The following is a 52,507-nucleotide window of genomic DNA, read 5'->3' as shown; positions in this document are numbered from 1 at the left end:
AGAATGCTCTATAGTTGGATAATCAAAATTAGAGTAAGATTCAATATCTCCAATAAAACCTATACTCTTATCCTCGCTTACACCATATAACTGACCGTCAGGACCTGCAAAAAGCCCTTCATAATTTTTAGCATCTCCAAGATTATCTACAGGCTCCAGTTTAGGTTTCCTGGCGGTCGCAGCTACCGCACCGCCTTCAAGATAATCCTCCTCTATCCAGTCAAAATCTACAACATCACCTAATCCAAAATTTTCTATTGTTTCTTCCGGATGAGGGTCCATGGAAGGCATATTATACAATTAGTTATCGAGAATTTTTTAGCTTTTTCAGCCTTCCTCTGGTATCTTATTCTCCTTACTGCATTTAGAGCATTCAACTGTCTCAGGGTACTTTTTCTCTCCTGAGTACCAGAAGCGGTTGCTGCAGGAGTCACAGGTTATTTCTAATGCTGTTTCTACCATTGATTCTCTAGTTTTCTAGGCTACAGCCTGTGAACTGTTCTACTTGGTCGAGTTGCTGTGTTCCTTGGATTGCTGATTGGTTTCTGTAGAATGCTGGTACTTGTTGGAGTCCGATCTGTCTGACTGCTTCTATCGTTTGGTTGTTTGATACATCTTGGTATATCGGTGCTACTACTTGTGTTCCTCCTAGTGCTTGGATCTGGGCTTGTGTTGATCTCTGAGAAGTGTTTCCGAACATTACTGTCCCTGAATCTTGTAGACATTGGCTGAAGTCGGCAAGCCTCTGGGTCTGTTGTCTTAGTTGTTCGATGTCTTGCATTTGTGAGGTGAATTTTTCCCCATCTGTGTAGTATGTTGTTAACTGGTCGTCTTCTGTTCTTACATCGATTTTCTGGAACTGACCGGCGTTCTCAGTACTTAATGCTTCGAGATCTTGTCCTGACTGGTTCTCTAGGAATGAGACAAGCCTCTGAGAGTTGTCTGGACTTGCTATTGGAGAGTTTGCGAATCCGAAAGAAGCAATTATTCCGATTAAGATTCCTGCCGTCAGGAAACCGGCTTTAGCCTTGTCAAGTTCCAAGTCCAATTCAAGTTCCATAACAGTTAATATTCCAGCAGTCTTTTTTATCAACTATGAAAGACTTCAACCCCTTCAAGATCCTCCCACTAATCCTGACGGCACAGATAGCAGTTGCATTTGTACTGGGAGGAGGAACACAGGTACACTTTCCAGACTCATCAACCTCTCTAGATGTGGAAATAGCTGATACACCACAGGAAAGAGAAAAAGGATTGATGTACAGAGAAAAACTTCCGATAGAACAAGGAATGCTATTCGTATTCCCAGAAGAAGATGACAGAGGATTCTGGATGAAAAACACATTGATACCTCTCGACATAATCTTTGTAGACTCTGAAGGCAAGATAATCAACATAGAGGAAGCAGTTCCAGAGCCAAATACCTCTGATGAGAACCTGAAGACTTACAGAAGCGACGCTCCAGCAAAATATGTGATAGAAACGAATTCAAGTTTTGTAGAAAGAGAAAATGTAGAAGAAGGTGACAGGGTTGTAATCCCTGACCGTTTTAATTGAGTTCGATGACCTTGCCGTTCTCTGACAAGTGTACATCTTCTCCTAGGCTGTATCCTTCCTCACGAGCCAGTTCTACATAGCTTCCAAGTTTGCCAAGATGACCGTGGCTTGGAATAATGTGATCTGGATCTAGGAAGGTAATGAAGTCTCTGTGATCTTCTTTCTTGGCGTGTCCAGATGTGTGGATGTTCTTGTAAAGTCTTACGCCTTGTTCGGAGAGTTTCTTCTCCAGTTTGTACCTGTTTGCCTTGTTTGGCGGCGTTGGGATTGTTCTGGAGGAGAAGATTACGTGATCTCCTTTCTCGAAGTCGAATGGGTATGTTCCGGATGCAATCTTGTCCATCTGTGCTCCAGGCTCTCCCTGGTTACCTGTAGCAACTACAAGCCATTCCTCTCTTTCACCATCAACTTTTCTCATCAAGTCTTCACATTCATCGAAGTATGAAACTACTTCAACCTGTGAAAGATCGATCAGTCCGCATTCTTCTGCGCCTTTGGTGTACTCTTTCAGGCTTCTTCCTACGAATGCGACTTTTCTTCTTCCATCGTTTGCTTCAAGGATGGAGTTGAGTCGTGCGATCTGGCTGGAGAATGTTGTGATGACTACTGCTCCTCCTGCTTCGTATGAAGCGTTCAGAACATTTTCCAGTTCAACCTTGACTGATTCTTCAGGCGGTACTCTTCCGTCTTCGTCGACGGAAGTTGTTCCTGGGATCATCAGTTCTATTCCTTCTTCGCCAACTTCTTTCAGTCGGTCGATATCAGTGTTCTCTCCGATTACCGGTCTTCTGTCGAACTTCATGTCGTTTCCGTAGATGACATTTCCGTCCGGAGTCTTGAGAAGTGAGAGTGTTGCGTCTGGGATGCTGTGGTTGACATGCAGGAACTCTAGCTCCATCTTGCCTGAGATGTCAAACTCTTCTCCTGGCTCCATGGAGATGATCTGATTGTTGATGTTCTTCCTGTCGCTCTCTAAGCCGTTCTCGATAATCTTCTCCGTGAACGGTGTGCATATAATCGGTGCGTCGTATGCTCCTGCCAATTTTGGAATTGCTCCTACATGGTCAAGGTGTCCGTGGCCGATAACGATTGCCACGACATTCTTCTCGTAGATTTGTTCGTCTTTAGGGATTGCTCCTGTTTCTAGGGTTTGATTTGTTGTAAGTTCGTCGATTTGCTCGTCAGAGCCGACAACATTTTCCATGTCGTATCCCATATCGAATACGACGACCTCTCCGTCAACTTCGACGGCGGTCATGTTCTTGCCGATCTCTTCGTAGCCTCCAATTGTGTGTACTTTCATAATTAGAAAAACCTCTGATTAGTAAATTCTCGCGTATTTTAGCAAGTGTATAATAACAGATTCGGCGCACATCTTTTTAAAAGAGAACCAGTCAACGACTACTTCTTAAGTTTTGGTAAACACTTTCACCGTATGTATTCTGAAAACATCCAGCAACTCCTCGAAAACAAAAACATAGAAACAGGAGACCGCATCCAGGTAAACGGCAGAAAAGGCAGACTGATGCCCAAACCCGGAACAGGCGACCCAGAAATCCTGAATCTAAAACTGGACTCAGGATACAACATAGGTCTAGAACCAGAAGAAATAGAACTGATAGAAAAAAACGAAGATTCTGGAGAATTAGATATCGACCTAAAACACTCAGAGAACAAACCAAATATACTAGTACTACACACAGGAGGTACAATCGCCTCAAGAGTTTCTTATGAGGAAGGAGGAGTCAAGCCGGCTTTCGACCCAGAAGACCTTGTTCAGATGTATCCGGAACTGGCAGAGGAAGTAAATCTTCATTCTGAAGTCGTCGCACAGATGCTTTCAGAAGATATGGAGCCAGGTCACTGGCAAGATATCGCAGAAACAATTGACGAAGTCAAAGACGATTATGACGGAATTATCCTAGGTCACGGAACCGACACTATGAGCTGGACAGGAGCAGGACTCAGCCTGATGCTTCAGAATCTGGATACAGGAGTAATGATAGTAGGTTCACAGAGATCATCCGACCGGCCAAGCACAGACGCCAAAATGAACATGTACTGTGCATCCAGATTCCTGACAGAAACAGATTTCACAGGATTCGGAGTCTGCATGCATGAAACCAGTAGCGACGACACATGCAACATCCTACCACCGCAGAAAGTCCGAAAAATGCATACTTCAAAGAGAGACGCTTTTAAGCCGATAAATGCGGAGAAATTAGGCTCAGTAAACTACCAGACCGGAAGAATAGAGACTAATTTCGATCAAGACGATGAAGAATACGAGAAAAATACAGAATTAGATGAGGAAGTCGGAGTACTGAAAGTAAGACCAGGCATGAAGCCCAAAGAGATAGAGTTCCTGATTGAACAAGATTACAGCGGAGTTGTCATCGAAGGAACCGGGCTGGGGCATATGCCAGTCAATGCTTTCGACGAAAAGACTCAGCACCACGAAGACATACTAGAAAAACTAGAAAAATTATCAGAAGATACAGTAGTGGTTCTAGCATCACAATGCCTAGACGGTAGGACAGACATGAATGTATACGATGCAGGAATAAAAATCCAGGACGCAGGAGTAATTGAATCACAGGATATGCATCCTGAACTGGCCTATGTCAAACTGATGTGGTCTTTAGGCCAGACAGATAGCATGGAAGACGCTAAAGAAGTTTTCCAAGAGAATGTTAATGGAGAGATTAGTGATAGAAGTATGTACGAGGGATGAATAGAAAGTGACAAGAAAACTGTTAGACGAGTTCGATGAGAAGGCTAAGAAGTTTATTGATGACGGCCGTTTCGACAAGCTAAAAGATGTACTGCGGGAGTATGCCCTGGATCAGGCCTATAAATACGATGAGGAGTTAAGAGATCCTCTCCGGTTCCTGAAAACCTCCGGCATAGATGTAGATAACATTCAGGACTTTACTGAATATCGTGTAGCTAAGTCAGTGATTCAGACTGAGGTTAAGCGCCAGTTCGGTGGAAAATACTTCGACAAACTGAGGAAAAAGGTGAACGGAAAGTGACAGAAATATATGGCGTGACCGGGATGCCTCTCTCAGGAAAGACAACTGTCGCAGAGATGCTTGAAGACGAAGGATTTGCCGTACTGGACATGGGAGAAGTAGTAAGAATCGAAATGAAGGAAAGAGAGATACCAACCGAGCAAACAGGAGAATTCGTCAACAAGATGCGAGAACTCCACGGAATGGACGCAATAGCCCAGTTAAGCGTTCCATACCTAGAAGAAATACTGGAAGAAAAAGACAAAGTCGTCATAACAGGAATGAGAAGCTGGAACGAAAAACAAAGATTCGAAGAAGAAACAGGAGAAGAAATAGATATCATCGCAGTCTGGACCTCAAGAGAAACACGCAAAGAAAGAAGAAAAGAAAGACAGAGAGAAGAAGACCAGGTCGGAGACGAATTCCACGAAAGAGACCTCCGAGAAATCGAAAACGGAGTTGGAAAACTGATGGCACTGAGTGATAAAATGATTAAAAATGAAAACATCAACATGAGCAAACTTGAAGAAAAGGTGAACGACATTGTCGACTAGAGAGTATAAACCAGAGCTAATAGAATATGAAGTAGAAGATGTAGGGTTTAAATCAAATACTGTAAAAGTAGAATTCAATTACGATGGGAAAGAAAACGGCTTTTCCGAAGATCTCGCCTATGAATTCATGCAAGACTTCACAACAGCAACTGAGATTCTGGGGCATAAAATTTCGGTACTAAGCTTCAAACCAGGAATAAAACAGGAAGGAAATGCGGTTTACATCCCTCACAAGTCAGAAGAAGAGGCTGAGGAAATCGCTGAAGAATACATAGAGCAACTAAGGTGAAATATTAATGAATTACGAAGAACTTGGATTTAAATGCGGTGTTGAGATTCACCAGCAGTTAAACACAGAGACAAAGCTTTTCTGTGAGTGCCCAGTCGAGCTAGAAGATGAGGCTGCCGATGCACATGTTGAAAGATTTCTCAGTGCTGTTGCCGGCGAGACAGGTGAGAAAGATGAGGCTGCAGAGGTTGAAGCCGCAAAATCCAAGAAGTTCGTATACAACTACTACAGGAGAAATAATTGTTTAGTTGAATTGGATGAGGAGCCGCCTCATGAAATAGATGAGGAAGCACTGGATACAGCGCTAACTTTTGTCCGAATGATAGATGGAGAGGTTCCTGAGGAAATTCAAGTTATGCGTAAGATGGTTGTCGACGGATCCAACACTTCAGGATTCCAGAGGACTGCAATGGTTGGTCTTGATGGAGAAATAGATGTTGAAAAAGGCTCGGTCGCTGTAGAAGATGTTGAACTGGAGGAAGAATCTGCCGGGATTCATAAGAGGAAAGATGACGAAGCAATCTATGATTTAAATCGGCTAGGAGTTCCCCTAATCGAGGTAGGAACAGACGCATCAATCAAAGGACCTGAACATGCTAAACAGGTTGCAATGGAGATCGGAATGCTGCTCAGATCCACCGGTAAAGCCCGAAGAGGAATCGGAACCATCCGTCAGGACGTCAATGTCTCAATCGAAGAAGGATCAAGAGTCGAGATCAAGGGCTTCCAGGATGTCAAAAACATCGACCATTTAATCGAATTAGAAGTCGAACGCCAGAAAAACCTTGTAGAACTCGGAAACGAGTTTGACGACAACCTGGTCGATGAAATTGTCGGAGACAATGTAACACACCACTTCGAAGACACTGAAAACCATATTGTATCGACCGTACTGGAAAACAACGGCGCAGTCTACGCATTGAAACTTCCACAGATGACAGGAAAGATGAAACAGAAAATATCTGGAGAAAGATATGTAGCCAAGGAATTAGTTGACTACGCCAAAACAAGAGGAGTACAGGGAATCCTACACACAGATGAAGACCTAGAAAACTATGGGCTGGTAGAAGAGTTTGGAAAAGTAGCTGAGGACTTCAAGAAAAACGATGAAGATGTTATAGCTGTTATAGCTGCAGAAGAGTCTCAGGCAAAAGCTGCAGCACAGGCAGTAAGAGAAAGAGCCAAGCAAATCTATACCGGAGAAATACCAGAAGAGACAAGGACAGCAGAACAGGACTTCACAACCTCTTATGCAAGACCTCTGCCAGGATCAGCTCGAATGTATCCTGAAACCGATATACCTGCGATTCGAGTTACAGAAGACGATATAGAGGAAATTGATGAGAATCTGCCGAAGACACTAGACGAAAAGCAGGAAGACTACTCAGAGGAAATAGGTGAGGAACTGGCAACACAGATTGTTTCATCACCAGAACTTCCACAGTTTGAGGAGTTCAAGGGAGAATATGATTCTCGACTGGTTGCAAACTTCTTCACCAATCTGAAAGCCAATCTAGAAGACCAAGGCGTAGAGATAGAAAGCTTGGAAGATGAAGAACTTGAAGCTATTTTCTCAGCACTGGAAAGCGAAGAAATCCAGAAAGGCGACCTAGCAGATGTAATCAGTGAGATGGAAGAACGCAACCCTGAAGAAGCAATTGAAGAAGTTGTCAGCAGCAAGACAGATGAAAGCGAAATTCGGGAAACCATCCAAGAAGTCCTAGAAGAGAAAGCCGACATGGTAGAAGAACAGGGTATGCATGCACAAGGACCTTTGATGGGAATCCTACAGCAGAAAGTCGATGCCGACGGAGCAACTATCTCACAGATTCTGCAGGAAGAACTTGAGAAAAGAATTGACTAAAAGAAAAGAGGGGTTTTTGGGAAAGCCGGGAATTGAACCCGGGACCTCTGCGTATCTCACAATTTCTGGAATTCTTGGTTTAATCATCGGGCACGAAGATCAAAAGATCTTCTCAAGCAACCTTTCCAGAAAAAGGCTGCATCCCTCATTGCTCACAACTTAATGTTATGAGCGCAGCGCTCTAGCCCCTGAGCTACTTTCCCATTCTTGTTACGCTAAGCAAACGCAATAGAGCATTCAGGCAAAAGCTGAATGCACCTTTGTAATGAAGACTTCCGAAAGCCATGCTCGTCATGGCTTATTAGTCCTCGCCTAATTGCGAGATGGGTTCGCCCGGATTCGAACCGGGGATCTCCGCCATGTCAAGGCGGTGTCATAACCAACTAGACCACGAACCCTCGTACCGTGATTTACCTGTGTTTGAGGATTCTTTGGTTAGGCTTAAATAACTCGGAGCCTCACAGTAAGTAGAGGTTAGATGGCTCCAGAATGCGAGAACTGCGGTGAGGATTTATTTGTTAATCCTGTTGATAGACCTAATGTTGACTGGGTGAGAGTAGTCTGTTCGGAGTGTGGGACAGTGACTGATGTGTCGATGATCAGGCTTTCTGCTACTGTTAAACAGAAGGAGTGAAAGCCCATAAAAGCATATTCAACTGATATTTCTTCGTGAGTAACAATGGTTAACAAGTGGCAGGACTACGAAACAGGTCCGGACGCACCGGAAGTTATCAATGCTGTAATCGAAAACCCAGACGGAACAGAAAACAAATACGAATACGACAAGGAAAAAGAAAGCGTCGTCCTAGACAGAGTACTGTACTCTTCAATCAACTATCCAGGCGACTACGGATTCATTCCGAAGGCCTACTACGAAGACGGCGACCCAATGGACATCCTCGTCCTGACAACACACAGCACCTTTCCGGGATGCGTCATCGAATGCAGACCAGTCGGAATCCTCTACATGGACGACGACGGAGAACAAGACGACAACATCATCGCAGTGCCTGAAGAAGACCCACGCTGGAAAGATGTTGAAGACCTAGACGATGTCAACGAACACAAGAAGAAGGAAATCGCAGAATTCTTCAAGACCTACAAGAACCTAGAACCAAAGAAAGAAGTAGAAATCGAAGGCTGGGGCAGCAAAGCAGAGGCACACGAAGCAATCGAGAAGAGCCAGAACCTCTACCAAGAAGAGTTTGAATAAAACATTAAAACTGGGTTTTTCTCTTTCTTATTTTATCGAATTTTTGGAAAGATAACTTAAAATTTTCTCAAGTAAATATGTTGTGGCAACCACTCAAGATTCCAACAATAATTCGGAAGGAATTTCTGATGGCAAAGTCGACAGGGCAGTCGAGTTAATAGCAGAAGATGAAGTTGAGAAATACTCTAAAGCATATAATATGCTATCGAAGAGCTATACTGATCCTAAAACCGGCAATGCCAGTGATTATCGAGACCCTTCAATTTTAATCAACAATTTGGATGAAGATATTGCTGAAGAATTGAGTGCTGTTGTCAACCCTGAAGAAGTAACTGGCAAAAGACTAGAACGGTCTAAAAGAAAGTTAAAGGAATTTGCTGACAACTACTTGGAGAATTCAGCTTCCGGTACTTGAGTACTTTGAAAGACCGTATCTCCAGAAACTGTATGCCAAGAGGTAGAATAGAGGTCCAGCTATAATAGATGCTGATTGCCATGTGTCCCACCCTGGTTTGTCTAGGAAGAGTGTTACCGGGAAGAAGGATGCGAATGCGAGAGGTACGAGAGTGACGAGAATTGCCTGTATCGGAACCTGGTAGATGCTGTAAGGATACTTTCTGAAGTCACTGAGTTGGAATACCAGCCACATAGCAGATTTGCTCTTTCCCGTCCAGAAAGCTGTAGTAGCGAACAAGAGATAGATTCCTGCAAAAACCAAGACCCCGCTAATTAACACTCCAACAGCGTAGAGCAGTTCTAATAAAGTTAAGCTTAGGGAGAGCTGTGACGATGCGTATATCACTAGTGCGGCGTTAGCCAGGAGTTTTGACAAGTTGTTGTCCGACACATCGTCTGAGTAAATCTGGAAAAGAGGGTTTAAAGGTCTGACAAGCAGCCTGTCCAATTTTCCTCTGACGATAAATTTCTCGCCCAGCCTGTAAATATTGAAAAGAAAAATGTGATGCAGATTCAGTATAAATCCTCCTACACCTGTCAGCAACAGCATTTCATTGAATGTCCAGCCATTAATGCTCTCTACCCTCGTGAAAACAAGAGTAAGGAAAGCCAGCGACATTGCAAGGCTTACTGCCTGGGCAGTAAATCCAAGAAGGAAGTCCGTCTTGTAAACTAATCTAGTCTTCCAGTACTGCCTGAAATAAACCCAGTAAACCGTCAAATACTTCTTGAAAACCAATAACTTTGACTTCATATTTCAATCAACCTCCTTGTACTGTAATCTTTTTCTTAGCTTTTAGCCACGCAAATTCCCCAATCAATAACAGCAGTATTATCCATATAACCTGCTTTCCTATTATCGGCGCCAATGCAGCCCCTGAGTCCATGAATATTGTGATAGGGGCATCAACCATTGACTGAAAAGGCAGGAAACTGAAAAAGGATTCAAGTCCAGCGGGTAAAAGGTAAAGAGGGAAGTAAACCCCTGAGAAAAGTCTTTGAACTGTGGTTCTCATCATTCTGATGCTCCAGCCAACCTTTGTCCAGAAAATAGCCATTGATGTAATGTAAGAAAGGCAGTAAACCAGGTTATAACCAAGGAACATGCTCAATACAAAAGCAGAAAACCGGAAAACCCCTGGAAAACTCAGATCAAGGAATAAAAAACCAACTAGCATCATAGGCAAACCTACAAACACCAGGTTAAACAGCATTATGCCCAGCATCTGAAAATAGATCTGAGAACGAAGCGATATAGGTCTCTTCAACTCATTAACTATCGTTCCCTCTCTTATCTTCCCACTTAACATCTTCTCCACATTCATGAAAATAGAGCTGGAAATAACCTGCCCGAGAACAATATAAGCCAGAACCCTTGACAAACCACCTTCAAGAGAACCAGAAGCAGCGATAGCACTCCACAAAGCATACATCAAAGCCAGAAAAATAATAGAATTAGCAAGAGATGCTACAGAATTAAGCCTGTAAGCGAGAGAGGTCCTAAAACCTGTAGCAGTAAGTTCAATATACTTTTTGATATTCAAAGATATCTAATCCTCCAATCCTTCGTTATAGACTTTTTTCACGACTGATTCGATATCTGGTTCTTTTATCTGGAAGTCTAGGACTTCGTAGTTGTCTAGTACTTCTCTCATGAGGTCTGAGGCTGAGATTTCTTCTCTGTCGAATACTATTTCTACATGGCCGTCTTCTTTGTTCACTTCTTTGATGCCTTCTAGTTCTATTGAGAATTTTTCTCCATTTCTGATATCCATTTCTAGTCTTCTTGAAGTGAATCTGTTGACTAGTGAGTTTAGTTGTCCGTCATATATTTTCTCTCCTGTGTCGAGAACTACCACTCGTTCGCATAAGTCTTCGATATCCCCGATGTCGTGCGTTGTAAGCATGACTGTGATGTTTTCCTGTCGGTTCATCTTCTTGATGAAGTCTCTGATACGCTCCTTCACCGCCACATCCAGTCCTATCGTAGGCTCATCTAGGTAGACAATCTTCGGATGGTGGAGAAAGGCAGCTGCTAATTCACATCTCATCTTCTGACCCAGAGAAAGTTTCCGGACGGGTTGATCCCAGAAATCCGAAAGCTGGAGAACCTCATCAAACTCATCAATCCTATTATCATAATCTTCGTCAGAGACTTCGTAGATTTCTTTCAAGAGTTTGAAGCTTTCTTTTACGGGTAGGTCCCACCAGAGCTGTGTTTTCTGACCGAAGACTACACCGATGTTCATCGCATTTTTCTTCCTCTCCTTATGTGGGTTTCTGCCGTCGACTTCTATCGTTCCTGAAGAAGGTTCGAGTATTCCCGTCAGCATTTTGACTGTTGTGCTTTTTCCGGCTCCGTTTGATCCAATGTAGCCGATCATTTCTCCTTCATCTATCTCCAGATTAAGATCTTTGACTGCTTCTACTTCTTCGTACTCTCTTTTGACGAAGGATTTAAGGTATCCTTTGATTCCGTCGCCCCTTTGGTAGATTCGGAAGTTTTTGGACAGGTCTTCTGCTTTGATGAGTGTCATGGTTTTTGTGTTTGAGGCCATGTTTAAGTAACAGGACGGAGTTTTGGTTTTGCAGCGAAAAATAAGGGTTTTTTAGCTGTAAGTTATTTTTTCTGAGATTTTTCTGTGAGAAATGTGTGGGTAATTGTTTTTAGTGCGTGGAAGTTGATTTACTGTCTTAAATATGTTTATTCGTAAGGATGCAGTATTGTACATATATAGTTAAAATGATCTGCGGGTTTTGTATGGGTATATGGAAGAAAATCATTTTGGAAAAGTCGAGGTTTCGGAGTTTGGAACTGAAGTTCCGGTTCTAGGCATAGGCGAGTACAAGAAGGATCAGGGCGAGGATGAGTTTTCTCGTAGGCAGGTCTGGTTCTATGTGTACGGAGACGAGGATATCGAAGAAGAGTTTAGAGAGAAGTTGAAAAACACGATTGAGTCTCGTTTCCTGGAAGATGAGATGTCATGGGATTTGATGACGCTCTATCCAACTCATGCTGAAGACGATGTAAACTCCAACATGCAGAGTCTGCTCAAATCTCTATCGGAAGAAACCGGAATACAGTATCAACAGGTCCTGGAAAGAACACATAAGGTCCGTGAAAGCCACGAACTAGAATCAGAGAAGGCTAAGATAGTGAATCTAGAAGGCTCAATCGATGTCAAAGATTTCAAAGGCAAGAACGTGATCTTAGTCGATAACCTTTCTCTCAGCGGAACTTCATTAGCTCACGGAGCCAGTAGACTACTAGACGCAGGAGCAGAGAATGTATTCGGTATAGTTCTAGGTCTATCATCTGAATTTCCTAACAAACAAGTAGAAAAACAAGGTAAAACAGCTAGCAGGCTAATGGAGGATTAAAAATGGGAGACGAAAAAATGCAGGACTTTTTCCTTAAGGAGAAACCAGTTATGGCACTTGTAACAATCAGAAGGAATAGAGAAGATATTTACTGCAGCATGATATCTAAAAAGATCGACACAACGTATGCACACACAGTAAAAACTATTTCAAGACTTGAGGAAGAAGATCTCGTCGAAAGCAAGAAGGAAGGCAGGAAGAAAATCCTGGAACTTACGCCCGAAGGCGAGAAATTTGCCGACAAGTTTATCGACCTACTGGAAGAACTCAATGGGAACAACAGCCAAAAGGTAGAATACAGCTTAAAAGACAATTGAAAAGAGCACCATTGTAGTTCTTACCATACTTTATTCTGTAACAACAGGATTAATACTTGTTAAGTAGTTCTAAGCCATGAAGGTGATTAGATAGGATACCATGAATAAGAAATGGAGCTATGAAGACTCTAGCGAAACTAGCAAAATCACTACAAAGTTATTCCAAGGTGCCAACACCAATGAACCAGAGCTCAGTATTTGAAACCGAATTAGCAGCTGTTAACGAACGATATAGAGAATCACTAGAAGAAGTAAAGATTAAGGACGATGCTAAAAAAGTTTTAGCCACAAAAAGTTAGCACAATACTGCACAACATCACATCCTCTATTTTTATTTCAAAACAAAACATGAATCAACCAACTTATATACTCTTTCAGATATTTTACACTGATTTCTAGCCTTTTTCACTTCTTTAACTCTGTAATTATTGTTTATAAGTAGTTTAGGTAACGGTTTCTACGGAGGGGACGTTGACAGTCTTTTCCACTAATTCAAAACCTGAAACAAACACACATGAGGTGTATCAATTAATGAAAAAACGCATTTTAGTTTCTATCATGGTGATCGGTGTAGTCGGAGCTTTAGCCGGCAGCAGCACCATGGCCTTATTTAACGACAGTGAGACCAGTGCAGACAACAGCTTCCAGGCTGGCGAACTGGATCTCAAGGTCGATTGGGAAGAAAGTTACAACGGAGAACATGTCGAGACACAGGAACTGACAAATGACCCAGGAGCAATTTTCGATTTCAAAGACATCAAGCCAGGAGACCACGGTGAAGCGACAGTAAGCCTTCACCTGAAGGATAACCCTGGATGGATCTGGATGAACATCAACGAGACATCCAACTGGGATAACAGCTGTACAGAGCCTGAACACGAGGCTGAAGGCAGTTGTGGCAGTAAAGGAGAACTCCAGGATAAGCTTGAGTTCGTTATCTGGAGTGACGACGGAGACAATGTAAGACAGGACGACGAGAACATTATCTTCGAAGGAACGGCAGATGAACTAAGAGAGGAGAAAGGAGTGCTTCTAGACGGCAATCCTTCAACAGACGACAAGGAAGCTTTCCCAGGCTCTGAGACAGGTTATATCGGAGTCAAATGGAAAGTACCATTAGAGACAGGAAACATCATCCAAGGAGACTCAGTAAACTACGACATCAAGTTCTACACAGAGCAGAGAAGACACAACGACAATCCAAGCAACCCTTGGACAGACGATAAAGAAGAAGGAAACGAATCTGACGGAGACAACGGAGATGACTCAGAAAAACCGGACGAACCAGAAAACCCGGAAGAACCTGAGGAACCTGAGGAACCAGAGAACCCAGAAGACCCTCAGAACCCGGAAGACCCAGAAGACCCTAAGGACAATGAAACAGATTACACAGCAAACCAAGGAGATAAAGAAGTAGAAATCAGTCCTATAAGCGGCAACAAGACAGTTGAAGAGCTTTACGACTTCAGACTGCCTGACAGGTTTGACCACGACAACCAGGCACAGAACGGAGCAACTTATCCAGAAGACGGGCCTTATTACCAGTCAGCTGGAACAGAGAACCTTCAACAGCAGGAGACATCTATCATGTTCCTCTACGACGGACCTGACGGTCTAAGCTTTGTCGTAGTACATGACAAGGCAGGAGGAGATGGTGGATCCGCAACTTGGGAAATCACAGGTCTCAACGAATCTGGAAACTGGGTTGTGAAAGACGACCTTTACCTGAGCAGTAACGGGGAGAAAGCATCCACCAACTACGATAACTGGGATGTTAACTCCAGCACTCAGACAATCGATTGGACATGGGGCTCAGGAGGAACAGACGGAGGCGCATTCAAGCCTCTAGATGAGAACTTCAGCTTCACAATCGATCCAGCATTCAACGAAGACTCAGAACTTTACGAAGAGTTCTACGACGGAGAAATTGACAACTGGCAGGTCCTATCAGGAGACATGAACAACCCTGATCGAACAAACCTTGACCTCACAGAAGAAGTAACACTCCAAGCACAGTAAACACGGAGAGAACTCTGTCACACATCAAAAAACTATTCCCCCTTTTTTTTCTTCTTTTTTTGTAAACACGTCAATTATTCACATATTTCGAAGTATAACAAATCCTATGGTTTAACTAGGCAAGAACTTGTTATATATGAAAATAGCAGTAGCCAGCACCCTGGTTTTAGCAGCTTTAGCCAGCTTTTCAATTATAGGTCCGGATATAAAACCTGGCTATGAAGAAATAGTGACCGGAAGCTTTACCGAAGCATCCAAAGACACTCCCAGGAAACAAGAACCATATATAGAAGAAGTTCACTGGAAGTTCGACGATGGACGAAACGCAACAGGCAGATTAACTCGGCAGAACCTCAGCCCTGGAAAACACAACATCACTGTTATCGTCGAAAAATCTAACGGCGCAACAGACAAGTACCATCAGCAATTAAGGGTGGAAAAATAATGCCAGACTCAATAATCCTTAAATTAGGGCTATTAATACTTATAACACCCTTCATGCTCTACGGAATAAGCCAGTTAACCCCGGGAATCAACGGATTTATAGTTCAGTCAGGATCAATGGAGCCAGAAATAATGACAGGCTCAGTCCTATTCACCAAAGCCACAAACCCAGATAAAATCCAAGAAGGAGACACAATAACATACAAAGACGGAGACATCCACACCACACACAAAGTAATCAACAAAGAAACCTCAGAAAACCAGACAACCTTCAAAACAAAAGGAATAGCAAACAAAGCAGCAGACCCCGGAAGAATCAACGCAGAACAAGTAGTAGGCAAAAAAATATTCTCAATACCCTACCTAGGCTACATAATAACCCTGACAGGAACAAAATTCGCCAAAATAGCACTGATAGTAGTACCAGCCACCTTACTCGCAGGAATAGAACTCAAAGAACTCATACAAGAAATAAAAGAATAAAAACAAGAAAAGGAAGGGAAAAACCCCCTACTCACTGACCGTTACAGGCACACCTTTCTCCTTCAAAAGCTCAACCTGCTGCTTGACGAAGTCTTCCTCATTACTCCCCTTGGTTGCAACCATGTAGACCTGTGCATCGCCGAAAGGACGCATAACTCTTCCAGCTCTCTGAGTAGCCTGTCTACGGCTGCCTCCTTGTCCACTCATTACTATTCCGATCTCTGCATCCGGAAGATCTAATCCTTCATCTCCAATTCTGGACACTATGATTGTCTTGAGTTCATCATTCCTGAACTTCTCGAAGTATTCTTCTCTTTCCTCAAAGTCGGTCTCCCCAGAGATGAATGGGAGATCATACTCCTGGCTTAGATCCTCACCTTGGTCCAGCCAGTCACAGAAGATAATCGTCTTCTCATCCTCATGCTTGTCAATAATCTGTTCAAAGTTCTGCTTCTTAGCAGGATTCTTCGAAGCAATAATCGCCTTCTTAATACCAGACGCCTCCTCATACTTGTGTCTGTAGTGATCGGAAGCCCATTCGACCAGCTGAATCTCTACATCCGGCTTGACAACATGGCCCTCAGCAAAGAATCGTGCCCAATCAGAACCAATTTCCTGACCGATTAACGCAAATATATCTCTTTCTTTAGTGTCCTCTCTGACAGGCGAGGCAGAAAGACCAATTCTTCTTGTCGACTGTAGTGAAGCAGTCTTTCTGAACAGTTTGGATGGGATGTGGTGGACCTCGTCGAAGATAATCAATCCCCACTCATCTCTGAATAAGTTAGTCTTCTCACCCGCCATATGGTAAGTAGCGATCGTTACATCGTTCATCTCCTTAGTATCGCCGTGATACTCACCGATCTGATCCTCGGTCAAAGTTGTCTTGTCTAGGATTTCACGCTTCCACTGACCTACTAGATTCCTCTGAGGAACCAGGATAAGCGTTGGAGAATCAACTTTCGCCATCAACCCGATAGCTGTAACAGTCTTACCTGAACCTGCCGGGTTAGCAAGTACTGCCGCCTTTTTGTCGTGTGCCTTTTCTACATACTCTTTCTGGTAGTCACGAAGTTCTATTTCGTCTGCCATATCCGCTCCGATCTTCTCATCTGTTTCTCGGAACTTGGAGTTGTCTTCAACAGGATAGCCTTTCTTCAGCAGTACCTGTTTGATCTCCGCTCTTGCTTTGCTCCCCATCGCGATCCGAGACTCTGTATCGGATAGATCAACTGAGAGATTGCTTCTTACCTTGTCTAGGCTGCGAGCCCATTCCATCCTCTCAGGCTCCTCGGCGACGAGCGAGTGATATCTTCCTCTGTGCTCGATGCTGAACATTTCCTGTTTCTTGTAAGTTCTCTCCAACCATTCGACGAAACGCGGATAGCTTCCAACTACTCTAGTATAGATTTCTTTCATCTCCTCTAGGCTTCTGTCTGAGTTCCAGACATCCATTTCCCGGACCTCAAACTTGTAATGCTCACCTGAAGAAGTCTCCATGTGGGAGAGAGAAGATATCTCGTTCAAGGTTTCGCTGTCAGGATGTGAAAGAATGATTTCACGCTGTGCCTCGAAAAACACTACCTGATTCTTGATTTTATCAACAAGTTCGTCTCTCGGAAGATCCTCCAAGTTTTCATCTTCTGGCATGCCTCTACCGTTAGACAGTAACTCTTAAATCCTTCAACAGAGGAAATCTTACTGGCAGAAAGTAACCCAAAAGATTTTTAAGAACAAAAGTACCTTACTTTGTTATGGGTACTTTGAAGGTTGAGGGCGACGATGAACTCATTCGAAAGTTCAAGCAGAAAGCCAGAGAGGAATATGGTCAGAAACGAGGTAGCATCAAGAAGGCGACGATGGACCTTATTGAGAAGTGGGTTGAGCAGGATGAGAAAGTTGATTGGGGCGCACTTCGAGGCGCTATAGACAGCGATAAAACCTCGACTGAGCTCGAGGATGAAGCATGGAAAAAGGTTGATTAGATGTATCTTATTGATACGAACATTTTTCTGGAGCTTCTTTTAGACCAGAAAAATGCAGATGAATGTGAAAAGTTACTAGGAAAAATTTTTGAGGGAAGAATCAGCGTAGCAGCGACAGAGTTTACTATACATGCAGTTCAGGGAACTCTGGCAGACAATCCAGATACTATCAAAAGATTTCTTGAAAGCGTAAACTCGACTATAAACATCCAAATCCTCGAGACCAAGATGAAGGAAGAAGTGATGATATCACAATACTCGAAAGACTCTTCCCTCTGCTTCGACGATGCACTTCAGTATTCAGTAGCAAAGAGGGAAAATATAGAGAACATAATCAGTTATGATACCGACTTCGACAATACGGATTTAGAAAGAGTAACCCCAGGAGAACTAATAGAATGAAAAACGACCTCAAACAGGCTCTTTCAAAGGTAAGAGACTTTGAAGACCCCAAGATCAGTTTGGAACAGTACATTACCCCACCCGCTTTAGCTGCCGACCTAGTCTTCACAGCTTATATGCAGGGAGACATCGAAAGTAAAAAAGTCGCAGATCTCGGAACAGGTACAGGTATTCTTGGCATCGGTGCTGAATTGATTGATGGAGAAGTAGTTGCTGTTGAAAAAGACGATTCTGCGCTGGAACTGGCTAAAGAAAACGCAGAGGATTTAGGAGCCAATATTGATTTTCTACAGTCTGATGTTGAGGAATTTGGGAAGTCTGTTGATACTGTTGTGATGAATCCTCCGTTTTCTGTTCACAGTGATACTGGGTTGGATTTCTGGGAGAAGGCTTTGGAGGTTGGTGATGCTGTTTATGGGATTTCTCCGCGGGGCGCCCGTGACAGTATAAAAAGTTTGGTCCGAAGTTCAAACCATAAACTAGAAGGTGTACAGGAATACGAAATCGGTTTGCCGCCAAGTTACGGCTTTCACACTGAGGAAAGCCGTGAAACACCTGTGGACCTGATAATCACCAAAAGGAGTACTTGATAATTTATGGAGCTTGAAACTGTTGAAAAGGAAGGACGCTTGATCGTCGACATGCAGCAAAACCACACACTAGCCAACCTAATCAGGAAGGCAGTTTGGGAAAACGAAGGAGAAGCAGGATACGACAAAGGACACCCACTAGGAGACGAATCCAACCTAATCATCAAAGACGACAACCCAGAACAAGTCCTTGAAGACGCAATCGAAACCGTCCGAGAATGGATGGACGACCTAGAAGACCAAGTCTAGACCTAATATTTCTTATTTCAACGCCTCGGACCTCTTTTTAAATCTATCTTGTGTTCGACCGGAACTTTTCTTTTAAACTAGAATAGATATTTCTATACATGGGATTTAGTGTAGGGGTTAAGGAGTCTGCTGAGGAGGAGATTAAGAACCTTGATGGCGACAAGCAAACAGAGATTTTCGCTCAACTGGAGAAACTAGAAGACTTCCCTAAGAAGTATGGCAAACCCTTGCGCGGACAGTTAAACGGTCTGTGGCAATTGAGATCCGGAAAATATAGGATTTGGTACACTATAGAAGATGAAACCGTTGAAGTAAGAGCTGTCAAACACAAGGAAGATGCTAAAGAGCATTACTGATTGACTTCTTCCTTTAAATCATCAAGATTCTTGGAAGACTCTTCCTGACTAGCTTTAAGTTGTTCCATAACTTCTTCATCCTCCAATGTCTCTATAGTGGCTTTCATAGCCTCATATTCCTTCTTGGGAATACGGACATAATCATCACCAAACTCAACTTCAGACATAAACATACTAGGCGAAGCAAAAGTTAAATCACTTTTCACCAAGTCAACATCGCTTTAAACAATCAGTGTTCAACAGAATTTTATGGCTACAGAAATTTTCAGTGATCTTTTTGATGGAGAGAATGAAGCCTTTGAATGGTTTTATTTCCTTGCTCTGGCACTGATTTTAGCGTTCGGCACCATTCAAACCACTGGTACTGCTCTTGATACTGATAGACCTGTTGTTTCGGTGATTTCGTGTTCTATGTATCCTGTTTACAATGTCGGAGATATACTAGTGGTAGAAGGCAGGGATTACGAGAATATTGAAACTGGTGACATAGCGATCTATCAGGTGCCGGACAGGATTGATTTTACTGTGAATGGTCAGGGCTACACTCTGGAAGAAAACTCTCCAGACCATAATACCTCGGTTAATACATCTATAGGAGAGGTTAGTCTTTTGGAGGTTAAGCCAGACCTGAATAACGGTAATGACCAAGCATTACTGAGGATAGATAGTAGGGATGTAAAGGTTTCGGAGAAAAGCAGTGAAGTAAGAGGAATGGATATCGACCGGATTTCCGGACAGCCAGTACCTATTGTACATAGAGTTATCAGTAAGAGTGAGGACAGTTTGGAGACGAAGGGTGATGCGAACTCCAGACAACTGGATTTTGAGTCAGATGTCCGACCATTCCAGATCCACGGTACTGCCATGTTTAAGATTCCGCGTATAGGCGCTGTCAAGCTTATCGTCATGGACCTTGTTGGATATCAAGGAGATAAACCTCTGGTTCTCGACAATATGAGGACTTGTTCACCTTAGCGGAAAGGCTTCTACTATTTAAAGTTTCATTAATAGATTAGTGCAAACATGGAGTTCTGCGATGAATGTGGAGGCATGCTTGTCTCCGAAAAGAAAAATGGCGAATCAGTTATGCAGTGTCGGAGCTGCGGCGAATACCAAGATGTAGACGCTGACGACATGAAAGTAACAGAAGAAAAAGAAGAAGACCCAATGGACCGCCTGAATGTCAACGAAGGCGATGCAGAAGAAAGCACACATCCCACAACCGAGAAGGAATGTCCTGCATGTGGAAACATGGAACACGAATTCTGGATGGAACAGACACGAGCATCGGACGAACCGCCAACAAGGTTCTACAGATGTACAGACTGTGGAAATGTGCACAAAGAATACGACTAAAAATTTATTCTACTCTTATCTTTCCATCATCAAGCTCATCAGCGATAGCATTCAGAGAAGTCTTTAAACGGCTAATCTGAGTCTTTAAATCCTTTTTCTCACTCTCAAATTGAGATTCAGATATCTTAGAGTCTATCCTACTTTGGTTAAGCTCTATCTCCGAACCTAACTCTCTTTCCATACTGAAAAGCTTATCCTCAACTTTCTCTACACGCGATCTAAGCTCTGCCTGACCTTCCTCAACATCATTCATCTGTTCCTTAACTCTATCAATCTTCGCCTCTATACGAGACTGTCTACTTCTCTCAGAGTTAACATCATCCAAGTTTTTCTTCTGGATATCCGTCAATTTCTTAACCATTTCTTCCAGCTGTATAAGCCGCTCTCTATTTTCTCTAGACACTTTCAAATCAGTTTCACGAGATTCCTCCTTAGTATCCTGAACCGCATTATCAAGAGCATTCAGGTGAGACTCCAAATCCTCAATTCTCTCCGACAAGTTCTCCACAGCTTCTGCCGCCTTCTCACCTTCCTTACCCAAAAAATCCATAGAAGTTATTTGGTAAAACCTGTATTTCAAACCTTCGAGAACCATATTCAAAACATTCGAAAAACACTACTGAATATGGCTTGCGAAAACCGATTCTGCCCTAGCACTGTTTCTAGGACTAGTCTATGCAATCCTCCTAAGCTCGATCTGAAGGATTGTGCACTGGAAGTTAAAACATTTTAGACAGATAATTCTTACATGCCAGAAGACCAAAGAAGAGCGCCGGCAAGGCCGAAAAAAATAGATGAGATCGACCCACAAAGCGATATCAGAGTAAGGATAACCGGGACAGTTCTTTCGAAAGAAGACGACTCAGTCAGCCTGGACGACGGCTCAGGGACAGTTGAAGTATTCCTAGAGGAAGAAGATATGGAAGACCTGGAAGAAAGCCAGAGAATCCGAGTCCTAGGACGAGTTCTGCCGACACCTGACAGCTTTGAGATTCAGGGAGAGATCGTACAGGACTTCTCAGACATCGATCAAGAACTCCACGACAGAGTTAAAAAAGTAGTTAACACTACCGAGTAACATAAGTGGTCAAAATGTTCAAAGCAGAAATAGAAGAAGTCGGACTTCTCAAAGACTCAATGAAAACCATCAGCGACCTCATCAGCGAGGGACTATTCCAGCTGACAGAGGACGGAATCCAGCTAGTAGCAGCTGACCCTGCGATGGTCGGATTAGTCGACTTCACACTCAAAGAAGAAGTATTCGAAACATACGAAATCAACGAAGAAACCAAAGTAGGACTCAACATCGAAAACCTATACAGCATCCTACGCAGAGCCAACAGCGGAGACACAATCACACTATCAGTCGACGAAGACACCAGTAAATTCAAAATAGAAATGGTTAACAACTCCACAAGAGACTTCTCACTACCAATACTAAACCTATCAGAAGACGATATTCCTTCAGTCGGAGACCTAGACCAGTTCACATTCAACACAGATCTAGACACATCAGTGCTGGAAGGAGCAATCAAAGACGCAATGGTAGTAAGCGATGCAGTAACCATCACAGCAGATGGAGATTCACTAAATATCTCAGCAGAAGGAGACCAATCCGGAGTAGACTTCACAGTAGAATCCGGAGCAGAAGGAGTCCACGAAATGAGCGGCAGCGACGCCAAATCAATGTTCAGCCTGGACTATCTCTCGAAAATGATCGGAGCCAAAAAACTAGCAGACACAGTAACAGTCAAACTTGGACAGGACTTCCCAATGAGGATGGAGTTCACACAGCCTGATCAGGTAGACCTGAACTTTGTGCTCGCTCCAAGAATTGAAGAGGACTAAATTTTTCTTTTATTGCTTTTTCCTATTTCTAAGCCAGAAGTAATTTGAGATTTATCTCCTAAGCATATTCCATGACGGAAGAATACGCAGTTCCGGCAACAGGAGCACTTATTCTAAACGATAGAAATGAGATTTTCTTGATGAAGTCTCCAAAGTGGGAGAACCAGTGGCTTGTTCCCGGCGGAAAAGTAGAGAAAGGCGACTCAATGAAAGAGACTATCAGAAAAGAGATTAGGGAAGAAACTAATCTAGAGGTAACTGATATAGAGTTTCTTGAGGTAAAAGATGGCGGCAATCCCGACGATTTTGAAAGAGATACCCATTTCATCTTCTTGAACTTTGTCTGTAGGGCTGAGAGTGAAGATGTCGAACTGGATCAGAGGGAGGCAGTAGAGTATAAGTGGATTGATCCTAGAGAAGCTCTAAACAGCATTAATCTCAATAATAGCACAGCAGATTTCATCAGAAATTACTTGGAGAAGGACTAACAATTTAGGAGTTACCAAGCCAAATTCAACTATGGGGGAAATCGGGGAAAAACCACAGGACTGGAAGATCAGACAGTACTACGAGCAGGACGAACTCGTCGAAATATTTGTTGAGACTGCTCAGTACCGTGAAGTAGCCCCAACATACCCAAACGGATACGGCAAAAGGCCGGACGCAATAAACTTTCCCGGCGACTTCCTAGATTTTGTAAACAACGGTGCAGTAGCATTCCACAGTTCTGTAGAGAGATGGAGAAACCCGCTTCTCATCGACAATGTCTCAAACCTAGACGACCTCCGAGAAAACTGGGATATGGTTATAGATATCGACTGTGATGAAAGCTTTGAACTTTCCAAAGAGGCAGCCCTTCTAGTAGTAGAAGAACTAAGACAGCATGGAATAAATAATATTAGCGTGAAGTTTTCCGGTAATAGAGGTTTTCACATCGGAGTTAGAGGTGAAGCCTTTCCAGAGGAAGTCGGCGGCGAAAGCTTCACAGATCTATATCCTAACCTTGGTCGTGGGATAGTGGACTACATCCGAAAAAACCTGAAAGAAGAACTGACTCAAAAAGTAGAAGAATACGGATTTAAAGAAGATATGCAGACCGACAACGGACTTGATCCATACCAAGTAGCGGATTTAGAGAATGACTGGGGTCAACGCCACCTCTTCAGAATGCCCTACAGCCTTCACGACGGATCCTGGCTTGTATCCAAACCAATCGAGCCAGAAAACATTGAAGGATTCGAGAAGGAAGAGGCAAAAATGGAGAACATCGAATTCGAGCACAGCTTCCTCAAAGAGTATGAAGAAAACGAGGCCGCCAACCTAGCAATTCAAGCCATGGACTTCATCGAAGAGAGAAGAGAGGAGAAAAAGGAAAAGCGTTTTGACGACGACAAAGAGTTTGAGAGACCTGATAGTGCAGTACCGGAGAAATACTTCCCGCCAACAATCAACAATATTCTGGAAGGCCTAGATGATGGCAGGAAGAGAGGTTTGTTCATCCTCATCAACTTCCTGCGCTGTGTAGGTTACGGATGGAGTGAGATCGAGCAGAAGATCTGGGAGTGGAATGATCGAAATAAGGAAGCACTCAGAGAGGCTTATGTCAAGTCTCAGTTGAACTGGCATAGGAACAGAGAGGAAGATGTACCTCCACCGAACTACGACTCAAACGGATACTACAAAGACATGCAGGTATACGAAGGAACACGAAAAGAAGAAGATGTCCCAAACCCTGTCAGCTACGCATTCAAAGAAGCACGGAAGAGCGATAATGAAGAATTCAGTGGCAGCGGCGACACGGAGGATGAAGAGAAAGATTTGGAGTGTCCTTACTGTGGCAAGGAGTACGAGATGGAAAGCTACTATAAGAAACATGTGCAGAAATGTGACAGCGAAGGAGATGTCAAAAAGATCTCATAAAACCGATTAAAAGAATTTGATAGACAGGTCTAAATAGAGATGAGTGAAAACGCGATAACCTTCAGCGAACTAAGAAAAATACAGAAAGAAGAACGCAGATCCGAAGAACTCAAAGAACTCGACGACAACTTCTTCATCAAAGTCGGAGACTACCTAGACCGAAAAAAAGACGCCTCAGAAGACAACAGAGAATACAAAAACGCAAAAAGAGTATTCCGCAAAATACTAAGCCTCAGAGAAGACAAAATAGTCAAAAACGCACGCCTATCACTGAAATCCAACATACAAGCCTCTGAATTAAACATGCTTCCAAGAGAACAGGAACTCTTCAGAAGAATGAAACAAGAATTCAACAAGCACAGAGACGAAGTCCAAGAAGTAACAGACGAACACAGAGGAAGCAATACTACAGAAGAAATAGAAGAACCAGAGATAGAGGAAACAACCGAAGAACCTAGCCAGATGGAAGAAGTAACTGAAACAGAGAAAACAGAAGAACAGAAAGAAGACGGTTTAGACCCGGAGGAAGGCTACGAAATAGTAGAGATCACCTCCGAAGTACCAGAATTCATGGGTACAGACCTAGAGGCATACGGACCTTTCGAGGAAGGAGAACAGGCAGAGATACCTGAAGACAACGCAGAAATCCTCGTAAACCGAGGAAACGCAGAACAACTAAGCTGAAAACACATGAACAACTACGATAAAGTTTTCGCAGTAGGAGGATCAATCTACACCTCCAAACTGGAAAAAACACCTGAAATAGCCGAAGCACTACAAAAACACTCTCCTGTATCAGTGGTAGTCGGTGCGGGCAAACTCAAAGAAAATATTAACGCCGTCGAGGCATCAGAAGGCGACAAAGACCTGATAGGAATACAGGCCACTAGATTAAACGCAAAGACTCTTGGAACACAGATGCAAGCACACCCAAAAATCCCAGAAACAGCAGAAGAAGTCAAGGAAGTAGCTAAAACAGGCGAGGACCTAGTTATGGGCGGTCTGAATCCTGGTTTCTCTACAGATGCGGTAGCAGCGATTACAGCAGAACTTCTGAGTGCAGAACTGTATATTGTAACAGACATCGATGGAGTCTACACAGAAGATCCGAAAAAGGAAGATGCGGAAAAGCTAGATGAAGTTTCGATTTCAGAGCTGAGAGAAATTGTCAGCGGAAACAGCAGCGACGCCGGCAGCTACGAACTAATTGACAAGACTGCTCTGAACATTATAGAGAGATCTGGTATCTCAACAAAAGTAATAGAAGGGACGATTGACAACCTGGAAAACCCTGAAGACGCTGAAGGTACGGCAATTACTTGCTAAGCGTATTTTGCCAAGATTTAAATTTCTGTCCATACATGTATATACTATGTCGAAGGTTTCAGTCAGAGTGCCGGACGATTTGAAGAAGTCGATGGAAGAGCATAGACAGATTAACTGGAGTGAGATAGCTAGAGAGGCTTTCAGAGAGGAAATTAAGAAGCTTGAGCTAGCTGATTCTATAGCCTCGGGAAGTGAATTGACGGAAGACGATGTTCAGGAGATTGGAGAAAAGGTTAAGCAGGGAATCGCTGAAAAACACGGTTTGAACTAATGGAGCTTGTAATTGACAGTAACATAGTCATCTCTGCCCTGATCAGAGACAGTTTAACAAGGAAAATAATTCTCGACTCTAATCACAGATTCTACGCACCAGAGTTTCTGAGAACAGAAGTAGAAAAATACGAAGAACTAATAACAGAGAAATCCGGTTTGAAGGAAAGCGAAGTTGAAACTTTGCTAAACCTAGTTCTCGGTGAAGTAGAAGTTCTACCAATAGAAAGCTATGAACATAAACTAGAGAAAGCCGAAAATTTGATTGGTGAGGAAGATATCAAGGATGTGCCTTTCCTAGCAGTAGCCCTCCACAAAGAATGCAAGATCTGGAGTGATGACAAAGATCTGCAGCAACAAGAAAAAGTGGAAGTCAAAAACACGGAAGAAATAATAGAACTACATGGAGAAAGTTAACCATGAGAGTCCCCGACGACGCTGACATGGATTTTACAGCTGGTTGTCTCGTAGTGGAAGATGGAGAGATACTCCTGATGAATCATTCGAAACTAGGTAAATGGCTTCAGCCGGGAGGTCATGTGGAAGAAGATGAGACTCCAGATGAAACCGCTAGGAGAGAAACACTGGAAGAGACAGGAGTAAAGGTAGAATTCCTAGAAAAACCTGATTTTGAAGCTCCTGACTCAGAAAACCTGCCTAAACCATTCAATGTGAACTTACATAATATCTCAGAAGATCATATGCACTGCTCATTCCTCTACCTCACGAAGCCCAAAGAGAAGAAGGAAGCAACCCACAGCCACGAACACGACGGACAAAAGTGGTTCTCTAAGGAAGAATTAAAGCAGTTAGATAATATACCCGAAAACCTGAGAAAAGCCGCGCTTGAAGCAATAAAACAACACAACCAGACTCCAAGTTGAGAGGGCTTTTAAAGTTTAACCGAGGAGTTGTTTGATATGGTAAAGATTCCGAAAGAGCAGCGAAGGTATTGCCCGACCTGCGATGAGCACACGGACCAAACTGTAAAAGAGGCGACGAATCAAAGTGCTTCACCTTGGAGTAAGAAGCACAGGAAGCGTCAGAGAAAAATTGACAACGGATACGGAAGCTTCCCGTTCGAAGACCCATCACACCTCGCCAGAGGAAAAAGTAATCCAACATCCAGCAAGCACGACCTACAATTCAGCTGTAAGGAGTGTGGAAAGAGTTGGAAGCCTAGAAACCAGCCAAGAGCAGCAAAATTCGAAATAGAAAGATAGAGGTGAAAAATTATTATGGCACGAAATTTTTACAGAGTCTCATGCGGCGAATGCGGCAACGAGCAGACAGTATTCTCAAGAACCGCAACAGAAGTCGACTGCATGATCTGCAGCACAGCAATCGCAAAGCCAACAGGCGGCAAAGCAGAACTCAACGCAGACATCATCGAGACACTAGAAGTAGAATAAATTTTCTATCTTCTACTCTAATTTTCTGACAAATTTTTCTGTTTCTCGCTTTCCTTTACTCTTTCAGCTTCCTCTTCGCCAAGTTCTTCAACAAGATTTGATGGTTTAACCCATTTGACATCAGCTAAATCATCTTTGGGTTGTGCCTCGCCTTGTGAGACCTCACAATGGAAAAGATACTGGATACTATTTGTTTCCTGGTCTTCTCCCCATGCGAAAGTAGTAGACTCAACTAAAGAAGATACATCTACATCCAAAGCTGTCTCCTCCTTTACCTCCCTTTTAACAGATTCATGAAGAGATTCACCATGTTCTAAGTGGCCACCAAGCAGGTGCCACTGACCGCTGATTGGATGTCCTTCCTCCTCTTCTTTCCTGCCTATTAGAACTTCACCACTCCGAGTTATCAGAGCTTTGACAACCACACGAAACCTTCCATGACTCATATTCGATTAGTTACTGATTAGAGATTTAACTCTATCTAACTAATAAACCGACTTTTTAAGAATCACTTCTCTTTTAGTTTCTATGCGTTGGTATAAGGATAGGCCGGATGAGGGCGACTTGATTGTTGTCACAATTTCGGATGTTGATAAGAACTCAGCTTACGCTGACTTAGATGAATACGAAGATGTTTCAGGATTAATTCACATCAGTGAGGCTTCTCGTAGCTGGGTCGAAGACTTAACAAGAGAGATTGATGAGGGCGAGAAGACTGTTGCCCAGGTAATTGATGTTGATGACGATACTATCACACTTTCCTTGAAGCGTGTAAATGATAATAATAAGAGAGAGGCGATGAGCCGCTGGAACAAGGAGCAGAAGGCGGAGAAATTTGTCGAAGACCTGCATGAAGAATTAGACATGGACAAGGATGAGATCTTTGAGGAAGTTGTCTTCCCTATGCAGAGAGAAGTCGGTTCTGCATTCCACGGATTCGAGATTTCCACAGCTGAGGAAGATAGGCTGAAAGAGTTCCTCGACGAGGATGTAGTTGAGGCTGTCCAGGAAGTCGCGAAGAAAAACATTGATTTGAAGCAGGAGAAGTTTGAAGGCGAGATCGAACTTGAGTTTACCTCTGAGAACGGCATCCAGAAGATTAAAGACTCTCTGGAAGACCTCGGCGAAGGTGTCGAGGTAAAGTATGTTTCCGCACCAGATTACTCGATTACTTCCTGGGGCAGAACTCAGGAACTAGCGAAAAAGCGTATGGATGAAGCCGTAGAAAAGATCCGAAGTAAAGCCGATGAATTAGACGGCAGATTCGAGTTCTCACGGGCTTAAAATTTATGATCAGAAAATGTGGTAGCTGCAGCAGTTATACCTTGAAAGAAGAACACTGCAGCAGTAAAACTGAGAAGGCGAGACCCCCGAAGTTTTCTTTCCCTGACAAGTACGGAGAGTATCGGCGAAAAGCCAAAAAAGGAGAAAATTAAAAGGTGATTTTATGGATAAGACAACAATCAACCTAGAGAAAGAACCAGAAGTAGAAAACCCGGTATTCGTAGAAGGACTGGCAGGAATAGGCCACATAGGAAGAAACACCGTATCATATATCGCCGACCAGACAGAAGCAGAACAGATCGGAGAGATCAAAAGCCATCACTTCCCGCCGCACACAGTAATAAACGACGACGCAACAGTCGAGGTAATCAAGAACAAACTCTACCAGCTTCAGAGAGACGACGCACGAGATCTAATCCTTTTAGAAGGAAATGCACAGGCATCAACACCTGAAGGTCATCACGAGGTCGCAGGGAAAGTTACTGAGCTAGCTGAGGATGTAGGTTCAAATGAAATTCTTACTATTGGAGGCTACGGAACAGGCGAAGTAGTTGAAAAACCGGAAGTATTCGGCGCCGTCACTACTGAAGAAGTCAAAGAAAAATACTCAGACCACGGAATAGAGTTCGAGCACGATGTAGGACAGATCGTCGGCATCTCAGGACTCCTGATTGGGAACGCACAGGAGAGAGGGATCAACGGAATCTGTCTACTCGGAGAAACGCCAGGATTCCTGCTAAGCGACCCTAAAAGCACTGAGAAAGTACTTGAAACCATGGAAGAGATCTTGGAACTTGACCTAGATTACAGCGATTTAGATGATAAGGTTGAGGAAAGCCAGGAAGTGCTTAAAAAACTTCAAAACCTGAAGAAGAAACAGAATCCGGAAGAAGACCAAAGCCAGGGAGGAGACCTTGGCTACATCGGATAAAAAACTTCAGCGAGGTGACAAAAAATATGACAGAATACACAAGATACGAAAGGGCACGAATCCTAGGAGCAAGAAGCCTACAACTATCAATGGGTGCACCAGCATTCGTAGACGCAGAAAGCAACGAAGAACCCAAGAAAATCGCAGAAAGAGAAATGGAAGCTGGAAAACTCCCGCTCACAGTCAAAAAATAGATCTTACATATCCAACTTTTACTTTCTACCTTTCTGTTTCCACTAAGTTCTTTAACCCAGTACCGATAGTTCTTCTACATGAGAATTGATTCAATCCAGCTCAGGGAAATAATCGACTCACGAACCCAACCCACAGTAGAAGCCGAAATAAACAACTCATACGGAAAAGCACCTTCCGGAGCCTCAACCGGCAAACACGAAGCCAAGTGCCATGTACCAGAACACCTAGACGACCTAGAAAAACTCATGAAAAAGAAACTGGAAGGAAGAGACCTCACACAGAAAGAATTCGACCAGGAACTAAAGGAAATAGACGGCACAGATGATTTCTCCAGGCTCGGCGCAGTAAGTATCGCAGCCAGCTTCGCATTCAAAAACGCAGCCGGATTCCAACACACAGAAAACTTCCCACTACCACTCAGCAATGTAATAGGCGGAGGAGAACACGGTGGCAACACAAGCATCCAAGAATTCCTCGTACTGCCAGTCAACGCCAAAACATTCCCGGAAGCACTCAAAACAAATACAGAGATCTACCAAGAACTCAAAGAAAAATACAGTCAGAAAATAAAAGGAATAAACGATGAAGGCGCCCTAATAACCTCAATGGACGACAAAGAAACACTGAGAAAGCTGAAAAAAGTAGCCGACAAACACGACGCAAGGATAGGTCTAGACATCGCCGCCTCAGAATTCTATAAGAACGGCAAATACAGAATCGACTCAATGAACAGAGTCAACAGCCCAGAACAACACCTAGACTTTGTACAAGAATTAATAGACGAGTTTGATCTCGTATATGTAGAAGACCCGTTCGATGAGGAAGACTTCCGACACCACGCCCTCTTAACCGCTAAAAACCCCGATGTAATGATCTGCGGCGACGACCTCTTCACAACCAACAAAGACCGGCTTGAAGAAGGCATCACGAACGGCGCATGCAACTCATTAATTGTAAAGCCTAACCAGATCGGAACAGTAACCGATGCCAAAGACACAGTAGAACTAGCCCATGAAGAAGACTACACACCTGTGATTTCCCATCGTTCTGGCGAGACATGCGACTCAACGATTTCAGACCTGGCTCTAGAGTGGGAATGTCCTGTCATCAAGGCAGGAATCGCCGACATAAGAATAGCCAAGTTAAACAAGCTGGTCCGGTTGTGGGATAAAGCTGAGAAACCTGAGATAAATCAGAGGTGAAGTAAAGTGGAGTTAAATGAGGAGCACCGTAAAATACTGAAGGAAGCAGTCTTAAGCATTTTAGCAGTGATGGCTTCAGCAGTAACAGTGTTTTATCTGACTTCTGACACACAAACAGGCAGGATTATCCGTTTTTCTGTGCCGTTAGTTGTTGGAGTTGTTCTTGGAGGCAGGATTTATTTCAGAGAATTGAATAAATTGGAAGAAAAGCTAGAATAGAGGCATACAGCTACATTATAAGTTTCAATGATAATCGGGTTTTTATGGGAGGAAGTATTAGAGGTTCCCGCGATACGAGCTCAGAAGCTATTCCTGACGGCAGATTTATAGGCGAGTACGGAGACAGTGAAGCGGTAGCGGAGACAGCTAGAAAGATTCACTCAGATATAAGAGAGCTTAGAAATCCTTGGTTTTCGGAAAGCAGTGCAGAATATGATGGGATGATGCCGAAAGAGGCTGTATTTTCTGAGAGACCCTCCGGTTTTGACACAATATTTGATTTTCTGAACAGAGACCCTGAAGCATCCGTTAAATTCGAAGATGACAATGGAGAGCTTACGGTTGAATTATATTTTGATTCAAGAGTCAGTCGCGAATATAGAGAAGAGGTTGCCGAGATAGTTGGCAATTACTTGGAATCAGAAACTTATTCTGGCGTACCCAGTAGCTAAGAACGGAAAGCGGCGGGCGGTATTTAACTTTTGTCTTGGAATGAGTTGTGTATGAGCGAAGATGAAGAACTCCTGATCGACCGTGATGATTACTTAGCACACGGTGTTCACATAGGGACAAAAGCCCAGCACAACGACATGGAAGACTATATTTTCCACGTGAAAAAGAACCAGTTAGCAGTAATTAACCTAGAAGACACAGATGTACAGATTAGAAAAGCTGCTGAAAAACTGGCAGAATACGAACCAGAAGACATCCTTGTAATCGGAAGAAAGGATGAAGCAAAGAATGCTATTGACGAGTTCTCAAAGGCTACAGGCGTTAAAACTGTTATTGGAAGATTTATGCCTGGTAGTTTCACCAACCCAGAGTCCGAAAACTTTACAGAACCAGAAATAATTGTCGTAACTGATCCTGAGACTGATGCTCAGGCTATCAGAGAAGCTGCTCAGACTAACAAAGAAGTTATCTCAATCGCAGACTCAGAGAACAAGTTGGACGATATTGATCTTGCTATCCCAGCTAACAACAAGTCTGAGAAATCTATCGGAATGGTTTACTACTTGCTGGCTCGTGAAATGCTTGAGGCAAAAGGCATGGAGCTGAAGAAGGACAAAGACTTGTTCACTCCAGAGATTGAGCGGGAAGAAGACGAGGAAGAATAATTTCTTCCAGCATTTAATTTTTCTACTTTTGATTTCTATCTGATTTCTGAGAACTGTCAACCGGTTAGCTTTATACACGGTCGATTCATATTTGGTATACATGTTTGACTTGGGTAACGGCGATAAAGAGAAACTTGAGGAGAATATGGAAGAGATCAAGCAACTGGTGAACGAAGGTCAAAACCAGGAAGAAAGCCAGGAAAACGAGCTTGAAGAGATAAGCCAGCAAGTCACAGGCGGAAAAGAACCAGATCAGAACAGAGAATCCGAAGAACTAGATACAGGACAAGACAGTTTAACAGAACAAAATGAGTCCGAAGATATTTCACAGGTAGAAGAAGGACTGCAGATGAACCCGCAAAACGAGCTGCAGGAAATGCAGGAAAACTCAGATAACTCGGAAACAAACCCGCCGCAACAGCAGGAACGAAACAATCTAGACAGAAAGTTTGAGGAAATGCAGAGCGAAATCGAACAAGAGATAAACTCCCTAGAGAAATCCCAGACACAGCACGACTCACAGAGAAAACACGACCAGACACAAAACACACAGACACAGCCCTCCTCAAAAACAACAACAGACAACACAGGAGAAGAACCTGAAACAGATGAAACAGCCACAGAAAACAATATAACCGAACTAGACATGACTCAGGACAAACAAACAAACGACAACCCTGAAAAATCAGGAGAAGAACCATTATTCCTCGAAGTAGAAAAATTTGAAGACATCAAGAAAATGATCGAAGAAATGCACTACCTAACCACCGAAATGGACGACGTAATGCAACACCTCGAATCAGGGATAAAAGACGACCAAGAAACCATGACAGAAGCAGAGCAAATCGTAGACGAGTTCCAAGCACGCAGAGACAGAATACAACAGACACTTAGAAACAACTAAAAAACTGTCAACCCCAATTCTTCCATATGAAACAGGCTGAAGTAAAAGAAGTTCTAGAAGAATACGCCGACGCAAACTCAGAGCAAAAACTACTCCAACTACTCAAAGACGAACTAATAACACATCTAGAAACCAAAAACGCAGACACCGACAGCCAAAGACACGAACTCAACCTAATCATCCGAGAAATAGAAGAAGAACTCGACTGGATCGAAAACGAAAAACTAGCAGAATACGACCCCGAACAACAATAGAATAACACATTTCCTTAATGTGGTATAAAAAAGTTCTTTCCATTTAGTTGATTATATCCCTTGATGATCCAAGGTTTTTGTGAAAGGTGTTAAATTAACAATGAGCTTTCAAGAATTCGAACCAAACGAGTCACTAGCAGAAAAAACCTATAATACAGTTGAAACAGCCGCCGACACAGGCAAAGTTGTAGTCGGAACAAACGAAGTAACCAAGGCAATCGAAAGAAACAACGCCGAACTGGTTGTCATCGCAGGAAATGTATCCCCACAGGAAATTGTAATGCACATCCCTGCACTAGCCAGTGAGAGAGACGCAGACTACACATTCGTACCCGACAAAGAAGAACTAGGGCTTGCAGCAGGAATCAACGTCCAAAGCGCGGCAATCGCAATTACACAGACAGGAAACGCAGAAGACGAAGTCGAAGATGTAGCAAGCAAAGCAAGAGAACTCCTCGACTCAGAAGAAGACGAAGAAGAAGAGGAGTAAAAAACTCTAGGTGCTAAAAAATGACAAAAATCAAAGATTTTCTGGATCACCAGGAACTCAAAGGTGAGTTCCAGTAATGGTAGCAGCAAAAGTAATAGAAGTCATGGACGACACAGGACACCGAACAGTCCGTAAGGTCCGATGCCGAGTAATAGAAGGCAACGAAGAAGGAAAGATTCTAGTCAGAAACTCTCGAGGACCAATCCGTGAAGACGACATAGTCCACATCAAAGAAACGGAGATGGAAGGGTGATCTCTAAATGGTAGAATGTGACTACTGCGGAGACCAACTAAGCAAGACCGACGGAAAAATGCTGGTCTTAAATTCCGGAGAAAAACTCTACTTCTGCTCTTCAAAGTGCGAAAAGAACCACGAAAAAGACAGAAGCCACGAATACCAGAAAGAAGAGTAACTAACTCTTCTTCTTTCCACTTTCTAATTTAACGAAGTATTTAACTTTTCAAACAATTTTTCTTGTTTAGGTGAATCCAGTATGCCGCGTCAACCAATTCTATCAGTCCTCGGACATGTCGACTCAGGAAAGACTACACTTCTGGACCAGATCAGAGAATCACGGATTGTAGAAGGTGAGGCTGGCGGCATCACACAGATGATCGGAGCAACCGAGGTACCACTCCAAACAGTTGAAGAAGTCTGTGGAGAACTACTAAACAGCTTAGACACCGACCTCACGATACCTGGCCTACTGTTCATTGATACTCCAGGTCACGCAGCATTCTCAAGCTTGAGGAAGCGTGGAGGCAGTATATCTGACATCGCAGTACTGGTAATTGATATCGAAAACGGAGTGCAGCCACAGACAGAAGAGGCTATTAAGATACTTCAGGAAAGCCATACACCATTTGTAGTTGCACTGAACAAGGTCGACAAGCTGCATGGCTGGCAAAGCGAAGACGAATACTTCACACGAAACATCAACAACCAAAGCGACAAGCTACAGCAAAAACTAGACGAAAAAATATACGAGATGATGGGCGAACTCAACGAATACGACATAGTAGCAGATCGGTTCGACAGAGTGGACAACTTCCAGGAAAAAGTAGCGATGGTACCAACCAGCGCAGAGACAGGTGAAGGAATACCCGAACTCCTAATGGTTCTCTCAGGACTAAGCCAGAACTACCTAGCCGACCAACTCGAAATCAAAGAAGGAATGGGTAAAGGCACAGTCCTAGAAGTAACAGAACAGAAAGGACTCGGCACCACAATCGATGTAATAATCTACGACGGGATCGCGCGAAAAGAAAACAAGCTTGTATACGGCACAAGCGAAGGAGTCAAAACAACAGACATCAAAGCACTTCTCGAACCACGCCCACTCAAAGAGATCCGCCTCGACAAACAGTACGAGGAAGTAGATGAAGTAACGCCTGCAGCAGGAGTAAAAATATCAGGACAGGACCTAGAAGGCGTAATCTCAGGATCACCAATCAGAATAGCCAGTGAAGAAGAACTAGAAGACGCCAAGAAAGAAGTAGAAGAAGAACTAGAAACAACCAGCTTCCAGACACACAAAGAAGGAGTAGTAGTAAAAGCAGACAGCCTTGGAAGCCTAGAAGCAATAATGAGAGAAGTAGAAGAAGCAGAAATACTAGTACAAAAAGCAGAGGTCGGAAAAATAACCAAAAGCGACATAGTCAAACTAGAAAACGAAGAACCAGAACTCAGAGCCGTATTCGGATTCAACACAGACATAACAGAACAAGCCAAAAAATTGGCTCGAGAAAAAGGAATCGAAGTATTCCAAAGCGATGTAATATACGAAATAATCGACAACTACAACACCTGGAAAAACGCCTTGAAAAAAGATCAAAGACAGAAAGCTTTGAAAGCAGTCACAAGACCAGCCAAAATCCAGGCAATGCCCGACCACGTATTCAGAAAAAACGATCCAGCAGTAATAGGAGTCAAAGTACTCGAAGGCGTCCTAACACCAGGCTGCACACTTATGGACGAAAACGGAGAGAGAATCGGCACCCTGAAATCCATACAGGAAGAAAACGAGAAGATAGAAGAAGCAGAACGCGGAAGCCAGGTCGCAGCTTCAATTCAAGGACCAACAATCGGCAGAGACCTAGAAAAAAGCCAAGTCATGCTCACAGATGTAACCCAAAAAGACTACGAACGACTACAGGAACTAGAAGACCTCTTATCAGAAGGAGAGAAATCAGTTCTCGAAGAAATAGTAGGGATTAAAGATGAGAAAAACCCTCACTGGAAGATAGGATAACAGACTTAGAGGGAAATTTGATTCCTCCTTACTTCATTGTGTTCTTATGATTTGAGCAACATTATCCGACTATGGGATACGGCAAACTCGCAAAAGGTGTCTCCGAGAAAGAGGCAAAAAGGAAGTTGGAGCGAGTGATGCCGTCCAGCAACCGGAAAAAACATTTTCAGGGCAAAACACCCAGTATATTCGTCGGAAGCCACAACTACCCCAAAGTCAACACCGGAATACTATCCCCACAACATCTCGCCAACCCAGAAATGATGGACTCTCCTAAGAACTGGTACAGTGAAGGCTTCAGTATTGAAAAAGTTGCTTCTCTAAGGACATCACTGGTAAATTCTAAGAAAAAGTTTAAAGTAGATGAGAAAGATAATTTCCTGTCTCATACTCAAGAAGTAGCAATGGCTCGGAAACCTGTTGATGTAGAAGTCGAGTTAGAGAAGAAGCCTGGAGCAAATATATCAGGAGGGAGAGTAAAACCTGTCTCCGCATCAGGAAATGTAGAAGAATTTATCCTCGGTGAGAATCCTTCTGTGGAGAGAAAAGTTGAAAAAATGTTCTACGACACCGATGCAAAAGCCGAGACCGCTGTCAAAGAGTTACACGGCAAAGGAATTGATAATTACAAGATCCAGCAGAGCTTCACAGCCGGAATGCTCGGAGAGGAAAGCAGTAGAGAGCTAGTGCCAACTAGATGGAGTATAACTGCTACAGACGACATTATTTCAAAAAATATTCGGGATAAGACGATAAAGGACTACCAGGAGCTCGGACAAATCGAATACTACAACAACGAGTACATGGGCAACGAATTCCATATTTTCCTAATCCCCGGTCGATGGGAGTACGAATTGATGGAGTTGAAGCGTCCAGGCTCTGTCTGGAATGCCGCAGCAAACACATACATAGCCCAGAACTATGAATCCTATTCTGGAAGGACTGATTATGCCGAAGAGACTGCAGGCGCCTTTTACGCAACAAGACTCGGTATAATGGAACACCTAAGAAGTAGAAAGAGACAGGCAAAAGCCCTTGTAATCAGAGAGGTTAAACCAGAGTACTGGGCGCCTCTCGGAGTCTGGGTGATAAGGGAAACCGTCAGAAACAGCTTCAACGATGGAGAAATAGTTGAAAATTTTGAAAATGTGAAGTTCAGAATCGGAAACCAGTTCAAGTTCCTCTACAACAGGATAAAGAACAAGTCAAAGATATTAGAAGGAAGGCAGACCAGCCTCCAAAGCTTCTAAAAACTACTCAAAAATCCTCATATAGACTTCTACAAAGAAACTAAACATATAGGTTCTGAACGGAACCACCAAGTACAGCAATGTTATAACCCACAGAATTAAACCTAACAACGCCGGTACAGCCGCCAAAATAGGGCTAAACAATCCTAAAACAAGCATTAACACTCCAAAAACCAGGATAAAGAGTAGAGAAACTGAGCCAATTACAGTTAAAGACATCAAACCTACTGCCCAGGAAATAACTACTCTAACGACGATATAAACTCCAACCTCACGCCATTCAACTCTTACAGTTCTGAAAACACTCTGAACAGCCTCAATAAATCCTTTCTGACCTCTTATAATTTTAAGAAGGACAAAATCATGGACCAAAACGCCAAATACCATTACCAGAATCATTAAAGGTATGAAAACTGCTGTCAAAAGCAAACCAATTATTGGCTGCACTGCAAAGCTTCCAAGCCAAGCAATAAGTAATCCTACAACCAATAACCCGTAGACTGCCTTGAAGAGAGAATACTTCACAGCATCAACGAAATAACTCGAAATATTATCTCTTAACTGGACATCTCTCGATTCAACACTCCCAAACATGACGAATTCTGCCAGAGAATTGGGGTACATCGCTATTATCAAGCCTATAGCTGCGACACTGATCACAAACATTCCTATACCCAGTGCCGGCATTACAAGTTCAGGACTACCTGTCTGCGCCTGGAAGGCTGATTCAAAACCAGTAGGACTTTGGATGCTGGTGCTTGATTCCTCAAAACCGGTAAAAGTCGTGAACGGGAAGTTGAAGAAGAAGGTTGAGAAACCTGCACCTCCTAGGAAAAGTATTATTACTGCTAGCTTTGTCCATGTCAGAAGGTCAAAAGGCAGTACTATATCCTTTGTGCGTTCAACCGCATCCTCGATTGCCTCAACACTGTGGAAACCCATGAAACACATCCAAGACCCCAGCCTTAAACCGTTTTTTATTAATTCCCGCACACCAGTTTTCCATGGATCTGTTCCCATTCCCAGAGAAAAGAGATAAACAGGAAGAAATGGTTGAAATAGCTGAAGAAGTAATGGAGAATGGGGAAAACCTCGTAACACACGCCCCTACCGGTCTAGGAAAGACAGCAGGCAGTATAACACCAGCACTCGAGGAAAGACTGCGCAACGACCAGAAAGTATTCTTCCTGACTCCAAGAAACAGCCAACACCAGATTGCACTGGAAACAGTCAAGAAAATAAATGATAGACACGATGAAAACCTGATAACAGTAGATCTCATCGGAAAAGACCATATCTGCGAAGCAGATGCTTCAACACGGGCTGGACAAGGACCTGACTGCCCAAGACATTCAGAGACTCTACAGAACCACCAATTGACTCAGAAAGCACGGCAAAAATTGAATTCACTGAAGCATCAGAACCTGACGGCTGAAGAAGTTAAGAGAAAATGCCGAGAAGTCTGTCCATACCAGATACTGCTCCATATGACGAAAGAGGCAGATCTGATAATTGGAGACTACTTCCACGTATTCCACCCAGGAGTCAGAGATATCGTATTGGAAAAGGCGGAAACCCAGCTTGAAGACTCAATCATAATCGTAGATGAGGCACATAACCTGCCGTCCAGGACGCGTAGCCTATTCTCGGCTACTATATCGACACCTCTACTGAATAGATGTATTACCGAGGCAGAGAGATTTGGCTTCTATCCTGAGCAGGAGAACCTGGAGCAGTTCAGGAAGGAGATCGAGCGGATGAGCAGGAAAGAACTTAGCCAAGAGGACTACGAGGCAGAAATCAGCAAGGACGACCTGATCGGAATGGTTGATTCTTTCCATAGCTTCGAGGAAATGATTATCGACATGGACGCGATAGCTGATGAGGCTGAGGAAGAGCAGGAGCAAAGTCACTGCCGTAGACTGGAGGAAGCACTGGATCGCTGGAAAGGAAAAGACCAGGGATTTGTGAGGTGTATAAAAAGAGACAGAGGAGATATCAAAATCCAGTACAGCTGTCTTGACCCACAGGTATCGACCAAGACTCCGCTAAACGCTTCTCACTCCAGCTTGCTGATGTCAGGGACTCTGACCCCTCCCACTATGTATGTAGATCTTCTCGGACTGGAGGAAAACCTGACGAGGACGAAAGAGTTCGGATCTCCATTCCCTGCCGAAAACAAGAGAGAACTAGTAATCCCTACTTTAACGACGAAATATGAGGAGAGGGATGATTCCATGATGCAGAAATATGCCTGGTACCTCGCCAAATCACTTGAAGAAGTGCCTGGAAACGCAGCAGCATTCTTCCCAAGCTACAGCCTATTAAAACAGGTCAGAGACAAACTCAGAGACAAGACAGACAGAAGAATATTTGCCGAAGAGCAGAGAATGGACAAAAACGGCAAACAGGAGCTGCTTGACGACTTCGAGAAAGAAGCAGACAACGGAAACGGATTACTGATGGGTGTAGCAGCTGGCAGCTTCGGAGAAGGAATAGACTATCCCGGAGACATGCTAAAAGCAGCATTCGTAATTGGACTACCACTTCAAACACCAGATCTAGAAACCAAAGCACTCATAGACTTCCTAGACGACAGATTCGGAAAGGGCTGGGATTATGGATACTCTTACCCCGCCATGAATCGAGCCATACAAGCAGCCGGACGCTGCATAAGATCAAAAGAAGATAAAGGAGTAATAGTCTACATGGACAAAAGATACTCCTGGAGCAACTACAGAAAAGTCATGCCTCCAGACACACAACTAGAAGAAACTAGAGCGCCATGGCAGGAAATCGGAGAGTTCTTCAAACCCACTTGACTTCAGTACCAATTGGATTTCTTGCGTAGCAAGATTGAAGCACCAATTATAACATTATTCTAATTGCGGCTTTATCTTATATAAAGCGAACCACTTAATAGAATATTTTTCTAATTAGAGCTATAGTTTATAAAGACCAACGAGCAATTATAATTTAATTCAGTTAACGAGGTCTGATACCATGGCAACACTAGAAACAGTACTTAACTCCGACACAAAAGTACAGATACTGAGAACGTTAGCAGTCAATGATAAGAGCTACGCAGCGGAAGATTTGGAAAGAGAAACCACAAAAGATATAACATCTATCTACAAGGCATTGGAAGACCTCAGAGATGAAAAAATACTGAAAACAATACAGACAGAAGGTAAGACCAAGTACTACAAACTTGATACGAGAGAGTCCAGCGTCATAGGAATGAGTGTTCCTGTTGACTTTTCAGCAAGCATCAATAAACTCCTCTACGATGAAATGAAGCAATACGGCCTAAATAATCTTCCAAAGTATCCACTGAACATAGTATTTGACTTCAGGAAGAAGTTGATCGGAAAGATAGATGATGACCTAGAGAAGATAATACTCTTTGGTTCAGCGGCAAACGGCGAGTACACACTTGACAGCGACCTAGATCTCTACATAGTATGTAAAGAAGCAGGGGTAGAAGCGGAAGACCAGATACATGAGATAGCAGAAAGCTACGATCATGAGTTCTCGCTGGCGATAAAGTCGGAGAAACAGTACCAGGAAGACTTCACAAAACCAGTGTCAAAACTGGCAGACTCCATAATCAAGGATGGATTTACGACACTCTACGGAGAAGTAGAGGAAATAAACCAGTATATAGAAGACGGAGGAGAACAGAAATGAGAAAGGAAGATGAGTGGAAAGAAGAATGCATGGAAGAAGGTACAGAAGGGAGAGTAGGAGCAGAAAAACTAAAGAAAAGAAGAGAAAAAGAAAGGATAATTCAAAGAAAAAGCCAGAACTCAAGCTACTGGCTGAAAGCAGCAGAAAACCTTCTGGACTCCGATACACCTCAAGCAGCAATAGTATTGGGTTACTTTGCAGCAGAGAACAAGGTAGAGGAAGCACTAGCCCACAAGAACTACGAGGTCAACACACATCTCTGCACCATCAAAGGACTGTCCAGAGTACTAGAAAGCCCGGAATTAGCCACACAACTTGATAGAGCCTACCAGAAAAGAAAAGACATAAATTATGAAACACAGCTCAAAGAAGACGAAACAGAAGCCGAAGAATTCATAGAAGAAAGAGTAAAACCACTAATACAGGAAATAAACAGCAAAATAGAAGATACCGAGTAAAACTAAGCCAGTTCCTTAGCCCACTCATACCCTTCATCTTCCAACTTATGAGCCAGCTCAGGACCACCACTCTCTACTATCTTGCCATCAACCATTACATGGACATGATCGGGCTCTACATGATCCAAGATTCTCTGGTAGTGAGTTATCATGAGGATACCACGGTCATTGTCGGCTAAAGCATTGATTCCTTTGGCTACAACCTGTAGTGCATCAATATCGAGACCTGAGTCGATCTCATCCAGAATTGCGTACTTTGGATCTAGCACTGCCATCTGAAGGATTTCATTCCTCTTCTTTTCTCCACCTGAAAAGCCTTCATTCAGGTATCTGCGGGCATAGTCTTCCTCCATATCCAGTAGATCAAGTTTCTCTCTGAGAAGCTCATTGAACTCACTCTGAGGCATTGGGTCCTCTCCTCTTTCCTCTCTTTGTGCATCTACAGCTTCCTTCAAGAACTCTGAAACCCTGATACCTGAAACTTCTGCCGGGTACTGGAAACCTAGGAAAAGTCCCTCCTGAGCCCTCTCATGCGTCTCCTCATCAGTCACGTCTTCACCATCAACCAGGATCTGTCCACCGTCAATATTGTATTCCGGGTTGCCCATCAATGATTTACACAAAGTAGATTTTCCTGAACCATTCGGACCCATGATAGCATGAATTTCACCAGGCTTAACCTCCAGAGAAACTCCTCGAACAATATCTTCCTCAGGTACAGAAACTTCCAAGTCTTTTACTTGCAATGTCATATACAGAAAACAATGAATAATCTTCTTAATCCTGACTGACTGCATCCTGCAAAGTCTTCAAACCAAGTACAGCACACTTCACACGCATTGGAGAGACATCGATACCAAGTTCGTCGATTATCCAGTCTCGATCCAGTTCAGAAATTTCGTCCAGATCCATGCCTACAGCTTTTTCTGACAGTATTGATGTTGCAGCTGTACAGATCGCACAGCCTTCAGTCTCATGCTTGAAATCAGTTACCTCACCACCTTCTATCTCTGCGTATACATGGACTTTATCACCACAGCTAGCGTTCTCTCCTTCTGCCTCGTACTCTGTATCCAGTTTCCCTGTATTCCTTGGTCTCTTGTAGTGATCCATGATTTCTTCACGATACATGATTCACACCTCAAATGCTTCCTTCGCATCCTTGACCGCTTCTAGGAATTTTTCCACATCTTCTTCTGTGTTGTAGAGGTAAGGACTTGCCCGAGTGGTACCAGTTATGCCGAGTTCCTCCATCTGGGGTTGAGCACAGTGGTTGCCTGCTCTGACAGCAACTCCGTGCTGGTTCAAAACCTCTGCGATGTCATGCGGATGCGCCCAGTCAGCCGTGAATGAAACCAGGCTGGCATCGTCCGGAGATAAAACATTTACTCCTTCGATCTGTTTCAGTTCTTCAATCATAATTCCGGCCAGTTCTTTGTCATGGCTATAGATTTCCTCCATTCCAACTTCCTCCAAGTATTCTATTGCTGCCGCTAAGACGACTGCACCGGCAACGTTTTCAGTACCGGCCTCAAACTTCTCCGGAGCATCCTCATACGCCACATTATTTTTCTGAACTGATTTGATCATTCCTCCACCGACCTGATAAGGTTCCATATCCTGAAGAAGCTCTCTCCTACCATATAGAACTCCTATACTGGATGGACCAAGCATCTTATGCCCTGAAAAACACAAGAAATCAACCCCGAGTTCCTCAACATCTAGAGGCATATGCGGAGCGCTCTGAGCTGCATCCAAGACAACTAACGCATCGTTTTCATGTGCTACATCTACTATTTCATCTACATGATTTTCTGCTCCGAAGACGTTTGATATGTGTGATACAGCGACTAAGCCTGTATCTTGATCAATCTTTTCTTCAATTGATCTGGTAGAGATCTTTCCTTCCTCCGTTTCAAGATACTCTACACTCTTTCCTTCTTTCTCAGCTTTTCTTCTCCACGGTAATTGTTCACTGTGGTGTGCCATCTCGCTGAGAACTATATCTCCTTCAAATTCAAGTGAGTGTGCGAGGAGGTTTTCTGCCTCTGTAGTATTTCTGACGTAGACTATTTCAGATCTTGAGGCTCCGATGAAGTCTGAAACAATTTTCCTGGCATCTCTGTACTCTTTTGTGGCGTCGTTCGCTAGATCGTATAGGCCTCTGCCTACATTGGAGTTGTTTTCTTGGTAAAAGTTGGTTATTGCTTGGGTTACTTTTTCGGGTTTCTGGCTTGTTGCGGCGTTGTCTAGGTAGACCAGGTTTTTTCTTTGCTGGAAGATTGGAAAGTCTTTTCTGATTTTTTCCGGGTTCATAAATGGAAGGTTGTGTTTGATTCTTTTACCTGTTTTCAGTGAACTGTGCTGTTTTTTTGACGAAGTTGTTGAGTCTGTGTTTGTAGTTTTCGTCAAGTATTTCGCCGTCACTGTTGAATGCTTCTCCTGCGTTGGAGATCGGTATATCAGGTCCAGGGTATGCGCCTAGTTCCAGTGTGATGTCATGCAGGTGGCTGAGGGCTCTGACACCTCCGAAGCTTCCTCCGGAGACTGTTACATACATGAAAGGTTTGTTTTCGTATTCAGGGTGTAAGTGGTCTAAAAGTGTTTTCAAGATGCCCGGGATTGAATGGTTGTACTCTGGGACCGCCAGTACTACTCCGTCGGATTTTTCGACCAGTCTGCTGAACTCTTGGATGTCTTCAGCTACAGGTTCTTCGCCCTCTACATAGGTTCTGTTACCGAGAGGCGGTACTTTTCTCTTCTTTAGATCGAAGAGTTCTACTGAGTGTTCCTGGTTTTGAAACTCGTTCATAACTGCTTTGGCAGGTCCGATACTGGCTCTGCCTTCACGGGCTGTACCTACGACAATTAAGAAGTTCATATAACTAGGTCGGGCATAGAGCTTTTTCACAGTTGAAAACCAGATACCACCAGGTTATTCTCTAGCAGCCGATCCGGAGATAAGGTTGTTGATTTTTGCGACCGCTGTTTCTGTAATAGTTTCACCGAAACCTTCTGCCTCTTCCGCTGTCTCACCTTGCGCTTCTTGTTTCTCTGTCAGCTTCTGACGCCATGTACCTCTCTGATACCAGAGATAAGCTATCAAGGCGCCTCCAACATTCGAAATGAAGAATGCAATCCAGACACCTTCTGTCCCTATCTCTAATGCACCGAAGTAAGCGATAGGAAGACGGATAACTGCCAAAGTCGTTATAGAGATGGCTGCTGCAGTCAAAGTCTTACCTGCGCCTCGGAAACTTCCATTGTACGCTCTTAATACTCCTATGAATCCGAAGCTGAATGAGACATATCTTAAGAATTCTGCTGATACAGAGGCGATTTCTGTACTTTTGGTGAAGACAGAGGATATTGGTTGGGCGAACAGGAAGGTGACTGCGCCGAGAGCTGTCAGTATTATGAATGTCCATTTTGCTCCGAACCTTGCTGTCTCCGCAGCTCTATCATAGTTTCCTGCTCCCAGGTTCTGACCTGTCATGGACTCTACTCCTCTACCAACTGCTGCTGCAGGAAGGAAAACCATGGAAAATATTCTTACAGCAATACCGTAGCCTGCGACAACTGTTCCCGCAAATATAACTCCTACAACCGCAACCAGTGCGTTGACAGATATTGATCTTCCTGTCTGTTCCGCTGAGGCAGGTATGCCGATTCCAATCATCTTCTTGAAGAAGGAGAGATCCGGCTTCATCTGACTTAGAGATATCTGGATTCCTTTACTACCTGTGAACAGTATGTACACTCCTATAATCAGGGATAGGGATCTTGCAAATACTGTTGCGATGGCAGCGCCTGTAACCCCTAGTTCTGGGATTGGTCCTGCTCCGAAGATGAACAATGGATCGATTATGATGTTGAGTATGACTGTTCCAAGCATCAGCAGCATGGGTGTAACAGTATCGCCGTAACCTCGCATAAGCGACTGAAATACCAGGAATCCGAACATTGAAAACAGTCCAAGTGATATTACCTGTAGATAGCTTGTTGCTGCAGCTGCAACCTGTCCGGATGCTCCAAGTAGCGGTACAAAGTCTCCGATAAAGAGGAATCCTACAGCACCTATAATAACTGAGGCTAATGCGCTGAACATTATTGTCTGGGATGCTGCATAGTTTCTCTTCTTCCTGTTACCTGAGCCTTCGTTTTGCGCTACTAGCACGCTGCCAGCCACAGCTAATCCCATTCCAAGTGAGATCAGGAAGAAGACGAGAGGAAAAGCATAGGTGATTGCTTCAAGTGCTCCGTTACTGTACTGACCAAGCCAGAAGGTATCAGCCAGATTGTACATCGTCTGCAGCAAATTGATTACTATGACCGGCAGCGAGAGATAGAAAAGGTTCTTACCCACAGGGCCGTCCAACAAGTTTAACTCTTCCTTAGATTTGAACTGGCTCTTGAACCAGTTAAGCGATGCGGAAAATCTTCCTTCGATTTTATCTAGAGACATAAGAAGAAAGTTTTTTAGAAAAAAATTAAAAACAGGTAACTTCACTGAAAACCAGGTTTAAACCAGTGAAAAAAGTAAAAATCGGTTATTCAGACCTTTTCTCATCCAGCTTCCGCTCAACTTCTTCCCTGATAGAGTTCTTAACTCTAGGTACTTCTATCTCGCGCATCACGGGCTCAAAGAAGCCTTTGACCACAAGTCTTTCTGCCTGCTCATTGTTCAAGCCTCTAGACTCTAGGTAGTGCTGCTTTGCTTTCTCAATTGTTCCTGCCGCCGCTGCATGAGATGCCTCAACATTAGGATCCTCAATCATCAGCTTCGGCGAGGCATCAGATTCTGCTTTGTCGGAGAGCATCAGCGTCTCCTGATCCTGGAAGCTGGAAGTATCAACAGCCTTCTCCTCAACTTTCTGAAGACCTTCATACAAGCTTCTAGCTTTGTGGTCTACTACACTTCTCGAATCCATATCACACTTCGTGTTATCGCCGATATGTCTTACATGGAGAGAAATATCGTGGTGCTGTTCTCTTGTCGGATACCATACACCAGTCTGCTCAGTCTCCGAGTTATCTCCTTTCAAGACAGTTTCAATCTTAGTTCTGTTCAAATCCCCTGTAAACATTCCGTTCAACCAGTTGATTTTCCCGTATTTCTGTGTTATGGCTTTTCTTCTGCTGTAGGAGAAGTTTCCAGGCTTTTCAACTACTCCATACTCTACTGATGCGTTTTCCCCAACGTAGATCTCAGTGAAAGATGAGTTGAATTCTTCGCTCTCTGTTTCTTCTGTTACAGTTAAATCTGCGTTATCCTTTGCATCTACGATTAGATGGCTGAGCACAGGACCATCATTTTCGTATTGAATATGTAGTTCTGCTTCTCCAGAAACTTCTGCATAGATCAGTGCGTTGATATTGGCAGCGTGGACCGCGTTTAACTTGTTTTCATCGGACTTGATAAGGTCAAAGAACTTCTTACCTGCTTTCTCAAAAGCTTCCTCGCCAGTAAAGAATTCTACATCTCCTTCAGCCTCTACATCTGGCTCAACTTGTTCAATATCTTCTATATCAATTACTTCTTCCGGATACCGTGTCCATGTTCGTCCAGGAGTTCTGATTGATTCTGGCATTTCGAGAGAGTCAATTTTTTTGGCTGAATCCTTCTTTATCTTTTCTAGCTTCACTTAGACCACCTCATCCGAGACTTCCCTCCATCTCAAGCTGTATCAGCCTGTTTAACTCCACAGCGTACTCAAGAGGAAGTTCTTTTGCGATAGGTTCGATAAAACCTCTTACAATCATCTCTTTAGCTTCTTCTTCGTCGATTCCACGGCTCTGCATGTAATGAATTTCCTCATCGCCAATCCTGCCGACAGTAGCTTCGTGAGCCATCTCAACATCATCTTCCTTAACTTCGATGTATGGCTCTGTGTCGCTGGTCGCTTCATCTGAGAACATGAGAGCATCGCATTCGATCGATACTTTACTGCCGTGCGAGCCTTCTGGAACCCTGACTAAGCCTCTGTAATTTGTTCGACCGTCGCCCTGTGTAATGGACTTGGATTCTATCGTGGATTTGGTGTTAGGTGCGTTGTGGACGACTTTTGCTCCTGTATCAATGTTTTGTCCATCTCCTGCGTATCCGATTGTTATGTGGTTGGCTCTGGCTCCTTCGCCGTTTAAGTGACTTGATGGATACAGCATCGTCACTTTACTTCCCATTGACCCTGAGACCCACTCCATGACGCCTTCAGACTCTACCTTAGCTCTCTTCGTGTTCAAGTTGTATGTATTCTTGCTCCAGTTCTGTACCGTAGAGTACTGGACATGTGCATTTTCCTTGACGAATACTTCTACGCAACCAGCGTGTAGGTTGTTTCTAGTGTATTGTGGAGCTGAGCATCCCTCTATGTAGTGAATAGTACTGTTTTCTTCCGCTATTATTAGTGTGTGTTCGAACTGGCCCATTCCCTTCGAGTTCATTCTGAAATAGGCTTGAACCGGTATCTCAACCTCTACGCCTTCCGGTACATAGACGAAAGACCCTCCGCTCCATACTGCACCGTGTAATGCGGCGAACTTGTTGTCTTGTGGGGGTACGCATTTCTTCATGAAGTATTCTTTGACAAGTTCTTCGTGTTCTTGGACTGCTTCGTCCATGTCGCAGAATATTACTCCTTTTTCTTCCCATTCCTCTTTCATGTTCTGGTATACGACTTCTGATTCGTACTGGGCGCCTACACCGGAGAGTGCTTCTCTTTCAGCGTCTGGGATTCCTAGTTTGTCGAATGTTTCTTCAATTTCTTCTGGTACTTCGTCCCATTCGTCCGCTTGTTCTCCTTCAGCTGTCTTGTAATGTGTGATATCTGAGAAGTCTAGGTCGGATAGGTCTGGACCCCAGTCTGGCATCGGTCTTTTCTTGAAGTGGTGAAATGCCTTAAGTCGTTTCTTAAGCATCCAGTCTGGCTCATCCTTCTCTTCTGAAATATTTCTGACTGTTTCTTCTGTCAGTCCTTTGCCGGAGTCGTAGCTGATTTCTGCTTCTGTTATGTGGTTGAACTTTTCCTGGTTTTTCTCAACTTTTTCTTCTGTCATATATGTGGTAACGATAGGTGATCTTTAAACCGGTTGTCAGGTTATGCAGATTCCGGCTTTCTTGGTATGAGGTGAGGATTTAAGCTTTCCATACTACTGTAGTTATATGGGAGATATTTCTGAGGATCAGATAATGGAGCAGTTGGAGGAAGTTGTGGATCCCGAGTTTGATATAAATATAGTGGATCTTGGGCTGATATACGAAGTAACTGTTGAAGGGAACAAGGTTGATATTCTGATGACTTTGACTACGAGGGGATGTCCGTTCCATGGCATATTCCGTGATATCATAAATGAGGAGTTGAACAAGTTGGATGGAGTGGAAGAGATAGATATTGAACTAACATTCGATCCGCACTGGGATCCGGAGATGATGAGTGACGAAGCACGGAGAGAGTTTGGAAACATTCCTGGTCGGTCTGCTTTCTAAAGCTTTATTTTTGGATTACTATTTCTCCTGTGTCGCCGTTGTCCACGTTGAAGTAGTTTGTTTTAGGTAAGTTGTTGTATTTGGACGCATTGAATACTTTTGACTGGTTTGATGGTATTGTTAGCTCTTGATTGATGTCGTTGGTTTCAAATGTTACCTTGACTTCTTGGCTTCTAGCATTTTTCATCTCGACTGTGCCCGATGAGGTTATAGTTGTTCTGTATGGTCGTACGCCGTTTGCTATCTGTATTGTCTTGTCTGCTTGTATCTCTTCATTGGTTTGAGTGTTTCCTATGTTCCCCAGAGGAAGGTTTTGAAATGCTACGAAACCTATCACTGCAAATACTAATGCAGTTGCAGCTATCTTCAGAAACTTTTTTTCTCTTTGTTTATGTTTCAATTCGTCAATCATCTGTTCTTTTTGATCCATTAATTTTTCAATCCTCCTTAGCAGTACTGCCCCATGCATACTTCTCCATTCGATGAAGTAACCTTATTCCCGTTAAGATCTATCCCATCATCTGTTTTGATCGTGTCTCCGCCACCATCCAGTGAGTTTAAGTTGTGAATATTGTTGTTGTTCATATCGAGGTCGCCACTAGGTATTTCGACATCCCCGCTTGAGTGAGCAACAAGTATATTGGATATTCCCGAGTTTGAGTCGTACCACTTCAACCTTAAGTCATTATTCTGCCCTCGAAGGATCCCATAATCATTAGAATCTGTGAAAGAATTTGTATCTGTGAACCTTATTTCAGGCTTACCATTCCTAAGACTGATATACTGGCTTGTTGTCTTGTTAAGTACTATATTTCCACTAGGAACATTAATATTACCGCTATCATCTATTTTTATTCCTTCGTTGTCGCCGTCGTTTGATAGGTAGCCGTTTTGGAGGTTAATATTGTTTCCTTGGAGGTTGATGTCGTCTTCTAGTGTTGTTGTTCCGTTTATTTCTAGGTTGCCTGTTATGTTGGTTCCGTTTTCTAGTTCCATCCTTCCAACGCCGTATATGTCGTTTCCGTTCAAGTAGAGGTCTCCTAGAAGTGTGTCTCCGTCTTGATCTATGAAGTTTCTGTAGGCAAATCTTTGGTTTACTGCGTCTTGAGGGTTCTGTGGGTTGGAGAGGTTGGTTATTGCGTTGTTGTTCATGTCAAAGTTTGAGTATGAATCGATTGGTGATTCTGTTCTGAACTCTAATTGTGCCTGTGAGAGTGTTGTCAGAAGTACTAATGATATGAGTATGTAAAGTATTTTGCGATTCACATTAACTTTGGTTGTTTTCATGGATTAATAATCTGTTGATATTTGAGTTAAGGCAGAGTTTTTTGGTCAGCAGTTGGTTTCGGGTCCTATGCATAGAGTGTTGTTAGAGATTATTTGAGGTACTTTTAGGCTTCCATCCAGTTTGTAGCTGGATTCGGATAAAGGCTGTGATTCTCCTTTACTAACTGTTTTGCAGCCTTGATCTGCGTCTAACGACCTCTGTGAGGTTATGCATGTTTTTGAGTCAAGCAGAATTATTTTTTGTGTAACTAATGGTCCTGTCATATGGTCTCCGTTTGTTGTGACGACTTCATCTTCTGGCTGGGTCGTATTGCTGCATTTGTCTCCTATGCATGTTGATGCTATTGTGTTTGATGTTCCTAGTTTTGTTAGGCTGCCCCCTCCTTTTCTGATTACTCCTCCGATGTAGACCTGGGTTGTTTTTGTTGTTTTTAGTCCTTCTGAGTCTTCTACAGTTAGTTCTACTGTGTAAACACCGGCTTTGCTGTAGTTGTGTTGTGCTACTGGTTTTTCTGAAGTGTTTCCGTCTCCGAAATCCCATTTATAGTTGCTGATGGTGTTTGTGCCTTCTGATTCTGATGCGTTAAATGTTATTTGTTCTTTTGGGTCTGCGAAGGCTGGTTGTATTTGCATTACTGCTGCTAAAGGTACTAGGTCGAGTTTTCCGGTTATCTTTCCTTTGGTTGTCAGGTTCTGTAATGAGTTTGTGGTGTATGTGATTTCTGTCTGGAGTGTTTGGCATTCTTCCGTGTTGTTGAACTGGTTTGTTGTTACTGAGGTGGTGGATTGTCCGTTGAGTTCTTTGTTGACTTCGAATGATGCTTTTCTTTCTCCTTCGGATAGAATGCTTACATCTTGTATTCTTACATCTTTGTCTTGAGGGTTTTGCACCGTCATGAACACTGTATTATTTTCATATTGGTATAGGTTGTCTATTACTGGGAATGGGGGGCTGAAGTCTGTGCTTTGTAGTTGGCAGCCGCTTCCGTAGTCTACCTGTGTGTACATTGTTCCTCCTACGATTGTGACGGCTGCGATCATCCATCCGTAGGTGGTTAGGTATTCTACGCTGGTCTGTCCTATACGGGAGTTGAACACAGGTACTATTTCTGAAGACAGTTGAATAAAAACCACGGGGCAGAGAGAAGAGGTGGAGGGAAACATGCTACAGTATTTATTTTTTGATGTTTGATGAGGAGTAGTTTTGAAACCCTGAAATCCTTTTTACTTCGACTTCGTGGTTTGTTGCGTTTTCTGCCATTTTTTTGACTTCTTCTTCGTCGTGTTTCTGGTCGTAGCCAAGTGTTATTGTGTCTGGATTGATCTTTTCCACAGTTGAGTAGATGTCGCCTTTATTTCCTAGTACGGCTTTGTCAACCATTTCCAGCGAATCAACTAATTCTCTACGCTCTTCCTCAGTGAATACCAGGTCTTTTCTCTCTTTCACCCGTGAGTCTCGAGCTATAACTACAGTTAGTTTTTCACCGAGTTCTGCAGATTTCTTTAGGTAGTGTAGGTGACCAGGATGTATTATATCGAAGGTTCCTTGCGCCATTACTGTTTTCAAGTTTGCATCACTGTTTGTAACGCATTTTCAGGAATAAGTGGTTTTTCTCGTATGGTTCAAGCATTTTTTCCTTCTTGATTTCGAATTTCTGAGTTAGTTTTTCTTTTACTTCTTCAAATATTTTGCTTTCTTCCTTGCTTGTTGAGATCGAGTGTGCTTTAATTGCTATCAGTCCTATCCCGTTCGGTTTCAGGAATTTTTCAGCATTTTTTAGAAAGATTTCAGGTTGGTCGCTTTGGGAGATATCTTGGAAGACAACATCTACTTCTCCTTGAACCATTTCTTCGTATTCTTCTGGTTTGCGGGCGTCTCCGAGTATTGGAGCTATGTTTTCTCTTTTTTCCGCTAGTTCAACAAGTTTTTTGATTACTGTGTCGCTGTATTCGACTGCATAGATAAATCCTTCCTGAACTATGTCTGAGAAGTGTGAAACGGTCGTTCCCGAGGCAGCACCAAGATAAAGTACTTCATCATCGTGACTTATACCCAGGTTAACTCCTTTCATTACTGCTGCTCCTGCTTTTGAACGGCTTGGCTGCCAGTTCCTATACTGTTTTCCTTCTTCAGTTAGTAGTTGTTCTCCATATACTTTTTCGCCTGAGTCCGCATTTTTTG

The 52,507-nt window shown here is 43.3% G+C and carries 76 protein-coding genes and 2 tRNA genes (2 of these 78 cut by a window edge); 52 read left to right on the top strand and 26 right to left on the bottom strand.

Features of this window, described 5'->3' with window-relative positions; genetic code table 11:
* The 3 genes in view from LC1Nh_RS01665 to LC1Nh_RS01660 are tightly spaced (at most 36 nt apart) and all read right to left on the bottom strand, a layout consistent with a single transcriptional unit that may run on beyond the window.
* Positions 1 to 291, bottom strand: partial view of a hypothetical protein gene (locus LC1Nh_RS01665; RefSeq protein ID WP_153549970.1) — the 5' end (the start) only. It extends 333 nt beyond the left edge of the window; 291 of the gene's 624 nt are visible here — the first part of the coding sequence; it begins with the start codon at positions 289 to 291; the stop codon falls past the left edge of the window.
* 36 nt (positions 292 to 327) lie between these two features.
* Complete coding sequence (locus LC1Nh_RS06145; protein WP_256727644.1) at positions 328 to 462, bottom strand: hypothetical protein; 135 nt, start codon at positions 460 to 462, stop codon at positions 328 to 330.
* 7 nt (positions 463 to 469) lie between these two features.
* Positions 470 to 1,060 (bottom strand): hypothetical protein, encoded by a 591-nt coding sequence (locus LC1Nh_RS01660; RefSeq protein ID WP_153549969.1) that lies wholly within the window; start codon positions 1,058 to 1,060, stop codon positions 470 to 472.
* 35 nt (positions 1,061 to 1,095) lie between these two features.
* Between LC1Nh_RS01660 and LC1Nh_RS01655 the strand changes: the two genes are divergently transcribed.
* Positions 1,096 to 1,557, top strand: a complete 462-nt coding sequence (locus LC1Nh_RS01655) for a DUF192 domain-containing protein (protein ID WP_153549968.1) — start codon at positions 1,096 to 1,098, stop codon at positions 1,555 to 1,557.
* Here the strand turns inward: LC1Nh_RS01655 and LC1Nh_RS01650 are convergent.
* Entirely contained in the window at positions 1,550 to 2,860 is a 1,311-nt protein-coding gene (locus LC1Nh_RS01650) for an MBL fold metallo-hydrolase (protein WP_153549967.1), read from the bottom strand. The two genes, LC1Nh_RS01655 and LC1Nh_RS01650, sit on opposite strands and share 8 nt — an antisense overlap.
* A gap of 132 nt (positions 2,861 to 2,992) precedes the next feature.
* On the opposite strand from LC1Nh_RS01650, the gene gatD reads away from it, so the two are divergent.
* From gatD to gatE, 5 genes are read left to right on the top strand one after another with little or no spacing between them, the layout of a single operon-like run.
* Positions 2,993 to 4,291, top strand: coding sequence for a Glu-tRNA(Gln) amidotransferase subunit GatD (gatD, locus tag LC1Nh_RS01645; protein ID WP_153549966.1), 1,299 nt, complete (start codon positions 2,993 to 2,995; stop codon positions 4,289 to 4,291).
* 7 nt (positions 4,292 to 4,298) lie between these two features.
* Entirely contained in the window at positions 4,299 to 4,592 is a 294-nt protein-coding gene (locus tag LC1Nh_RS01640) for a hypothetical protein (RefSeq protein ID WP_153549965.1), read from the top strand.
* A complete protein-coding gene (locus LC1Nh_RS01635) occupies positions 4,589 to 5,125 on the top strand; it encodes an AAA family ATPase (protein WP_153549964.1) in 537 nt (178 codons plus the stop codon). Before LC1Nh_RS01640 ends, LC1Nh_RS01635 begins: the two co-directional genes overlap by 4 nt.
* Entirely contained in the window at positions 5,115 to 5,414 is a 300-nt protein-coding gene (locus LC1Nh_RS01630) for a hypothetical protein (protein ID WP_153549963.1), read from the top strand. Before LC1Nh_RS01635 ends, LC1Nh_RS01630 begins: the two co-directional genes overlap by 11 nt.
* Positions 5,415 to 5,421: 7 nt before the next feature.
* Positions 5,422 to 7,278, top strand: a complete 1,857-nt coding sequence (gene gatE, locus LC1Nh_RS01625; RefSeq protein ID WP_153549962.1) for a Glu-tRNA(Gln) amidotransferase subunit GatE — start codon at positions 5,422 to 5,424, stop codon at positions 7,276 to 7,278.
* A 17-nt stretch (positions 7,279 to 7,295) separates the two neighbouring features.
* On the opposite strand, the gene LC1Nh_RS01620 is transcribed toward gatE, so the two are convergent.
* Both LC1Nh_RS01620 and LC1Nh_RS01615 read right to left on the bottom strand, forming a co-directional pair.
* Positions 7,296 to 7,481, bottom strand: a tRNA-Met gene (locus tag LC1Nh_RS01620).
* Positions 7,482 to 7,602: 121 nt separating this feature from the next.
* Positions 7,603 to 7,676 (bottom strand) — tRNA-Val (locus tag LC1Nh_RS01615).
* An 80-nt stretch (positions 7,677 to 7,756) separates the two neighbouring features.
* On the opposite strand from LC1Nh_RS01615, the gene LC1Nh_RS01610 reads away from it, so the two are divergent.
* The 3 genes from LC1Nh_RS01610 (at position 7,757) to LC1Nh_RS01600 (ending at position 8,906) form a co-directional block, all read left to right on the top strand.
* Positions 7,757 to 7,912: a hypothetical protein gene (locus tag LC1Nh_RS01610; protein ID WP_153549961.1), complete on the top strand. Its 156-nt coding sequence runs from the start codon at positions 7,757 to 7,759 to the stop codon at positions 7,910 to 7,912.
* 45 nt (positions 7,913 to 7,957) lie between these two features.
* Complete coding sequence (locus LC1Nh_RS01605; protein ID WP_153549960.1) at positions 7,958 to 8,491, top strand: inorganic diphosphatase; 534 nt, start codon at positions 7,958 to 7,960, stop codon at positions 8,489 to 8,491.
* 82 nt (positions 8,492 to 8,573) lie between these two features.
* Positions 8,574 to 8,906 (top strand): hypothetical protein, encoded by a 333-nt coding sequence (locus tag LC1Nh_RS01600; RefSeq protein WP_153549959.1) that lies wholly within the window; start codon positions 8,574 to 8,576, stop codon positions 8,904 to 8,906.
* On the opposite strand, the gene LC1Nh_RS01595 is transcribed toward LC1Nh_RS01600, so the two are convergent.
* The 3 genes from LC1Nh_RS01595 to LC1Nh_RS01585 are packed head-to-tail and all read right to left on the bottom strand — an operon-like array spanning position 8,889 to position 11,484.
* Positions 8,889 to 9,701, bottom strand: a complete 813-nt coding sequence (locus LC1Nh_RS01595) for an ABC transporter permease (RefSeq protein ID WP_153549958.1) — start codon at positions 9,699 to 9,701, stop codon at positions 8,889 to 8,891. The genes LC1Nh_RS01600 and LC1Nh_RS01595 overlap by 18 nt on opposite strands.
* A gap of 7 nt (positions 9,702 to 9,708) precedes the next feature.
* Entirely contained in the window at positions 9,709 to 10,491 is a 783-nt protein-coding gene (locus LC1Nh_RS01590; protein WP_153549957.1) for an ABC transporter permease, read from the bottom strand.
* A 6-nt stretch (positions 10,492 to 10,497) separates the two neighbouring features.
* A complete protein-coding gene (locus LC1Nh_RS01585) occupies positions 10,498 to 11,484 on the bottom strand; it encodes an ABC transporter ATP-binding protein (protein ID WP_153549956.1) in 987 nt (328 codons plus the stop codon).
* 232 nt (positions 11,485 to 11,716) lie between these two features.
* Here LC1Nh_RS01585 and LC1Nh_RS01580 point away from each other — a divergent pair, with 232 nt between their 5' ends.
* The 6 genes from LC1Nh_RS01580 (at position 11,717) to LC1Nh_RS01555 (ending at position 15,591) form a co-directional block, all read left to right on the top strand.
* The gene (locus tag LC1Nh_RS01580; RefSeq protein WP_153549955.1) at positions 11,717 to 12,328 is read left to right on the top strand and encodes a hypothetical protein; all 612 of its coding nucleotides are present in this window, start codon (positions 11,717 to 11,719) and stop codon (positions 12,326 to 12,328) included.
* A gap of 2 nt (positions 12,329 to 12,330) precedes the next feature.
* Complete coding sequence (locus tag LC1Nh_RS01575) at positions 12,331 to 12,645, top strand: winged helix DNA-binding protein (RefSeq protein WP_153549954.1); 315 nt, start codon at positions 12,331 to 12,333, stop codon at positions 12,643 to 12,645.
* A 119-nt stretch (positions 12,646 to 12,764) separates the two neighbouring features.
* Entirely contained in the window at positions 12,765 to 12,944 is a 180-nt protein-coding gene (locus LC1Nh_RS01570) for a hypothetical protein (RefSeq protein WP_153549953.1), read from the top strand.
* A gap of 232 nt (positions 12,945 to 13,176) precedes the next feature.
* Positions 13,177 to 14,664, top strand: coding sequence for a TasA family protein (locus LC1Nh_RS01565; protein ID WP_153549952.1), 1,488 nt, complete (start codon positions 13,177 to 13,179; stop codon positions 14,662 to 14,664).
* A gap of 136 nt (positions 14,665 to 14,800) precedes the next feature.
* Entirely contained in the window at positions 14,801 to 15,109 is a 309-nt protein-coding gene (locus tag LC1Nh_RS01560) for a hypothetical protein (RefSeq protein ID WP_153549951.1), read from the top strand.
* Positions 15,109 to 15,591 (top strand): signal peptidase I, encoded by a 483-nt coding sequence (locus LC1Nh_RS01555; protein WP_153549950.1) that lies wholly within the window; start codon positions 15,109 to 15,111, stop codon positions 15,589 to 15,591. Before LC1Nh_RS01560 ends, LC1Nh_RS01555 begins: the two co-directional genes overlap by 1 nt.
* 27 nt (positions 15,592 to 15,618) lie before the next feature.
* On the opposite strand, the gene LC1Nh_RS01550 is transcribed toward LC1Nh_RS01555, so the two are convergent.
* Complete coding sequence (locus LC1Nh_RS01550) at positions 15,619 to 17,241, bottom strand: DEAD/DEAH box helicase (RefSeq protein ID WP_153549949.1); 1,623 nt, start codon at positions 17,239 to 17,241, stop codon at positions 15,619 to 15,621.
* A gap of 104 nt (positions 17,242 to 17,345) precedes the next feature.
* On the opposite strand from LC1Nh_RS01550, the gene LC1Nh_RS01545 reads away from it, so the two are divergent.
* From LC1Nh_RS01545 to LC1Nh_RS01525, 5 genes are all read left to right on the top strand, one after another.
* A complete protein-coding gene (locus tag LC1Nh_RS01545; RefSeq protein WP_153549948.1) occupies positions 17,346 to 17,576 on the top strand; it encodes a hypothetical protein in 231 nt (76 codons plus the stop codon).
* Complete coding sequence (locus LC1Nh_RS01540; RefSeq protein WP_153549947.1) at positions 17,577 to 17,978, top strand: type II toxin-antitoxin system VapC family toxin; 402 nt, start codon at positions 17,577 to 17,579, stop codon at positions 17,976 to 17,978.
* On the top strand, positions 17,975 to 18,568 hold the full coding sequence (locus tag LC1Nh_RS01535; RefSeq protein ID WP_153549946.1) for an METTL5 family protein: 594 nt from the start codon (positions 17,975 to 17,977) through the stop codon (positions 18,566 to 18,568). The genes LC1Nh_RS01540 and LC1Nh_RS01535 overlap by 4 nt, the downstream gene beginning before the upstream one ends.
* A 6-nt stretch (positions 18,569 to 18,574) precedes the next feature.
* Positions 18,575 to 18,817, top strand: a complete 243-nt coding sequence (locus tag LC1Nh_RS01530) for an RpoL/Rpb11 RNA polymerase subunit family protein (RefSeq protein ID WP_153549945.1) — start codon at positions 18,575 to 18,577, stop codon at positions 18,815 to 18,817.
* 98 nt (positions 18,818 to 18,915) lie between these two features.
* Positions 18,916 to 19,173: a type II toxin-antitoxin system RelE family toxin gene (locus LC1Nh_RS01525; RefSeq protein WP_153549944.1), complete on the top strand. Its 258-nt coding sequence runs from the start codon at positions 18,916 to 18,918 to the stop codon at positions 19,171 to 19,173.
* On the opposite strand, the gene LC1Nh_RS01520 is transcribed toward LC1Nh_RS01525, so the two are convergent.
* Complete coding sequence (locus LC1Nh_RS01520) at positions 19,167 to 19,340, bottom strand: hypothetical protein (RefSeq protein ID WP_153549943.1); 174 nt, start codon at positions 19,338 to 19,340, stop codon at positions 19,167 to 19,169. The two genes, LC1Nh_RS01525 and LC1Nh_RS01520, sit on opposite strands and share 7 nt — an antisense overlap.
* A gap of 82 nt (positions 19,341 to 19,422) precedes the next feature.
* On the opposite strand from LC1Nh_RS01520, the gene LC1Nh_RS01515 reads away from it, so the two are divergent.
* Both LC1Nh_RS01515 and LC1Nh_RS01510 read left to right on the top strand, forming a co-directional pair.
* The gene (locus LC1Nh_RS01515; RefSeq protein WP_153549942.1) at positions 19,423 to 20,148 is read left to right on the top strand and encodes a signal peptidase I; all 726 of its coding nucleotides are present in this window, start codon (positions 19,423 to 19,425) and stop codon (positions 20,146 to 20,148) included.
* Between the two features lie 48 nt (positions 20,149 to 20,196).
* The gene (locus tag LC1Nh_RS01510; protein WP_153549941.1) at positions 20,197 to 20,529 is read left to right on the top strand and encodes a transcription factor S; all 333 of its coding nucleotides are present in this window, start codon (positions 20,197 to 20,199) and stop codon (positions 20,527 to 20,529) included.
* Positions 20,530 to 20,533: 4 nt separating this feature from the next.
* Here LC1Nh_RS01510 and LC1Nh_RS01505 read toward each other — a convergent pair whose 3' ends face one another.
* A complete protein-coding gene (locus LC1Nh_RS01505) occupies positions 20,534 to 21,079 on the bottom strand; it encodes a hypothetical protein (RefSeq protein ID WP_153549940.1) in 546 nt (181 codons plus the stop codon).
* Between the two features lie 198 nt (positions 21,080 to 21,277).
* Between LC1Nh_RS01505 and LC1Nh_RS01500 the strand changes: the two genes are divergently transcribed.
* The 11 genes from LC1Nh_RS01500 to LC1Nh_RS01450 all read left to right on the top strand — a co-directional run bounded on the left by LC1Nh_RS01500 (position 21,278) and on the right by LC1Nh_RS01450 (position 27,305).
* Positions 21,278 to 21,607 carry a replication protein RepA gene (locus LC1Nh_RS01500; protein ID WP_153549939.1) on the top strand — a complete coding sequence of 110 codons (330 nt, stop codon included), beginning with the start codon at positions 21,278 to 21,280 and terminating at the stop codon, positions 21,605 to 21,607.
* Positions 21,608 to 21,621: 14 nt separating this feature from the next.
* The gene (gene pcn / locus LC1Nh_RS01495; RefSeq protein ID WP_153549938.1) at positions 21,622 to 22,377 is read left to right on the top strand and encodes a proliferating cell nuclear antigen (pcna); all 756 of its coding nucleotides are present in this window, start codon (positions 21,622 to 21,624) and stop codon (positions 22,375 to 22,377) included.
* A gap of 71 nt (positions 22,378 to 22,448) precedes the next feature.
* Positions 22,449 to 22,865, top strand: a complete 417-nt coding sequence (locus LC1Nh_RS01490; protein ID WP_153549937.1) for an NUDIX domain-containing protein — start codon at positions 22,449 to 22,451, stop codon at positions 22,863 to 22,865.
* Between the two features lie 31 nt (positions 22,866 to 22,896).
* Complete coding sequence (locus tag LC1Nh_RS01485; protein WP_153549936.1) at positions 22,897 to 24,297, top strand: bifunctional DNA primase/polymerase; 1,401 nt, start codon at positions 22,897 to 22,899, stop codon at positions 24,295 to 24,297.
* Between the two features lie 39 nt (positions 24,298 to 24,336).
* A complete protein-coding gene (locus LC1Nh_RS01480; protein ID WP_153549935.1) occupies positions 24,337 to 24,981 on the top strand; it encodes a DNA replication complex subunit Gins51 in 645 nt (214 codons plus the stop codon).
* A gap of 6 nt (positions 24,982 to 24,987) precedes the next feature.
* Entirely contained in the window at positions 24,988 to 25,623 is a 636-nt protein-coding gene (gene pyrH / locus LC1Nh_RS01475) for a UMP kinase (RefSeq protein ID WP_153549934.1), read from the top strand.
* 46 nt (positions 25,624 to 25,669) lie between these two features.
* Positions 25,670 to 25,894, top strand: coding sequence for an AF_0619 family ribbon-helix-helix protein (locus tag LC1Nh_RS01470; RefSeq protein WP_153549933.1), 225 nt, complete (start codon positions 25,670 to 25,672; stop codon positions 25,892 to 25,894).
* Positions 25,894 to 26,310, top strand: a complete 417-nt coding sequence (locus tag LC1Nh_RS01465; protein ID WP_153549932.1) for a PIN domain-containing protein — start codon at positions 25,894 to 25,896, stop codon at positions 26,308 to 26,310. The genes LC1Nh_RS01470 and LC1Nh_RS01465 overlap by 1 nt, the downstream gene beginning before the upstream one ends.
* Before the next feature lie 2 nt (positions 26,311 to 26,312).
* Positions 26,313 to 26,777, top strand: coding sequence for an NUDIX hydrolase (locus LC1Nh_RS01460; protein ID WP_153549931.1), 465 nt, complete (start codon positions 26,313 to 26,315; stop codon positions 26,775 to 26,777).
* 36 nt (positions 26,778 to 26,813) lie between these two features.
* Entirely contained in the window at positions 26,814 to 27,116 is a 303-nt protein-coding gene (locus tag LC1Nh_RS01455; RefSeq protein ID WP_153549930.1) for an eL42 family ribosomal protein, read from the top strand.
* Between the two features lie 15 nt (positions 27,117 to 27,131).
* Positions 27,132 to 27,305, top strand: a complete 174-nt coding sequence (locus tag LC1Nh_RS01450; protein ID WP_153549929.1) for a 30S ribosomal protein S27e — start codon at positions 27,132 to 27,134, stop codon at positions 27,303 to 27,305.
* Positions 27,306 to 27,322: 17 nt separating this feature from the next.
* Here the strand turns inward: LC1Nh_RS01450 and LC1Nh_RS01445 are convergent, their stop codons facing one another.
* Positions 27,323 to 27,751 (bottom strand): NUDIX hydrolase, encoded by a 429-nt coding sequence (locus LC1Nh_RS01445; RefSeq protein ID WP_153549928.1) that lies wholly within the window; start codon positions 27,749 to 27,751, stop codon positions 27,323 to 27,325.
* 82 nt (positions 27,752 to 27,833) lie between these two features.
* Here LC1Nh_RS01445 and LC1Nh_RS01440 point away from each other — a divergent pair, with 82 nt between their 5' ends.
* From LC1Nh_RS01440 to LC1Nh_RS01370, 15 genes are all read left to right on the top strand, one after another.
* Positions 27,834 to 28,589, top strand: coding sequence for a S1 RNA-binding domain-containing protein (locus LC1Nh_RS01440; RefSeq protein WP_153549927.1), 756 nt, complete (start codon positions 27,834 to 27,836; stop codon positions 28,587 to 28,589).
* A gap of 5 nt (positions 28,590 to 28,594) precedes the next feature.
* A complete protein-coding gene (locus tag LC1Nh_RS06205; RefSeq protein WP_153549926.1) occupies positions 28,595 to 28,741 on the top strand; it encodes a nucleolar RNA-binding Nop10p family protein in 147 nt (48 codons plus the stop codon).
* A gap of 11 nt (positions 28,742 to 28,752) precedes the next feature.
* Positions 28,753 to 29,520, top strand: a complete 768-nt coding sequence (locus LC1Nh_RS01430) for a proteasome assembly chaperone family protein (RefSeq protein ID WP_153549925.1) — start codon at positions 28,753 to 28,755, stop codon at positions 29,518 to 29,520.
* Between the two features lie 26 nt (positions 29,521 to 29,546).
* Positions 29,547 to 29,714, top strand: coding sequence for a DNA-directed RNA polymerase subunit K (locus LC1Nh_RS01425; RefSeq protein WP_153549924.1), 168 nt, complete (start codon positions 29,547 to 29,549; stop codon positions 29,712 to 29,714).
* A gap of 78 nt (positions 29,715 to 29,792) precedes the next feature.
* Complete coding sequence (gene eno, locus LC1Nh_RS01420; RefSeq protein ID WP_153549923.1) at positions 29,793 to 30,917, top strand: phosphopyruvate hydratase; 1,125 nt, start codon at positions 29,793 to 29,795, stop codon at positions 30,915 to 30,917.
* A 6-nt stretch (positions 30,918 to 30,923) separates the two neighbouring features.
* Positions 30,924 to 31,136 (top strand): hypothetical protein, encoded by a 213-nt coding sequence (locus LC1Nh_RS01415; protein ID WP_153549922.1) that lies wholly within the window; start codon positions 30,924 to 30,926, stop codon positions 31,134 to 31,136.
* A 44-nt stretch (positions 31,137 to 31,180) separates the two neighbouring features.
* Positions 31,181 to 31,588 carry a hypothetical protein gene (locus LC1Nh_RS01410; RefSeq protein WP_153549921.1) on the top strand — a complete coding sequence of 136 codons (408 nt, stop codon included), beginning with the start codon at positions 31,181 to 31,183 and terminating at the stop codon, positions 31,586 to 31,588.
* A 51-nt stretch (positions 31,589 to 31,639) separates the two neighbouring features.
* On the top strand, positions 31,640 to 32,254 hold the full coding sequence (locus LC1Nh_RS01405; RefSeq protein ID WP_153549920.1) for a 30S ribosomal protein S2: 615 nt from the start codon (positions 31,640 to 31,642) through the stop codon (positions 32,252 to 32,254).
* A gap of 100 nt (positions 32,255 to 32,354) precedes the next feature.
* Complete coding sequence (locus LC1Nh_RS01400) at positions 32,355 to 33,158, top strand: coiled-coil domain-containing protein (protein ID WP_153549919.1); 804 nt, start codon at positions 32,355 to 32,357, stop codon at positions 33,156 to 33,158.
* A gap of 26 nt (positions 33,159 to 33,184) precedes the next feature.
* Positions 33,185 to 33,412: a hypothetical protein gene (locus LC1Nh_RS01395; protein WP_153549918.1), complete on the top strand. Its 228-nt coding sequence runs from the start codon at positions 33,185 to 33,187 to the stop codon at positions 33,410 to 33,412.
* A 100-nt stretch (positions 33,413 to 33,512) separates the two neighbouring features.
* Positions 33,513 to 33,902, top strand: coding sequence for a ribosomal L7Ae/L30e/S12e/Gadd45 family protein (locus LC1Nh_RS01390; protein WP_153549917.1), 390 nt, complete (start codon positions 33,513 to 33,515; stop codon positions 33,900 to 33,902).
* A 76-nt stretch (positions 33,903 to 33,978) separates the two neighbouring features.
* Positions 33,979 to 34,155 (top strand): S1 domain-containing protein, encoded by a 177-nt coding sequence (locus tag LC1Nh_RS01385; protein WP_153549916.1) that lies wholly within the window; start codon positions 33,979 to 33,981, stop codon positions 34,153 to 34,155.
* Between the two features lie 7 nt (positions 34,156 to 34,162).
* Positions 34,163 to 34,315, top strand: coding sequence for an eL24 family ribosomal protein (locus tag LC1Nh_RS01380; RefSeq protein ID WP_153549915.1), 153 nt, complete (start codon positions 34,163 to 34,165; stop codon positions 34,313 to 34,315).
* A gap of 81 nt (positions 34,316 to 34,396) precedes the next feature.
* Positions 34,397 to 36,154, top strand: coding sequence for a translation initiation factor IF-2 (gene infB / locus LC1Nh_RS01375; protein ID WP_153549914.1), 1,758 nt, complete (start codon positions 34,397 to 34,399; stop codon positions 36,152 to 36,154).
* A gap of 71 nt (positions 36,155 to 36,225) precedes the next feature.
* The gene (locus tag LC1Nh_RS01370; RefSeq protein WP_153549913.1) at positions 36,226 to 37,404 is read left to right on the top strand and encodes an Nre C-terminal domain-containing protein; all 1,179 of its coding nucleotides are present in this window, start codon (positions 36,226 to 36,228) and stop codon (positions 37,402 to 37,404) included.
* Between the two features lie 3 nt (positions 37,405 to 37,407).
* On the opposite strand, the gene LC1Nh_RS01365 is transcribed toward LC1Nh_RS01370, so the two are convergent.
* A complete protein-coding gene (locus LC1Nh_RS01365) occupies positions 37,408 to 38,346 on the bottom strand; it encodes a DUF7544 domain-containing protein (RefSeq protein WP_153549912.1) in 939 nt (312 codons plus the stop codon).
* A 62-nt stretch (positions 38,347 to 38,408) separates the two neighbouring features.
* Between LC1Nh_RS01365 and LC1Nh_RS01360 the strand changes: the two genes are divergently transcribed.
* The 3 genes from LC1Nh_RS01360 (at position 38,409) to LC1Nh_RS01350 (ending at position 41,552) form a co-directional block, all read left to right on the top strand.
* On the top strand, positions 38,409 to 40,226 hold the full coding sequence (locus LC1Nh_RS01360; protein ID WP_153549911.1) for an ATP-dependent DNA helicase: 1,818 nt from the start codon (positions 38,409 to 38,411) through the stop codon (positions 40,224 to 40,226).
* A 181-nt stretch (positions 40,227 to 40,407) separates the two neighbouring features.
* Complete coding sequence (locus LC1Nh_RS01355) at positions 40,408 to 41,094, top strand: nucleotidyltransferase domain-containing protein (protein WP_153549910.1); 687 nt, start codon at positions 40,408 to 40,410, stop codon at positions 41,092 to 41,094.
* Complete coding sequence (locus LC1Nh_RS01350) at positions 41,091 to 41,552, top strand: HEPN domain-containing protein (RefSeq protein WP_153549909.1); 462 nt, start codon at positions 41,091 to 41,093, stop codon at positions 41,550 to 41,552. The genes LC1Nh_RS01355 and LC1Nh_RS01350 overlap by 4 nt, the downstream gene beginning before the upstream one ends.
* Before the next feature lie 2 nt (positions 41,553 to 41,554).
* Here LC1Nh_RS01350 and sufC read toward each other — a convergent pair whose 3' ends face one another.
* The 7 genes from sufC to sufB all read right to left on the bottom strand — a co-directional run bounded on the left by sufC (position 41,555) and on the right by sufB (position 48,608).
* Positions 41,555 to 42,304 (bottom strand): Fe-S cluster assembly ATPase SufC, encoded by a 750-nt coding sequence (gene sufC, locus LC1Nh_RS01345; RefSeq protein WP_153549908.1) that lies wholly within the window; start codon positions 42,302 to 42,304, stop codon positions 41,555 to 41,557.
* 25 nt (positions 42,305 to 42,329) lie between these two features.
* Positions 42,330 to 42,683, bottom strand: coding sequence for an iron-sulfur cluster assembly scaffold protein (locus LC1Nh_RS01340; protein ID WP_153549907.1), 354 nt, complete (start codon positions 42,681 to 42,683; stop codon positions 42,330 to 42,332).
* Between the two features lie 3 nt (positions 42,684 to 42,686).
* Positions 42,687 to 43,868, bottom strand: a complete 1,182-nt coding sequence (locus LC1Nh_RS01335; RefSeq protein WP_153549906.1) for an aminotransferase class V-fold PLP-dependent enzyme — start codon at positions 43,866 to 43,868, stop codon at positions 42,687 to 42,689.
* A gap of 25 nt (positions 43,869 to 43,893) precedes the next feature.
* Positions 43,894 to 44,433 (bottom strand): NADPH-dependent FMN reductase, encoded by a 540-nt coding sequence (locus tag LC1Nh_RS01330; protein ID WP_153549905.1) that lies wholly within the window; start codon positions 44,431 to 44,433, stop codon positions 43,894 to 43,896.
* Between the two features lie 54 nt (positions 44,434 to 44,487).
* Positions 44,488 to 46,017 (bottom strand): MATE family efflux transporter, encoded by a 1,530-nt coding sequence (locus LC1Nh_RS01325; protein ID WP_153549904.1) that lies wholly within the window; start codon positions 46,015 to 46,017, stop codon positions 44,488 to 44,490.
* Between the two features lie 85 nt (positions 46,018 to 46,102).
* Positions 46,103 to 47,197, bottom strand: coding sequence for a SufD family Fe-S cluster assembly protein (locus tag LC1Nh_RS01320; RefSeq protein WP_153549903.1), 1,095 nt, complete (start codon positions 47,195 to 47,197; stop codon positions 46,103 to 46,105).
* Between the two features lie 10 nt (positions 47,198 to 47,207).
* Positions 47,208 to 48,608, bottom strand: coding sequence for a Fe-S cluster assembly protein SufB (gene sufB, locus LC1Nh_RS01315; protein ID WP_153549902.1), 1,401 nt, complete (start codon positions 48,606 to 48,608; stop codon positions 47,208 to 47,210).
* A gap of 106 nt (positions 48,609 to 48,714) precedes the next feature.
* On the opposite strand from sufB, the gene LC1Nh_RS01310 reads away from it, so the two are divergent.
* Positions 48,715 to 49,038 carry a metal-sulfur cluster assembly factor gene (locus LC1Nh_RS01310; RefSeq protein WP_153549901.1) on the top strand — a complete coding sequence of 108 codons (324 nt, stop codon included), beginning with the start codon at positions 48,715 to 48,717 and terminating at the stop codon, positions 49,036 to 49,038.
* A 4-nt stretch (positions 49,039 to 49,042) separates the two neighbouring features.
* Here the strand turns inward: LC1Nh_RS01310 and LC1Nh_RS01305 are convergent, their stop codons facing one another.
* The 5 genes from LC1Nh_RS01305 to LC1Nh_RS01285 all read right to left on the bottom strand — a co-directional run.
* Positions 49,043 to 49,468, bottom strand: a complete 426-nt coding sequence (locus tag LC1Nh_RS01305; protein ID WP_153549900.1) for a hypothetical protein — start codon at positions 49,466 to 49,468, stop codon at positions 49,043 to 49,045.
* Positions 49,469 to 49,485: 17 nt separating this feature from the next.
* Positions 49,486 to 50,304, bottom strand: a complete 819-nt coding sequence (locus LC1Nh_RS01300; RefSeq protein WP_153549899.1) for a hypothetical protein — start codon at positions 50,302 to 50,304, stop codon at positions 49,486 to 49,488.
* A 66-nt stretch (positions 50,305 to 50,370) separates the two neighbouring features.
* The gene (locus LC1Nh_RS01295) at positions 50,371 to 51,459 is read right to left on the bottom strand and encodes a PKD domain-containing protein (protein WP_217907066.1); all 1,089 of its coding nucleotides are present in this window, start codon (positions 51,457 to 51,459) and stop codon (positions 50,371 to 50,373) included.
* Positions 51,460 to 51,499: 40 nt separating this feature from the next.
* Positions 51,500 to 51,880 (bottom strand): FAD synthase family protein, encoded by a 381-nt coding sequence (locus LC1Nh_RS01290; RefSeq protein ID WP_153549897.1) that lies wholly within the window; start codon positions 51,878 to 51,880, stop codon positions 51,500 to 51,502.
* A 19-nt stretch (positions 51,881 to 51,899) separates the two neighbouring features.
* A protein-coding gene (locus LC1Nh_RS01285; RefSeq protein WP_153549896.1) for a fibrillarin-like rRNA/tRNA 2'-O-methyltransferase crosses the window boundary here: on the bottom strand, positions 51,900 to 52,507 show its 3' portion. The gene runs 49 nt beyond the window's last position; the window shows 608 of its 657 coding nt (coding positions 50-657); the start codon falls outside the window, past its right edge; the stop codon is at positions 51,900 to 51,902.

The sequence above is a fragment of the Candidatus Nanohalobium constans genome (genome assembly GCF_009617975.1).
In the GTDB taxonomy this organism is placed as follows: Archaea; Nanohalarchaeota; Nanosalinia; order Nanosalinales; family Nanosalinaceae; genus Nanohalobium; species Nanohalobium constans.
Note: the sequence above shows the minus strand (reverse complement) of the source record. Positions and strands in the feature narration are given on the sequence as shown.

Coding starts and splice junctions, on each gene's coding strand:
- LC1Nh_RS06145 (WP_256727644.1), bottom strand. CDS start 462: ATGGTAGAAACAGCATTAGAAATAACCTGTGACTCCTGCAGCAACCGC.
- LC1Nh_RS01660 (WP_153549969.1), bottom strand. CDS start 1,060: ATGGAACTTGAATTGGACTTGGAACTTGACAAGGCTAAAGCCGGTTTC.
- LC1Nh_RS01655 (WP_153549968.1), top strand. CDS start 1,096: ATGAAAGACTTCAACCCCTTCAAGATCCTCCCACTAATCCTGACGGCA.
- LC1Nh_RS01650 (WP_153549967.1), bottom strand. CDS start 2,860: ATGAAAGTACACACAATTGGAGGCTACGAAGAGATCGGCAAGAACATG.
- gatD (WP_153549966.1), top strand. CDS start 2,993: ATGTATTCTGAAAACATCCAGCAACTCCTCGAAAACAAAAACATAGAA.
- gatE (WP_153549962.1), top strand. CDS start 5,422: ATGAATTACGAAGAACTTGGATTTAAATGCGGTGTTGAGATTCACCAG.
- LC1Nh_RS01610 (WP_153549961.1), top strand. CDS start 7,757: ATGGCTCCAGAATGCGAGAACTGCGGTGAGGATTTATTTGTTAATCCT.
- LC1Nh_RS01605 (WP_153549960.1), top strand. CDS start 7,958: ATGGTTAACAAGTGGCAGGACTACGAAACAGGTCCGGACGCACCGGAA.
- LC1Nh_RS01595 (WP_153549958.1), bottom strand. CDS start 9,701: ATGAAGTCAAAGTTATTGGTTTTCAAGAAGTATTTGACGGTTTACTGG.
- LC1Nh_RS01585 (WP_153549956.1), bottom strand. CDS start 11,484: ATGACACTCATCAAAGCAGAAGACCTGTCCAAAAACTTCCGAATCTAC.
- LC1Nh_RS01580 (WP_153549955.1), top strand. CDS start 11,717: ATGGAAGAAAATCATTTTGGAAAAGTCGAGGTTTCGGAGTTTGGAACT.
- LC1Nh_RS01575 (WP_153549954.1), top strand. CDS start 12,331: ATGGGAGACGAAAAAATGCAGGACTTTTTCCTTAAGGAGAAACCAGTT.
- LC1Nh_RS01570 (WP_153549953.1), top strand. CDS start 12,765: ATGAAGACTCTAGCGAAACTAGCAAAATCACTACAAAGTTATTCCAAG.
- LC1Nh_RS01565 (WP_153549952.1), top strand. CDS start 13,177: ATGAAAAAACGCATTTTAGTTTCTATCATGGTGATCGGTGTAGTCGGA.
- LC1Nh_RS01560 (WP_153549951.1), top strand. CDS start 14,801: ATGAAAATAGCAGTAGCCAGCACCCTGGTTTTAGCAGCTTTAGCCAGC.
- LC1Nh_RS01555 (WP_153549950.1), top strand. CDS start 15,109: ATGCCAGACTCAATAATCCTTAAATTAGGGCTATTAATACTTATAACA.
- LC1Nh_RS01550 (WP_153549949.1), bottom strand. CDS start 17,241: ATGCCAGAAGATGAAAACTTGGAGGATCTTCCGAGAGACGAACTTGTT.
- LC1Nh_RS01545 (WP_153549948.1), top strand. CDS start 17,346: ATGGGTACTTTGAAGGTTGAGGGCGACGATGAACTCATTCGAAAGTTC.
- LC1Nh_RS01540 (WP_153549947.1), top strand. CDS start 17,577: ATGTATCTTATTGATACGAACATTTTTCTGGAGCTTCTTTTAGACCAG.
- LC1Nh_RS01535 (WP_153549946.1), top strand. CDS start 17,975: ATGAAAAACGACCTCAAACAGGCTCTTTCAAAGGTAAGAGACTTTGAA.
- LC1Nh_RS01530 (WP_153549945.1), top strand. CDS start 18,575: ATGGAGCTTGAAACTGTTGAAAAGGAAGGACGCTTGATCGTCGACATG.
- LC1Nh_RS01525 (WP_153549944.1), top strand. CDS start 18,916: ATGGGATTTAGTGTAGGGGTTAAGGAGTCTGCTGAGGAGGAGATTAAG.
- LC1Nh_RS01520 (WP_153549943.1), bottom strand. CDS start 19,340: ATGTCTGAAGTTGAGTTTGGTGATGATTATGTCCGTATTCCCAAGAAG.
- LC1Nh_RS01515 (WP_153549942.1), top strand. CDS start 19,423: ATGGCTACAGAAATTTTCAGTGATCTTTTTGATGGAGAGAATGAAGCC.
- LC1Nh_RS01510 (WP_153549941.1), top strand. CDS start 20,197: ATGGAGTTCTGCGATGAATGTGGAGGCATGCTTGTCTCCGAAAAGAAA.
- LC1Nh_RS01505 (WP_153549940.1), bottom strand. CDS start 21,079: ATGGATTTTTTGGGTAAGGAAGGTGAGAAGGCGGCAGAAGCTGTGGAG.
- LC1Nh_RS01500 (WP_153549939.1), top strand. CDS start 21,278: ATGCCAGAAGACCAAAGAAGAGCGCCGGCAAGGCCGAAAAAAATAGAT.
- pcn (WP_153549938.1), top strand. CDS start 21,622: ATGTTCAAAGCAGAAATAGAAGAAGTCGGACTTCTCAAAGACTCAATG.
- LC1Nh_RS01490 (WP_153549937.1), top strand. CDS start 22,449: ATGACGGAAGAATACGCAGTTCCGGCAACAGGAGCACTTATTCTAAAC.
- LC1Nh_RS01485 (WP_153549936.1), top strand. CDS start 22,897: ATGGGGGAAATCGGGGAAAAACCACAGGACTGGAAGATCAGACAGTAC.
- LC1Nh_RS01480 (WP_153549935.1), top strand. CDS start 24,337: ATGAGTGAAAACGCGATAACCTTCAGCGAACTAAGAAAAATACAGAAA.
- pyrH (WP_153549934.1), top strand. CDS start 24,988: ATGAACAACTACGATAAAGTTTTCGCAGTAGGAGGATCAATCTACACC.
- LC1Nh_RS01470 (WP_153549933.1), top strand. CDS start 25,670: ATGTCGAAGGTTTCAGTCAGAGTGCCGGACGATTTGAAGAAGTCGATG.
- LC1Nh_RS01465 (WP_153549932.1), top strand. CDS start 25,894: ATGGAGCTTGTAATTGACAGTAACATAGTCATCTCTGCCCTGATCAGA.
- LC1Nh_RS01460 (WP_153549931.1), top strand. CDS start 26,313: ATGAGAGTCCCCGACGACGCTGACATGGATTTTACAGCTGGTTGTCTC.
- LC1Nh_RS01455 (WP_153549930.1), top strand. CDS start 26,814: ATGGTAAAGATTCCGAAAGAGCAGCGAAGGTATTGCCCGACCTGCGAT.
- LC1Nh_RS01450 (WP_153549929.1), top strand. CDS start 27,132: ATGGCACGAAATTTTTACAGAGTCTCATGCGGCGAATGCGGCAACGAG.
- LC1Nh_RS01445 (WP_153549928.1), bottom strand. CDS start 27,751: ATGAGTCATGGAAGGTTTCGTGTGGTTGTCAAAGCTCTGATAACTCGG.
- LC1Nh_RS01440 (WP_153549927.1), top strand. CDS start 27,834: ATGCGTTGGTATAAGGATAGGCCGGATGAGGGCGACTTGATTGTTGTC.
- LC1Nh_RS06205 (WP_153549926.1), top strand. CDS start 28,595: ATGATCAGAAAATGTGGTAGCTGCAGCAGTTATACCTTGAAAGAAGAA.
- LC1Nh_RS01430 (WP_153549925.1), top strand. CDS start 28,753: ATGGATAAGACAACAATCAACCTAGAGAAAGAACCAGAAGTAGAAAAC.
- LC1Nh_RS01425 (WP_153549924.1), top strand. CDS start 29,547: ATGACAGAATACACAAGATACGAAAGGGCACGAATCCTAGGAGCAAGA.
- eno (WP_153549923.1), top strand. CDS start 29,793: ATGAGAATTGATTCAATCCAGCTCAGGGAAATAATCGACTCACGAACC.
- LC1Nh_RS01410 (WP_153549921.1), top strand. CDS start 31,181: ATGGGAGGAAGTATTAGAGGTTCCCGCGATACGAGCTCAGAAGCTATT.
- LC1Nh_RS01405 (WP_153549920.1), top strand. CDS start 31,640: ATGAGCGAAGATGAAGAACTCCTGATCGACCGTGATGATTACTTAGCA.
- LC1Nh_RS01400 (WP_153549919.1), top strand. CDS start 32,355: ATGTTTGACTTGGGTAACGGCGATAAAGAGAAACTTGAGGAGAATATG.
- LC1Nh_RS01395 (WP_153549918.1), top strand. CDS start 33,185: ATGAAACAGGCTGAAGTAAAAGAAGTTCTAGAAGAATACGCCGACGCA.
- LC1Nh_RS01390 (WP_153549917.1), top strand. CDS start 33,513: ATGAGCTTTCAAGAATTCGAACCAAACGAGTCACTAGCAGAAAAAACC.
- LC1Nh_RS01385 (WP_153549916.1), top strand. CDS start 33,979: ATGGTAGCAGCAAAAGTAATAGAAGTCATGGACGACACAGGACACCGA.
- LC1Nh_RS01380 (WP_153549915.1), top strand. CDS start 34,163: ATGGTAGAATGTGACTACTGCGGAGACCAACTAAGCAAGACCGACGGA.
- infB (WP_153549914.1), top strand. CDS start 34,397: ATGCCGCGTCAACCAATTCTATCAGTCCTCGGACATGTCGACTCAGGA.
- LC1Nh_RS01370 (WP_153549913.1), top strand. CDS start 36,226: ATGGGATACGGCAAACTCGCAAAAGGTGTCTCCGAGAAAGAGGCAAAA.
- LC1Nh_RS01365 (WP_153549912.1), bottom strand. CDS start 38,346: ATGGGTTTCCACAGTGTTGAGGCAATCGAGGATGCGGTTGAACGCACA.
- LC1Nh_RS01360 (WP_153549911.1), top strand. CDS start 38,409: ATGGATCTGTTCCCATTCCCAGAGAAAAGAGATAAACAGGAAGAAATG.
- LC1Nh_RS01355 (WP_153549910.1), top strand. CDS start 40,408: ATGGCAACACTAGAAACAGTACTTAACTCCGACACAAAAGTACAGATA.
- LC1Nh_RS01350 (WP_153549909.1), top strand. CDS start 41,091: ATGAGAAAGGAAGATGAGTGGAAAGAAGAATGCATGGAAGAAGGTACA.
- sufC (WP_153549908.1), bottom strand. CDS start 42,304: ATGACATTGCAAGTAAAAGACTTGGAAGTTTCTGTACCTGAGGAAGAT.
- LC1Nh_RS01340 (WP_153549907.1), bottom strand. CDS start 42,683: ATGTATCGTGAAGAAATCATGGATCACTACAAGAGACCAAGGAATACA.
- LC1Nh_RS01335 (WP_153549906.1), bottom strand. CDS start 43,868: ATGAACCCGGAAAAAATCAGAAAAGACTTTCCAATCTTCCAGCAAAGA.
- LC1Nh_RS01330 (WP_153549905.1), bottom strand. CDS start 44,433: ATGAACTTCTTAATTGTCGTAGGTACAGCCCGTGAAGGCAGAGCCAGT.
- LC1Nh_RS01325 (WP_153549904.1), bottom strand. CDS start 46,017: ATGTCTCTAGATAAAATCGAAGGAAGATTTTCCGCATCGCTTAACTGG.
- sufB (WP_153549902.1), bottom strand. CDS start 48,608: ATGACAGAAGAAAAAGTTGAGAAAAACCAGGAAAAGTTCAACCACATA.
- LC1Nh_RS01310 (WP_153549901.1), top strand. CDS start 48,715: ATGGGAGATATTTCTGAGGATCAGATAATGGAGCAGTTGGAGGAAGTT.
- LC1Nh_RS01305 (WP_153549900.1), bottom strand. CDS start 49,468: ATGGATCAAAAAGAACAGATGATTGACGAATTGAAACATAAACAAAGA.
- LC1Nh_RS01290 (WP_153549897.1), bottom strand. CDS start 51,880: ATGGCGCAAGGAACCTTCGATATAATACATCCTGGTCACCTACACTAC.